The sequence below is a fragment of the Demequina activiva genome (genome assembly GCF_016862815.1).
GTDB classification, from domain to species: Bacteria; Actinomycetota; Actinomycetes; order Actinomycetales; family Demequinaceae; genus Demequina; species Demequina activiva.
The window spans coordinates 225,485-280,969 of record NZ_BONR01000003.1 but is presented as its reverse complement, the minus strand read 5'-3'; the positions used below and the strand labels follow the sequence as shown (position 1 = coordinate 280,969).

49 protein-coding genes, 3 tRNA genes, 1 other RNA gene and 1 riboswitch (2 of these 54 only partly in view) are annotated in these 55,485 nt (G+C 70.3%); of the genes, 21 read left to right on the top strand and 32 right to left on the bottom strand.

All coding sequences use genetic code 11. The features are described 5' to 3' along the window. Positions 1-45, bottom strand: partial view of an endonuclease III gene (gene nth / locus Dac01nite_RS08760; RefSeq protein WP_239066588.1) — the beginning only. 660 nt of this gene lie to the left of the window's left edge; the window shows 45 of its 705 coding nt (coding positions 1-45); its start codon is at positions 43-45; its stop codon lies off the left edge, out of view. 93 nt (positions 46-138) lie between these two features. Between nth and Dac01nite_RS08755 the strand changes: the two genes are divergently transcribed. Together Dac01nite_RS08755 and Dac01nite_RS08750 are read left to right on the top strand one after the other, a co-directional pair. Then, the gene (locus Dac01nite_RS08755; RefSeq protein ID WP_203656025.1) at positions 139-558 is read left to right on the top strand and encodes a hypothetical protein; all 420 of its coding nucleotides are present in this window, start codon (positions 139-141) and stop codon (positions 556-558) included. Next, positions 551-1,243 (top strand): Crp/Fnr family transcriptional regulator, encoded by a 693-nt coding sequence (locus Dac01nite_RS08750; protein ID WP_203656024.1) that lies wholly within the window; start codon positions 551-553, stop codon positions 1,241-1,243. The genes Dac01nite_RS08755 and Dac01nite_RS08750 overlap by 8 nt, the downstream gene beginning before the upstream one ends. Positions 1,244-1,318: 75 nt before the next feature. Here Dac01nite_RS08750 and Dac01nite_RS08745 read toward each other — a convergent pair whose 3' ends face one another. Then, positions 1,319-1,792 carry a RidA family protein gene (locus Dac01nite_RS08745; protein WP_203656023.1) on the bottom strand — a complete coding sequence of 158 codons (474 nt, stop codon included), beginning with the start codon at positions 1,790-1,792 and terminating at the stop codon, positions 1,319-1,321. Next, entirely contained in the window at positions 1,789-1,941 is a 153-nt protein-coding gene (gene sp36 / locus Dac01nite_RS08740) for a Sp36 family protein (RefSeq protein WP_144019012.1), read from the bottom strand. Before sp36 ends, Dac01nite_RS08745 begins: the two co-directional genes overlap by 4 nt. A 75-nt stretch (positions 1,942-2,016) precedes the next feature. Here sp36 and Dac01nite_RS08735 point away from each other — a divergent pair, with 75 nt between their 5' ends. The 3 genes from Dac01nite_RS08735 (at position 2,017) to Dac01nite_RS08725 (ending at position 5,743) form a co-directional block, all read left to right on the top strand. Beyond that, complete coding sequence (locus tag Dac01nite_RS08735; protein ID WP_203656022.1) at positions 2,017-4,686, top strand: transglycosylase domain-containing protein; 2,670 nt, start codon at positions 2,017-2,019, stop codon at positions 4,684-4,686. Positions 4,687-4,692: 6 nt separating this feature from the next. Continuing rightward, positions 4,693-5,613, top strand: coding sequence for a metallophosphoesterase (locus Dac01nite_RS08730; protein WP_203656020.1), 921 nt, complete (start codon positions 4,693-4,695; stop codon positions 5,611-5,613). A gap of 53 nt (positions 5,614-5,666) precedes the next feature. Beyond that, positions 5,667-5,743 (top strand) — tRNA-Pro (locus Dac01nite_RS08725). Positions 5,744-5,795: 52 nt separating this feature from the next. Here Dac01nite_RS08725 and xylB read toward each other — a convergent pair. Continuing rightward, complete coding sequence (gene xylB / locus Dac01nite_RS08720) at positions 5,796-7,223, bottom strand: xylulokinase (protein ID WP_203656017.1); 1,428 nt, start codon at positions 7,221-7,223, stop codon at positions 5,796-5,798. Positions 7,224-7,309: 86 nt separating this feature from the next. Beyond that, positions 7,310-8,500: a xylose isomerase gene (gene xylA, locus Dac01nite_RS08715; protein ID WP_203656015.1), complete on the bottom strand. Its 1,191-nt coding sequence runs from the start codon at positions 8,498-8,500 to the stop codon at positions 7,310-7,312. Positions 8,501-8,625: 125 nt separating this feature from the next. On the opposite strand from xylA, the gene Dac01nite_RS08710 reads away from it, so the two are divergent. Continuing rightward, complete coding sequence (locus Dac01nite_RS08710; protein ID WP_203656013.1) at positions 8,626-9,816, top strand: ROK family transcriptional regulator; 1,191 nt, start codon at positions 8,626-8,628, stop codon at positions 9,814-9,816. A gap of 104 nt (positions 9,817-9,920) precedes the next feature. Further along, entirely contained in the window at positions 9,921-11,543 is a 1,623-nt protein-coding gene (locus tag Dac01nite_RS08705) for an L-lactate permease (protein ID WP_203656011.1), read from the top strand. 110 nt (positions 11,544-11,653) lie between these two features. On the opposite strand, the gene Dac01nite_RS08700 is transcribed toward Dac01nite_RS08705, so the two are convergent. Together Dac01nite_RS08700 and Dac01nite_RS08695 are read right to left on the bottom strand one after the other, a co-directional pair. Beyond that, positions 11,654-12,703, bottom strand: coding sequence for an aspartate-semialdehyde dehydrogenase (locus Dac01nite_RS08700; RefSeq protein WP_203656009.1), 1,050 nt, complete (start codon positions 12,701-12,703; stop codon positions 11,654-11,656). Further along, complete coding sequence (locus Dac01nite_RS08695) at positions 12,700-13,971, bottom strand: aspartate kinase (protein ID WP_203656003.1); 1,272 nt, start codon at positions 13,969-13,971, stop codon at positions 12,700-12,702. Before Dac01nite_RS08695 ends, Dac01nite_RS08700 begins: the two co-directional genes overlap by 4 nt. Positions 13,972-14,113: 142 nt before the next feature. Here Dac01nite_RS08695 and Dac01nite_RS08690 point away from each other — a divergent pair, with 142 nt between their 5' ends. Beyond that, positions 14,114-15,628 carry a carboxylesterase/lipase family protein gene (locus Dac01nite_RS08690; RefSeq protein ID WP_203656001.1) on the top strand — a complete coding sequence of 505 codons (1,515 nt, stop codon included), beginning with the start codon at positions 14,114-14,116 and terminating at the stop codon, positions 15,626-15,628. Here the strand turns inward: Dac01nite_RS08690 and Dac01nite_RS08685 are convergent. Beyond that, positions 15,571-16,725 carry an NAD-dependent epimerase/dehydratase family protein gene (locus tag Dac01nite_RS08685; protein ID WP_203655999.1) on the bottom strand — a complete coding sequence of 385 codons (1,155 nt, stop codon included), beginning with the start codon at positions 16,723-16,725 and terminating at the stop codon, positions 15,571-15,573. The two genes, Dac01nite_RS08690 and Dac01nite_RS08685, sit on opposite strands and share 58 nt — an antisense overlap. Before the next feature lie 160 nt (positions 16,726-16,885). On the opposite strand from Dac01nite_RS08685, the gene Dac01nite_RS08680 reads away from it, so the two are divergent. Next, a complete protein-coding gene (locus tag Dac01nite_RS08680) occupies positions 16,886-17,824 on the top strand; it encodes an ABC transporter ATP-binding protein (RefSeq protein ID WP_203655995.1) in 939 nt (312 codons plus the stop codon). After that, positions 17,821-19,101, top strand: coding sequence for an ABC transporter permease (locus Dac01nite_RS08675; RefSeq protein WP_203655994.1), 1,281 nt, complete (start codon positions 17,821-17,823; stop codon positions 19,099-19,101). Before Dac01nite_RS08680 ends, Dac01nite_RS08675 begins: the two co-directional genes overlap by 4 nt. A gap of 56 nt (positions 19,102-19,157) precedes the next feature. Here the strand turns inward: Dac01nite_RS08675 and recR are convergent, their stop codons facing one another. From recR to ffs, 4 genes are all read right to left on the bottom strand, one after another. Next, complete coding sequence (gene recR, locus Dac01nite_RS08670) at positions 19,158-19,754, bottom strand: recombination mediator RecR (protein ID WP_203655993.1); 597 nt, start codon at positions 19,752-19,754, stop codon at positions 19,158-19,160. Between the two features lie 54 nt (positions 19,755-19,808). Then, positions 19,809-20,426 (bottom strand): TetR/AcrR family transcriptional regulator, encoded by a 618-nt coding sequence (locus Dac01nite_RS08665; protein WP_203655991.1) that lies wholly within the window; start codon positions 20,424-20,426, stop codon positions 19,809-19,811. 78 nt (positions 20,427-20,504) lie between these two features. Continuing rightward, positions 20,505-22,484: a DNA polymerase III subunit gamma and tau gene (locus Dac01nite_RS08660; protein ID WP_203655989.1), complete on the bottom strand. Its 1,980-nt coding sequence runs from the start codon at positions 22,482-22,484 to the stop codon at positions 20,505-20,507. 74 nt (positions 22,485-22,558) lie between these two features. Beyond that, positions 22,559-22,655, bottom strand: an RNA gene (ffs, locus tag Dac01nite_RS08655) — signal recognition particle sRNA small type. A gap of 64 nt (positions 22,656-22,719) precedes the next feature. Between ffs and Dac01nite_RS08650 the strand changes: the two genes are divergently transcribed. Both Dac01nite_RS08650 and Dac01nite_RS08645 read left to right on the top strand, forming a co-directional pair. Further along, positions 22,720-22,807, top strand: a tRNA-Ser gene (locus tag Dac01nite_RS08650). A 33-nt stretch (positions 22,808-22,840) separates the two neighbouring features. Beyond that, a complete protein-coding gene (locus Dac01nite_RS08645; RefSeq protein WP_203655988.1) occupies positions 22,841-23,560 on the top strand; it encodes a LytR C-terminal domain-containing protein in 720 nt (239 codons plus the stop codon). Positions 23,561-23,619: 59 nt separating this feature from the next. Here Dac01nite_RS08645 and arfA read toward each other — a convergent pair whose 3' ends face one another. The 4 genes from arfA to tadA form a co-directional block, all read right to left on the bottom strand. Then, on the bottom strand, positions 23,620-25,131 hold the full coding sequence (arfA, locus tag Dac01nite_RS08640) for an arabinosylfuranosidase ArfA (protein WP_203655986.1): 1,512 nt from the start codon (positions 25,129-25,131) through the stop codon (positions 23,620-23,622). Positions 25,132-25,180: 49 nt separating this feature from the next. Next, positions 25,181-26,245 carry a DUF998 domain-containing protein gene (locus tag Dac01nite_RS08635; RefSeq protein WP_203655985.1) on the bottom strand — a complete coding sequence of 355 codons (1,065 nt, stop codon included), beginning with the start codon at positions 26,243-26,245 and terminating at the stop codon, positions 25,181-25,183. 137 nt (positions 26,246-26,382) lie between these two features. Beyond that, positions 26,383-26,473 (bottom strand) — tRNA-Ser (locus Dac01nite_RS08630). Between the two features lie 212 nt (positions 26,474-26,685). Continuing rightward, positions 26,686-27,138, bottom strand: coding sequence for a tRNA adenosine(34) deaminase TadA (gene tadA / locus Dac01nite_RS08625; protein ID WP_373307243.1), 453 nt, complete (start codon positions 27,136-27,138; stop codon positions 26,686-26,688). 35 nt (positions 27,139-27,173) lie between these two features. Here tadA and upp point away from each other — a divergent pair, with 35 nt between their 5' ends. The 5 genes from upp (at position 27,174) to Dac01nite_RS08600 (ending at position 34,470) form a co-directional block, all read left to right on the top strand. Continuing rightward, entirely contained in the window at positions 27,174-27,815 is a 642-nt protein-coding gene (gene upp / locus Dac01nite_RS08620; protein ID WP_203655983.1) for a uracil phosphoribosyltransferase, read from the top strand. A gap of 503 nt (positions 27,816-28,318) precedes the next feature. Beyond that, complete coding sequence (locus Dac01nite_RS08615) at positions 28,319-31,285, top strand: ribonucleoside-diphosphate reductase subunit alpha (RefSeq protein ID WP_444542495.1); 2,967 nt, start codon at positions 28,319-28,321, stop codon at positions 31,283-31,285. A gap of 30 nt (positions 31,286-31,315) precedes the next feature. Beyond that, entirely contained in the window at positions 31,316-32,302 is a 987-nt protein-coding gene (locus Dac01nite_RS08610) for a ribonucleotide-diphosphate reductase subunit beta (protein WP_203655980.1), read from the top strand. Between the two features lie 280 nt (positions 32,303-32,582). Next, entirely contained in the window at positions 32,583-33,857 is a 1,275-nt protein-coding gene (locus Dac01nite_RS08605) for a multidrug effflux MFS transporter (protein WP_203655978.1), read from the top strand. A 10-nt stretch (positions 33,858-33,867) separates the two neighbouring features. Continuing rightward, positions 33,868-34,470, top strand: a complete 603-nt coding sequence (locus tag Dac01nite_RS08600) for a DJ-1/PfpI family protein (protein WP_203655976.1) — start codon at positions 33,868-33,870, stop codon at positions 34,468-34,470. Positions 34,471-34,478: 8 nt separating this feature from the next. On the opposite strand, the gene Dac01nite_RS08595 is transcribed toward Dac01nite_RS08600, so the two are convergent. Continuing rightward, on the bottom strand, positions 34,479-37,370 hold the full coding sequence (locus Dac01nite_RS08595) for a sigma-70 family RNA polymerase sigma factor (protein WP_203655975.1): 2,892 nt from the start codon (positions 37,368-37,370) through the stop codon (positions 34,479-34,481). Between the two features lie 162 nt (positions 37,371-37,532). Here Dac01nite_RS08595 and Dac01nite_RS08590 point away from each other — a divergent pair, with 162 nt between their 5' ends. Beyond that, positions 37,533-38,303 carry a hypothetical protein gene (locus Dac01nite_RS08590; RefSeq protein ID WP_203655974.1) on the top strand — a complete coding sequence of 257 codons (771 nt, stop codon included), beginning with the start codon at positions 37,533-37,535 and terminating at the stop codon, positions 38,301-38,303. Positions 38,304-38,388: 85 nt separating this feature from the next. Here Dac01nite_RS08590 and Dac01nite_RS08585 read toward each other — a convergent pair whose 3' ends face one another. The 3 genes from Dac01nite_RS08585 to Dac01nite_RS08575 form a co-directional block, all read right to left on the bottom strand. After that, complete coding sequence (locus tag Dac01nite_RS08585) at positions 38,389-39,198, bottom strand: ABC transporter permease (protein ID WP_203655973.1); 810 nt, start codon at positions 39,196-39,198, stop codon at positions 38,389-38,391. Next, positions 39,195-40,169: an ATP-binding cassette domain-containing protein gene (locus tag Dac01nite_RS08580; RefSeq protein ID WP_203655972.1), complete on the bottom strand. Its 975-nt coding sequence runs from the start codon at positions 40,167-40,169 to the stop codon at positions 39,195-39,197. Before Dac01nite_RS08580 ends, Dac01nite_RS08585 begins: the two co-directional genes overlap by 4 nt. A gap of 61 nt (positions 40,170-40,230) precedes the next feature. After that, positions 40,231-40,599: a VOC family protein gene (locus Dac01nite_RS08575; RefSeq protein ID WP_203655961.1), complete on the bottom strand. Its 369-nt coding sequence runs from the start codon at positions 40,597-40,599 to the stop codon at positions 40,231-40,233. Positions 40,600-40,725: 126 nt separating this feature from the next. Between Dac01nite_RS08575 and Dac01nite_RS08570 the strand changes: the two genes are divergently transcribed. Beyond that, positions 40,726-41,346: a TetR/AcrR family transcriptional regulator gene (locus Dac01nite_RS08570; RefSeq protein WP_203655959.1), complete on the top strand. Its 621-nt coding sequence runs from the start codon at positions 40,726-40,728 to the stop codon at positions 41,344-41,346. Positions 41,347-41,368: 22 nt separating this feature from the next. Here the strand turns inward: Dac01nite_RS08570 and Dac01nite_RS08565 are convergent, their stop codons facing one another. The 4 genes from Dac01nite_RS08565 to dnaK form a co-directional block, all read right to left on the bottom strand. Then, complete coding sequence (locus Dac01nite_RS08565; protein WP_203655957.1) at positions 41,369-41,788, bottom strand: heat shock protein transcriptional repressor HspR; 420 nt, start codon at positions 41,786-41,788, stop codon at positions 41,369-41,371. A gap of 55 nt (positions 41,789-41,843) precedes the next feature. Next, a complete protein-coding gene (locus Dac01nite_RS08560; protein ID WP_203655955.1) occupies positions 41,844-42,809 on the bottom strand; it encodes a DnaJ C-terminal domain-containing protein in 966 nt (321 codons plus the stop codon). Between the two features lie 31 nt (positions 42,810-42,840). Continuing rightward, positions 42,841-43,446, bottom strand: coding sequence for a nucleotide exchange factor GrpE (locus Dac01nite_RS08555; protein WP_203655947.1), 606 nt, complete (start codon positions 43,444-43,446; stop codon positions 42,841-42,843). 66 nt (positions 43,447-43,512) lie between these two features. After that, entirely contained in the window at positions 43,513-45,381 is a 1,869-nt protein-coding gene (dnaK, locus tag Dac01nite_RS08550) for a molecular chaperone DnaK (RefSeq protein WP_203655938.1), read from the bottom strand. Positions 45,382-45,642: 261 nt separating this feature from the next. On the opposite strand from dnaK, the gene Dac01nite_RS08545 reads away from it, so the two are divergent. Then, positions 45,643-46,383 (top strand): ankyrin repeat domain-containing protein, encoded by a 741-nt coding sequence (locus Dac01nite_RS08545; protein WP_203655931.1) that lies wholly within the window; start codon positions 45,643-45,645, stop codon positions 46,381-46,383. Here Dac01nite_RS08545 and Dac01nite_RS08540 read toward each other — a convergent pair. Beyond that, the gene (locus Dac01nite_RS08540) at positions 46,364-46,822 is read right to left on the bottom strand and encodes an Lrp/AsnC family transcriptional regulator (protein ID WP_203655929.1); all 459 of its coding nucleotides are present in this window, start codon (positions 46,820-46,822) and stop codon (positions 46,364-46,366) included. The genes Dac01nite_RS08545 and Dac01nite_RS08540 overlap by 20 nt on opposite strands. A gap of 93 nt (positions 46,823-46,915) precedes the next feature. Between Dac01nite_RS08540 and Dac01nite_RS08535 the strand changes: the two genes are divergently transcribed. Beyond that, a complete protein-coding gene (locus Dac01nite_RS08535) occupies positions 46,916-47,386 on the top strand; it encodes a rhodanese-like domain-containing protein (protein ID WP_203655927.1) in 471 nt (156 codons plus the stop codon). A 10-nt stretch (positions 47,387-47,396) separates the two neighbouring features. Here Dac01nite_RS08535 and Dac01nite_RS08530 read toward each other — a convergent pair whose 3' ends face one another. The 7 genes from Dac01nite_RS08530 to dcd all read right to left on the bottom strand — a co-directional run. Then, positions 47,397-50,132 carry an LGFP repeat-containing protein gene (locus Dac01nite_RS08530; protein WP_203655925.1) on the bottom strand — a complete coding sequence of 912 codons (2,736 nt, stop codon included), beginning with the start codon at positions 50,130-50,132 and terminating at the stop codon, positions 47,397-47,399. Further along, complete coding sequence (locus Dac01nite_RS08525) at positions 50,129-50,785, bottom strand: hypothetical protein (protein ID WP_203655923.1); 657 nt, start codon at positions 50,783-50,785, stop codon at positions 50,129-50,131. The genes Dac01nite_RS08530 and Dac01nite_RS08525 overlap by 4 nt, the downstream gene beginning before the upstream one ends. Before the next feature lie 121 nt (positions 50,786-50,906). Further along, entirely contained in the window at positions 50,907-51,557 is a 651-nt protein-coding gene (locus Dac01nite_RS08520) for an ABC transporter ATP-binding protein (RefSeq protein WP_203655921.1), read from the bottom strand. Beyond that, on the bottom strand, positions 51,554-53,194 hold the full coding sequence (locus tag Dac01nite_RS08515; RefSeq protein ID WP_203655919.1) for an ABC transporter permease: 1,641 nt from the start codon (positions 53,192-53,194) through the stop codon (positions 51,554-51,556). Before Dac01nite_RS08515 ends, Dac01nite_RS08520 begins: the two co-directional genes overlap by 4 nt. A 19-nt stretch (positions 53,195-53,213) precedes the next feature. Next, positions 53,214-54,323 (bottom strand): thiamine ABC transporter substrate-binding protein, encoded by a 1,110-nt coding sequence (locus Dac01nite_RS08510; protein ID WP_203655916.1) that lies wholly within the window; start codon positions 54,321-54,323, stop codon positions 53,214-53,216. Positions 54,324-54,345: 22 nt separating this feature from the next. Beyond that, a riboswitch (TPP riboswitch) is annotated at positions 54,346-54,473 on the bottom strand. A 31-nt stretch (positions 54,474-54,504) separates the two neighbouring features. Continuing rightward, positions 54,505-55,332, bottom strand: a complete 828-nt coding sequence (locus tag Dac01nite_RS08505; RefSeq protein ID WP_203655909.1) for a DUF2510 domain-containing protein — start codon at positions 55,330-55,332, stop codon at positions 54,505-54,507. An 83-nt stretch (positions 55,333-55,415) separates the two neighbouring features. Then, positions 55,416-55,485, bottom strand: partial view of a dCTP deaminase gene (dcd, locus tag Dac01nite_RS08500; RefSeq protein ID WP_203655907.1) — the 3' end only. Its footprint extends 506 nt past the window's final position; only the last 70 of its 576 coding nucleotides appear in the window; its start codon lies beyond the right edge, outside the window; it ends in the stop codon at positions 55,416-55,418.

Below are 55,485 nucleotides of genomic sequence, written 5' to 3'. Positions count from 1 at the left end.
ATCCATGCGCGCCGATGCGACGGTGAGCGGGGTGCGGGAGGCCATGCGTCAACCCTAGGCGACCCTCAAGGCCCAGCCTCCGCGGGCCGATAGACAGGGCGTCGGAGGCCGCTGCGCCTCGACCCCTATCGCTCGGAGGTGACAGTGCCCACGTCGGACGTCTCGCCCGAGGTCACCGACCTCCGCCACCGTCGACGCGAGATCCGCCGTGAGCTCGCGCGCGTGCGCTGGTGGCGCCGCCTGGTGCAGGCGCGCAAGGACCTCGCCATCGCGCAGCTGACCGATGTGCAGGAGCTCGAGCGCCTGGGCGTCGACGACGCGTGGGAGGCGCTGGCAGCGGATGCGCCCACCACCTCGGAGCTCGCGGGAGCCGTGTGGCCGGAGAAGCGGACCGCCACCCCCACCAGCGTGGAAGCCCTCGTATCGCTGGATGCACGGCTAAAGTCGTATGAAGACCGTGTAGGCGACAATCTGGAGATGGTGACCGCGCAGATGGTGAGAGCACTGGGGCACGAGCGCCGAGTGGGACCTCATGGTCGGGGCGGCGACCATGGGTGAGTCGCCCCGCGAGGAGCAGCTGCTGCGTTCCTCCCCGCTCTTCGGCGGGATGGATGGCAACAGCGCGCGCTCGCTCATCGCCATGATGACCCGCACGGAGCTCGCGAAGGGCGACGTCATCTTCAACGAGGGCGACGAGGGCCACGCGCTCTATGTGATCGTCAAGGGCAAGGTCAAGATGGCCCGCACCGCCCGTGACGGACGCGAGAACCTGCTGGGCCTGCTGGGTGTGGGCGACATGCTGGGCGAGCTGTCGGTGTTCGATCCCGGTCCGCGGCTGTCGCGCGCCCACGCCGTCGAGGACAGCGTGATCTACGAGCTGCCCAAGGCTGTGCTCGACGAATGGCTCGACGATCACCTCGAGATGTCGCGCCACCTGCTGCGAGCACTCGCCCAGCGCATCCGCCGCATCTCCAACACCATGGCCGACCTGGTCTTCTCCGACGTCCCCGGCCGCGTGGCCAAGGCGATCCTCGACCTCGGTCACCGGTTCGGACGCATGGAGCGCGGCCACGTGACGGTGCGTCACGGGCTGACCCAGGAGGAGCTCGCCCAGCTGGTGGGCGCCTCGCGCGAGACGGTCAACAAGGCGCTCGCGGACTTCGCCTCGCGCGGATGGATCGACGTCCACATCGGCTCCGTCGAGGTCTACGAGCCCGAGCGCCTGCGCGCTCGCTCGCGCTGACGAGGCCTCGCCACCGCATCTGCCTCACAGCGTCGGCACGTGTTGGCCACGGCGCTCAGCCGGCGCCGCAGCGGGTTAGAGGGGACGCAGCTGGGCGATCAGCTCGATCTCGACCGGCGCTCCCAGCGGGAGCGAGGCGACGCCCACCGCGGAGCGCGCGTGGCGACCGTGCTCGCCGAACACGTCCGCAAGGATGCCGCTGGCCCCATTGAGGACCGCAGGCTGCCCGATGAAGCCCGGGGCGGAAGCGATGTACCCGGTCATGCGGACGATGCCCAGGACGGAGTCGATGCCGCCGGCTGCGGCGGCGACGGCGGCCAGCGCATTGAGGACGGCGGCGCGGGCGCACTCGACGGCGCGCTCCGGGCCCACATCGCCCGCGCGCGATCCCACCAGCCCGGAGGCGACCAGCTCGCCGTCGACCAGCGGCAGCTGGCCGGACGTGTAGACCAGGTCACCGTGCCGTCTGGCAGGGGTGTAGGTGCCCACCGGGGTCGCGACCTCGGGCAGCGTCAGCCCCAGGTCCGCAAGGCGGGCCGATGCGCTCATGACTTGGGGCGCTTGAGGTACGCGACGAGGCCGCCCGTGGGACCCGTCACCACCTGCACCAGCTCCCAGCCGTCCTCGCCCCACTGGTCGAGGATCTGCTTGGTGACGTGATCGATGAGCGGTACAGTCGCATATTCCCACTGAGTCATGAGACGAGCGTAACGCGCCCGCATCGGAACTCTCGATGCGTGTGGCACGTTGAGCATGGGACGTAAGGTTGGTATATGGGTCTCTTCACTTCACGCCGCGCGCGCCGGGATGGCCACGTGACGGTGGTGCAGCTGCTGTCTGCTCTGGTCATGTTCGTGGCCTTCGCAGTGATCGGCGGCTTCCTGCTCGCAGGCATCGCGCTTCCAGCGGTGACCGTCGCGGGCTCTGCAGCCAACAGCTCGGTCGAGCTGTTCGAGGAGCTGCCCGACGAGCTGGTCGACGTGACCCTGCCGCAGCAGTCGAACATCTATGCGCGCGACGGCAAGACCCTGCTCGCGACGTTCTACGTCCAGAACCGCGTGGTGGTGCCGCTCGAGGAGATCTCCCCGTGGATGCAGATGGCCGTGGTCGCGGTCGAGGACCGCCGCTTCTGGGAGCACCACGGCGTCGACGGCGAGGGCATCCTCGCCGCCGCGTACAAGAACGTGGCGCAGGACTCGAACGCGGGCGCCTCGACGCTGACGCAGCAGCTCATCAAGAACCGCATCCTTCAGAAGGCGATCGCCGAGGAGGACAACGAGGCCATCAAGGAGGCCACGGAGGCCTCGCTGCCGCGCAAGATCCGCGAGTGGCGACTGGCCCTCGCGTTCGAGGACAACCTCGACCAGCGTCTGGGCGACCAGTGCTCCGGATCCGACCCCGCCGTGGACTGCGGCAAGGAGGAGATCCTCCAGCAGTACCTCAACATCGCTCAGTTCGGCACGAACATCTACGGCGTCGAGGCAGCGGCGCAGTACTACTTCTCGAAGTCTGCCGCAGAGCTGAGCGCCATCGAGGCCGCCACCATCGCCGGCGTCACCCAGAACCCCTCGAAGTGGGACCCCACCCGCACGTTCGACACCGATGACGGCGTCCTCGACAACTACGAGAACGCGCAGTTCCGCCGTGACACGGTCCTCCTCACCATGAACGAGGAGGAGATGATCACGGACGAGGAGCTCGACACCTACGTGGCGGTCCCCATCGAGGAGACCCTCGACGTGTCGCGCCCCAAGTTCTCCTGCTCGGCCTCCGCGATCGCGCCCTTCTTCTGCGACTACGTGACCAAGATCATCGATCAGCACGAGGTCTTCAACTCCGACGGCAAGAGCGGCGAGGACCTGCTGTGGACTGGTGGTCTGGACATCGTGACCACGCTGGACCCGATCAAGCAGAAGATCGCGAACCAGGAGCTGCGGGAGACCCTGCCGGAGGATGACGAGTCCGGCTACGCGATGGCCATGGTGGCCCTGGACCCGGACACGGGGCAGATCCTCGCGATGGCGCAGAACCGCGAGTTCGACCCCGCGGCCAAGGCTCCCAACTCGACGTCCATCAACTACTCCACGGATCGCGCCTTCGGTGGATCGCGCGGCTTCAGCCCCGGCTCCACGTTCAAGCCCGTCATCCTCGCGGAGTGGCTGAACTCCGGCCACGGCTTGCGCCAGGTCGTCACCGGCAACATCCGCGAGTACGACGACGGCGACTGGGTGGACTCGTGCGAGGGTCCCGTGCAGTTCTACGGCGACCCGTGGAAGCCCGGCAACACCGGCAACACCGGCGCGCGCTCGCAGTCGGTGCTGCAGGCGACCGCCAACTCCGTGAACACCAGCTACGTGGCGATGGCCAGCCAGCTCGACCTGTGCAACATCGCGGACATGGCGGAGTCGCTGGGCTTCAAGCGCGCGGACGGCGCCCCCTTCGAGAAGATCCCGTCCGCGACGCTGGGCACCCAGAACGCCTCGCCGCTCACCATGGCCTCCGTGATGCAGACCTTCGCGAACGAGGGCATCCACTGCGAGCCCATCTCGATCCTGTCCATCTCCCAGCCGGACGGCACCCCCGTGGACGTGCCCCAGGAGGAGTGCCGGCAGGCGATCTCCGCCGAGCTCGCGGCGGGCGTCTCCTACGCGATGCAGGAGGTCATGACGGACGGCTCGGGACAGACGAACCAGCTGAACGGCCGCCCCTCTGCGGGCAAGACGGGAACCTCCCAGGACAACGCCCACACCTGGTTCGCCGGCTTCACGCCGCAGCTCGTGTCCGTGGTGTGGCTGGGCAACCCGGATGAGGACGATCCGCAGCAGTTCAAGACCATCGGCGGCCGTTACGAGGACTACTTCTACGGCTCGACCCTCGCGCTGCCCACCTGGCAGGCCTTCATGAACCGTGCCCTGGAGGGCAAGGAGGTCATGCAGTTCCCGGAGGTCTCCGACGAGATGCTCAACGGCGTGCCCGTCACGGTGCCCAACCTGTTCGGACGGTCCGAGAGCACCGCCCGCTTCCTGGCCGCCGAGGCCGGCTTCCGCCTGCAGGTCTCGGACAAGCGCGTCTTCTCCAACCAGGTCGAGAGCGGCGCCGTCGCGGGCCAGAGCCCGGGCTCCGGCGGCAAGATGACGCCGGGCAGCACCATCACGGTCTACCTGGCCACGGACAGCCTCCCGTCCTGGTGGTACAACTGGCCCAGCGGCTGGGACCGCACCAAGGCACCGGACGACTATTGGGGCAGCACCTGGCCCCCGGAGTCGTTCCAGCAGAACCCGCCCAACGGCTGGGTCCAGCAGTGCGAGGACCCGAACGACGCCTGGAACGAGGACAAGAACCAGCCGTGTCCCGGCTTCGACGAGGACGGCCAGCCTTCGGACAAGGGCGGCGGCAACGGTGGCGGCGGCAACGGCGGCCCGGGCCGCAACGACGACGACTGACCCCTGATGAGCGGATGGACGCGCGCCGCAGGCGCCACCGTCGCCGTGGGCGCGGGCGTGCTCGTGTGGAGCCTGGTCGAGGCGCGGTCCTTCGTGGTGCGTCAGGTCAGTGCACCCGTGCTCGAGCCGGGAGCGAAGCCGCTGCGCATCCTGCACCTGTCCGACCTGCACCTGACGCCCCAGCGGCGCGAGACGGTCGCATGGGTGCGCTCGCTCGCGCAGTTTCGCCCTGACCTCGTGGTGGACACCGGCGACAACATGGCACACGCCGATGCAGCGCCCGTGGTGCTGGAGGCGCTCGAGCCGCTGCTCGGCACTCCTGGCGTGTTCGTCCACGGCTCCAACGACTACTACGGCCCGCGCCCCAAGAACCCGCTGCGCTACCTCGCTGCTCCCACCCGGGTGCGCCGCGACGCCGAGGAGCTCGACCACGAGGCGCTCACGGCTGGTCTCACGAGCCGCGGCTGGCTCGACCTCAACAACGCGCGGGGCGCGCTCGACGTGGCCGGACGTCGGGTGTCCTTCGTGGGCCTCGACGATCCGCATCTGGGGCGGGACGCGCTGCCCCTGGACCCCGGTTCCGGCGTCGAGGAGGGCGAGCTGCGCATCGGCGTGGTGCACGCCCCCTATCTGCGTGCGCTCGAGGCGCTGCGCGGCGATGGCGCGCAGGTGATCCTGGCGGGCCACACGCACGGCGGTCAGGTGTGCGTCCCGGGCTACGGCGCGCTCGTGACCAACTGCGATCTCGACACCTCGCGCGCCAAGGGGCTGCACGGGTGGCCGGGTGCGCGACCTGACGCTCCCGGCGGCGAGGACAGCGTGTGGCTCAACGTCTCCGCGGGGGTCGGGACCAACCCGTACACGCCGGTCCGACTGGCCTGCAGGCCGGAGGCGACGCTGCTCACGCTCATGCCCCGGGAGGGCTAGGGGCGAGTTAGGTCGCAGGGGGTTCCATCCGGTATCCTGACACGGCTGTTTTCCGGGGTGTGGCGCAGCTTGGTAGCGCGCGTCGTTCGGGACGACGAGGTCGCAGGTTCAAATCCTGTCACCCCGACCAGCAGAAAGGGCCGGTGCTCACGCACCGGCCCTTTCGTCGTCGGGGGGTGCTGTCAGGAGACGGCGGATGCGGCGGCGCGGTACTGCTCGCGGATCACCGGGCGGTGGTCCTGCGCGGGGGTCGCGACGGTCTCGACCGGCCAGTCGGGACGCTCGCCCGTGAGGGCCCAGGCAGCCTGGGCCGCGGCGCCCAGCGCGACGTACTCGGCGGGCTCGGGGATCACCACGGGCACCTCGAACACCTGCGCCGCGATCGCCTGCACGGCGGGGTTCTGGGCCGCGCCGCCCACGATGAGCAGGCGCTGCGGGTCCAGGCCCTGGGCGCGCACGGCGTCGAGGCCGTCCGCGAGGGCGCACAGCATGCCCTCGATCGCCGCGCGCGCGAGGTTCTCGCGCGTGGTCGAGGCCAGCGTCAGGCCCGCCAGGGTCGCCGTGGCGTCCGGCAGGTTGGGCGTGCGCTCCCCTTCGAAGTACGGCACCAGCACGGCGCCGCCGGCGCCAGGCTCGGCGTCCAGCGCGAGGCGCCCCAGCTCGTCGTGGTCGACGCCCAGGACGCGCGTGAAGGCGTCCAGGACGCGTGCCGCGTTGAGAGTCGCCACCAGCGGGAGGAACTCGCCTGACGCGTCCGCGAAGCCCGCGACCGCACCTGACTCGTCGCGAGCGGGGGTGGACGTCACGGCGAAGACCGTTCCCGAGGTGCCGATGGACACCACGGCGTCTCCCTCGCCGGCACCGAGTCCCAGGGCGGCGCCAGCGTTGTCGCCGGCGCCTGGTCCCAGCACCACCGCATCGGCCGTGCTCGAGGCGCCCAGGGCGCCGGTCCCAGCTGCCTCGCCCGGTCCCAGCACCTTCGGGAGGATCGCGTCGTGGCCCAGTGCCGCGATCAGCAGGTCGCGGTCGTACTCGCCGCTCGCCGGGCTCCAGTATCCGGTGCCCGAGGCGTCCGAGCGGTCCGTGGTCAGCTCCTCGAGCACGGGACCATGCGGAGACTCGCCGGCGGGGCCGTAACCGCGCAGGCGCCACGTCAGCCAGTCGTGGGGCAGGGCCACGGCGGCCACACGGGCGGCGTTGTCCGGCTCGGCGTCGCGCAGCCAGCGCAGCTTGGTCGAGGTGAACGATGCGACGGGCACCAGGCCCGTGCGCTCCGCGAGCGTGGCGGCGCCGAACTCCTCGATGAGGTCCGCGGCCGCGCCGGCGGAGCGGGTGTCGTTCCACAGCAGGGCGTCCCGGATCACCTGGCCATCCGCGTCCAGCACGACCATCCCGTGCTGCTGGCCGCCGATGGACACGGCGGCGACGTCCTCGAGCCCGCCGGCCTCGGCGAGCGCCGAGCGCAGCGCGTCCCACCAGGCGGCGGGCGCCACCTCGGTGCCGTCGGGGTGCGAGGCGCGGCCGGTGCGCACCACGTCTCCGGTGTCGAGGTCGCGGATGACGACCTTGCAGCTCTGGGTGGAGGAGTCAATGCCTGCGACGAGCGTCATCGCGCGTCCTTTCAGTAGGGGGAAGCGGGTCCGCCCGCCTCACGTATGGGGGAACGTGGGGCGGGCGGACCGAGGAGTGGAACGGGTCAGCGAGCGCCCATGAGGTACTCGGAGGCCAGCTGCTGGAGACGCACGAAGCCGAAGCCCTTGCCGCCGAAGTAGGCGTCGGCGTCGAAGTCCTCGTACGCGGAGCGGTCCGCGAGCAGGTCGTCGTAGGACTCGCCCTCGCCCAGCGTGGTCTTGCCGAGCTCGTAGACCTTGGCCTCCTCGAGGGCCTCCTGGACCTCGGGGTCCGCACGGAAGGCCAGGGCACGCTCCTTCAGCAGCAGGTACATCGACATGTTGGCGCGCACGGACTCCCACACGCCCTTGCTGTCCTCGGTGCGCGACGGCTTGTAGTCGAAGTGGCGCGGGCCGTCGTACGTGGGGCCGCCGTTGGGGCTGCCGTTCTCCAGCAGGTCAACCGTGGAGAACGCGTTGTGCAGGTCGCCGTGACCGAACACGAGGTCCTGGTCGTACTTGATGCCGCGCTGGCCGTTCAGGTCGATGTGGAAGAGCTTGCCGCAGTCGAGAGCCTGCGCGAGCCCCGCCGTGTAGTTCAGGCCCGCCATCTGCTCGTGGCCGGTCTCGGGGTTGAGGCCCACGAGCTCGGGACGCTCGAGCGTGTTGATGAACGCGATCGCGTGGCCGATGGTCGGCAGCAGGATGTCGCCGCGGGGCTCGTTGGGCTTGGGCTCGATGGCGAACTTGATGTCGTAGCCCTTGTCGGTCACGTAGTCGCCGAGGACGTTGACGGCCTCGCGGTAGCGCGCGAGCGCCGCGTTGATGTCCTTGGCGGAGTCGTACTCGGCGCCCTCGCGTCCGCCCCACATCACGAACGTGGTGGCGCCCAGCTCTGCGGCGAGGTCGATGTTGCGCATCACCTTGCGCATGGCGAAGCGGCGAACTCCGCGGTCGTTCGAGGTGAAGCCGCCGTCCTTGAAGACGGGGTGGCTGAACAGGTTGGTGGTGACCATCTCGACCACGATGCCCGTGTCGTCGCACGCGCCCTTGAGGTCGTCGATGGCCTTCTGGCGGTCCGCGTCGGAGGAGCCGAACGGGAACACGTCGTCGTCGTGGAAGGTGATGCCCCAGGCGCCGGCCTCGGCCAGTCCGTGGATGGCCTCGACGGTGTCGAGGCGGGGGCGGGTGGCGGAACCGAACGGATCCTGCGCCTCCCAGCCGAGGGTCCAGAGGCCGAACGAGAACTTGTCCTCGCGGGTGGGGGTGGGTGCCATGGTGATGCTCCGATCGTCATTGATCCGTGGGGAGGTGGATCTGTTAGGTTGTTGGCTACAACATATGCCGCAGGGGGCGACCTGTCAAAATGTGGGCAGTCCGCCGATCAAGGGAGAGCACGCGCATGGTGGAGCACACGCCCGGACGGCCCCTCGCGGCCGGTCGCGGCAGCCGCAACGAGGCCACGCGCCGCCACAACCTCTCGACGCTGCTGTCGCTCGTGCACCACCGTCAAGGCGTGTCCCGCGCCGACCTCACGCGGGCCACCGGACTGAACCGCTCCACCATCGGCGTGCTGGTGGCGGACCTCGTCGCCGGTGGCCTGGTCCGAGAGACGGCGCCCGCCACGGGAGCCGTGGGCCGGCCCAGTCCCATCGTGGTGCCGGATCCCGACGTCGTCACGATCGCGATCAATCCCGATGTCGACGCGATCGTCGTGGGCATCGTGGGGATGGGCGGCGTGGTGCACGCACGTGAGCGCGTGCCCATGGCGAACCTGCCCACCGTCGAGCAGATGGTGGACGTGGTCCGGGTGCACTCGGCGGACATGCTCGACGGCACGCCGTGGCGAGCCGTCGGCGCCGGTGTCGCGATCCCCGGCCTGGTCCGGGTGCGCGCCGGCGAAGTCGCTCGAGCGCCGCACCTGCTGTGGCGCGACGAGCCCATCGCGGAGCCGCTGCGGCGCGCCCTGGGGGTGCCCGTCGCCGTCGACAACGATGCGAACGCCGGGCTGGTCGCGGAGTCCCTGTTCGGCGCCGGCCGGGGGCGCTCCAACCTCGTCTACCTCAACGGGTCCGTGTCCGGCATCGGCGGCAGCGTGCTGAACGATGGCGCGGTGCTGCGCGGCTCCGATGGGTTCGCGGGCGAGCTGGGGCACACCCTCGCGCGCTCCGATGGCGAGCAGTGCCACTGCGGCCGCACCGGCTGCCTCGAGACCGAGGTCAACCTGCAGCGGCTCGAGCGCGCCGCCGGCGCCGCGGGCATCGACCATGCGGATGTCGAGGGCTCGCTGTCGCGGTCCGAGTCCGCGGTGCTGGGCGCCGAGCTCGACCATCAGGTCGACACGCTCGCCCGAGCGATGGCGTCCTTCGTCTCCGTGTTCAACCCCGAGGTGATAGTGCTGGGCGGCTTCCTCAGCGCCCTCCACGCGCTGCGTGGCGACCGCCTCGCCGCGGCCCTGGAGGATCTCGCCTTCGCTCCGCTCGCTGACAATCTGGACGTGGTGCGCGCGGAGCTGGGAGACGAGCTGCTCATGGTGGGCGCCGCGGAGATCGCGTTCGGGGACCTTCTCGCGGACCCGCTCGGCACCGGCTAGGGCCGCCGATGCGCGGTCGCGGCACCGCGCGCACGCATGGTCCGGCCGTGGCAGGGTGGGGTCATGAGGGCTCGCATCAGCGGTGACGCTCGAGGGGGCATCCTGTGCTGACCCTGCTCGCGGCCCTGCCCATCATCGCGATCCTGCTGCTGATGGTGGTCGCGAAGTGGTCCGCTGCGCTCGCGGGTGCCACGGCGGCCTTCGGCGCCATGGTGCTGGCGTTGAGCGCGTTCGGCTTCGGCGGCGAGGATGATCCCTTCACGCAGATCGAGGGCATCGTGGGGGTGCTCGCCCGCGCGGGGTGGGTGGCGCTGACGGTGATGCTCATCATCGGGCCGGCGCTGGGCATCCACCACCTGCAGCAGCGCACCGGCGCGACCTCCGCGCTCGAGGCCGGCCTGGCACGGATCACCCCGGACCCGCGCGTCGCGGCGCTCCTGATCGTGTGGTTCTTCTGCCTGCTGATCGAGGGTGCCGCCGGGTTCGGCACCCCGGTCGCCCTCGCCGCGCCCTTCCTCGTCGCGGCCGGCTTCAAGCCCGTCACCTCCGTGGTCGCGGCGATGCTGGGCCACGCCTCCGCCGTGCCGTTCGCCGCGGTGGGCACCCCTACGCTCGCGCAGCTGGCGATCGTGGACTACTCGCCGTTGGACCTGTCGTGGGCGGTCGCGCCGTACATGGCCGCGACGGGCCTGGTGCTCGCGTTCATGGTCGCCCGCATGGTCGGGACCCTCATGCCCACGGCCGGACCGCCATGGCGCTGGATGGCGGTGGCGTACCTGGCGTTCTTCGTGCCCAACCTGCTCATCGCACGCTTCGTGGGACCGGAGCTGCCCAGCCTCGTGGGCGCGATCGGCGGTGCGGTCGTGTTCATCCTGATCGTGCGCTGGGTCCTCATGCGTCGACCGCCCTCAGCGGCGTCGGAGCAGATCGCGGCGGAGGAGCGCGTGCACGAGGCCGCCGACGAGGTGGTCGAGCGGACCGTTCCTCCTGGCGTCGATCCCGCCGCCCGTGAGCGGGCGTCGAGCGAGGCCCCTGCGAAGCAGGACCCGACCATGGGATTCCTGGCCGCATCGGCGCCCTACCTGGTGCTGGTGGTGCTCGTGCTCGTGACGCGCCTGGTGCCGCCCGTGCGCGAGGCCACGCAGTCATGGGAGGTGAGCTGGGAGCTGTACGGTCACTTCTCCGAGTCCATCCAGCCGCTGTACCACCCGGGCCTGCTGCTCGCGCTGTCCTTCCTGGCGGGAGCGGCGTGGCAGCGTGCGGCGCTGCGGGACGTGGGCCTGGCCTTCGAGAAGGCGACCTTCCAGGTGGTGCCCGTGTTCGTGGCGCTGGTGGCGATGGTCACGGTCGCCTTCACGATGTCCGAGTCCGGCATGACCACCGAGCTCGCGCTCGCGGCCGCCGCCACGGGCGCGCTGTGGCCCGTGCTGAGCCCGTTCGTGGGCGCGCTCGGCACGTTCATGACCGGATCCGCGACTGCGTCCAACATCCTCTTCACGGAGTTCCAGGACCAGACGGCGCTGTCAGCGGACCTCGACCCGGTGCCGCTGCTGGGCGCACAGGGCGCGGGCGCGGCGATCGGCAACATCATCTGCCCGCACAACGTGGTCGCGGCAGCGGCGACGGTGGGGCTGTCAGGCCGCGAGGGTCAGGTGCTGACGCGTGCGCTCCCGGTCGCCGCGGTGTGCCTGGCGATCATCGGCGTCATGGCCTGGGCCATCGTCTAGCTGCCCTCCCCCCACCCCAGAATTTGGCACCATTTTCATCGTCTAGGGCCCTAGACGATGAAAATGGTGCCAAATTCTGGAGCAGGCGGGGCGGTTCGCGGCTCGCGGCGTCAGGCGGATGCGCGAGCGGCGAGTCGCTCGGCGACCAGCTCTGCGATCTGCACGGCGTTGAGCGCCGCGCCCTTGCGCAGGTTGTCGCCCACGATGAACAGCGCGAGGCCACGACCGTCGTCCACGCCCTGGTCCGCACGGATGCGGCCCACGTACGTGGGATCGGAGCCAGCGGCCTTGAGAGGCGTGGGAACCTCGTCCACGACGACGCCCGGCGCGTTCGCCAGGATCTCGTACGCACGCTCCGGCGACAGGGGGGAGGCGAACTCCGCGTTCACGGACAGCGAGTGTCCCGAGTACACCGGCACGCGCACGCAGGTGCCGGACACGCGCAGCCCCGGCAGTCCCAGGATCTTACGCGACTCGTCGATCAGCTTGCGCTCCTCCACGGTCTCGTTCGAACCGTCCTCGAGGAGGTCGCCGGCGAGCGGGAGCACGTTGAAGGCGATCGTGTCGGTGTACACCTGAGGCGCGGGGAAGGCCACCGCGCGGCCGTCCCGGGCCAGCGCATCGGCGTCCTGCGCGGCGGCCCGTGCCTGGGTGCCCAGCTCGGCCACGCCAGCCACGCCGGAGCCCGAGACCGCCTGGTACGTCGACACGACCAGCCGCACCAGCCCGGCCTCCTCATGCAGCGCCTTGAGCGCCGGCATCGCGGCCATCGTGGTGCAGTTGGGGTTCGCGACGATGCCCTTGGGGATGCTGTCCAGCGCGTCCGGGTTGACCTCGGACACCACCAGCGGCACCTCGGGGTCCATGCGCCACGCGCTCGAGTTGTCGACCACGATCGCTCCCGCGTCCGCGAACAGCGGCGCGTACTGGCGGGACGGGCCGCCGCCGGCGGAGAAGATCGCGATGTCGATGCCGGCGTAGTCGCCGGAGGCGATGTCCTCGACGGTGACGTCCTGACCGCGGTGAGGCAGCACGGTGCCAGCCGAGCGCGAGGAGGCGAACAGGCGCACGGACGCGTCGGGGAAGCGGTCCGCGACGAGCTCGCGCATGACGGTGCCCACCTGACCGGTGGCACCCACGATCGCAATGGTCAGGCTCATCGTCCGCTCCCTCCGTACACCACGGCCTCGCCCTCGCTGGAGTCCAGCTCGAACGCGGTGTGGACGGCGCGCACGGCGTCGTCCAGCTTCTCGGATCGCGTCACCACGGAGATGCGGATGTCCGAGGTCGAGATCATCTCGATGTTGACGCCCGCGTCGCGCAGCGCGGCGAAGAACTTGGCGGACACGCCCGAGTTGGAGCGCATGCCGGCGCCCACCAGCGAGATCTTGCCGATGGTGTCGTCCGTGCGCAGGTCCGCGTAGCCGATGCCGTCGTGAGCGGCCTCGATGGCGGCGGTCGCGCGCGGGATGGAGTCCGCGGGAAGCGTGAAGGAGATGTCGGTGACGCCCGTGACGGTGGCGGACACGTTCTGCACGATCATGTCGATGTTGACGTCCGCCTTCGCGACGGCCTCGAACAGGCGCGCGGCGGAGCCGGGCACGTCAGGGACTCCGATGACCGTGATCTTGGCCTCGGAGCGGTCGTGCGCCACGCCGGCGATGATGGGGTCTTCCATGTCGTCTCCCTCGTCAGTGTCGCTCGTCACCCAGGTCCCTTCAAGACCCGAGAAGGACGATCGCACGTGGATCGGAACCTCGAAGCGTCGCGCGTACTCGACGCAGCGGGGCATGAGCACCTTCGCGCCGGACGCCGCGAGGTCCAGCATCTCCTCGTAGGAGACGCGACCCAGCTTGCGCGCGGACGGGACGATGCGCGGGTCCGCGGTGAACACACCGTCCACGTCCGTGTAGATCTCGCACACGTCAGCGCCCAGGGCGGCGGCGAGCGCGACGGCGGTGGTGTCGGAGCCGCCGCGGCCCAGGGTGGTGACGTCCTGGGTGTCCGGGTGCAGGCCTTGGAAGCCCGCCACGATCGCGACGTCGCCATCAGCGACGGCCTTCTGCAGGCGCCCTGGGGCGACGTCGATGATGCGGGCGCGGCCGTGGTGCTCGGTGGTGATGACGCCCGCCTGCGGGCCGGTGAACGCCTGCGCGCCCACCCCCAGCTCGCGGATCGCCATCGCCAGCAGCGCCATGGAGATGCGCTCTCCGGCGGTGAGCAGGATGTCCATCTCCCGAGGCGCGGGATCCTGGGTGACGGCGTTGGCGAGGTCGATGAGCTCGTCGGTGGTGTCGCCCATCGCGCTCACGGCGACCACCACGTCGTTGCCGGCCATGCGCGTGTCAGCGATGCGGCGGGCGACGCGCTTGATGGCGTCGGCGTCCGAGACGGAGGATCCTCCGTACTTCTGCACCACGAGCGGCATGCGGGAACTCCAGGGATGAGCGGTTGGTTGCGCCCTGCCCCGGGCACGGGGCCTCATTCTAATGAGGGGGCGGGTTTTCGCCTATTCGCGCGGGCACAGTGGTGAGGGCCGATGCGTTCTCACGCGGCGATATCGTGGCGTCATGGCGCACCTTGAGGACCCGATCGTGACCACCGAGACGGGCGACGTGCGCGGGCGCTGGCGCTCACGGGCCGATGCGCGGGGCACCGAGTCCGTCCACGCGACCTTCCGTGGCATCCCGTTCGCGGCGCCGCCGGTGGGATCCCTGCGCTTCGCGGCGCCCGCCCCTGTGGCGGCGTGGGACGGCGAGCGCGACGCGGGGGAGTTCGGCCCCACGCCGCAGCGCGAGTCCCCGTACGATCCGCCGCGCATCCCGGAGCCCTCCATCCCCGGCGAGGACGTCCTGTCAGTGAACGTCACCACCCCGGATCCGTCGCGCGGAGCTGGCCTGCCCGTGCTGGTGTGGATCCACGGCGGCGGGTTCATCGCCGGCTCTGCGGCCAGCCCCTGGTACGTGGGAGAGTCGTTCGCTCGCGACGGCGTGGTGACCGCGACCCTGTCCTACCGCCTGGGGTTCGAGGGATTCGGATGTCTGGAGGATGCTGTCCCCAATCGCGGCGTCCTGGACTGGATCGCAGGACTCGAGTGGATCCAGCGCAACATCGCCGCGTTCGGCGGAGACCCCGAGCGGGTGACCATCGCGGGGCAGAGCGCGGGCGGCGCCGCTGTGATGCGGCTGCTGACCCTGCCCTCCGCGCAGCACCTGTTCGCGCGGGCGCTCGCGATCTCGCCGGCGGACGCCTCGGTCTCGCGTGAGCGTGCGAGGGAGGCCGCGCGCGCGGTGGCGCAGTCGCTCGGCGTGAGCACGAACGTGGCCGGCATGTCGAGCGTCGACGAGATCGCGCTGTTCCGCGCGTTGAACGCCGCAGTGCCCGCGGCCGAGGATCCACTGGAGGGGTTGCTGCACCGCAGCGCGCAACCCCTCCCCTTCGCACCTGTGGTCGATGGCGACGTGGTGCCGCATGGCGTGACGGAGGGGGTGATCGCCGGGGTGGGAGCGGACAAGCCGGTGCTGATCGGCGCGACCGCTCACGAGTTCAACGAGTCGCTCGCGGGAGCGACGGCATCGATGCCCCAGCCGGACGCCGCGCGGCTGCTGCGGCATGCGGGTGCACCGGAAGGCCTCGCCGAGACCATGGCTGCTCGCGAGCCCCAGCGTGGCACGGACTGGGCGTTGGGTCAGGCGGTCTCGGACGGCATCTTCCGTGCGCCCGTCGCGGGCTGGGCGGCCTTGCGCGGGAGCGGACCGACGTGGGCGTACGACTTCCGGTGGGAGTCGCGTTCGGACACGGTGTCCGGGGCGGCGCACTGCGTCGACGTGCCCTTCGGCTTCGACATCCTGGGTCGGGACGGTGTGGCGCAGGCCGTGGGCGACGATCCCCCCCAGGCCCTCGCGGACGCGGTGCACGCGGACTGGCTGGCGCTGGTGCGCGACGGTGCCGTGGACGCCCCGCCCCACATGCCGGAGCACGCGACCATCACCTATGGTGCGGACGGGCTGCGACGCGTCGCGCCAGGCTACGAGGTGGAGCGTCGCGTGTGGACGGAGGGGCTGGGCCGCCCGCTCGGGAGCTGAGGCGCGGAGACCCAGTCGAGGGGCTGCGTGGGTCGCTGAGTGAGCTCTGGCCACGGGAATCCGAGCGCGCGCCTGTCCGCGACGGATGCGGCCACGGCATCGCGCCAGTCCACCCGGGCCTCGAAGCCCAGGAGCTCGCGAGCCGTCGCTGGGTCCGAGTGCCAGTCGAGCCCCACGTGAACGAGCGCGCGCGTGAGGAACGGCGACGTCCCCGGGAGCACGGGATGCAGCCGCTCCATGAGAGCCGCGAAGCCGAACGCCGCGCGCGTAGGCACGGAGTACACGGGCCGCGGCACGTTCGCGAGCTCAGCGATGTGCGAGATCGCCTCCCGACTCGTGGGCTGCTCCGCTCCCACGATGGGGATCGGGACGTAGCCCTCGATCCCAGGCGCGAGCGCGGCGAGCGCCATCGCTCGGCCCAGGTCCGTGCCGTCGATGAGCGGCATGCGCGCGCTGCCGCGGTCCACCCACGGCACCATGCGCGTCCTCAGACGCGGCACGAGCGCGGAGACGAGGCCGAGCGAGAGGCCCGGGCCCACGAAGTGGCCCAGCCGCGCGGACACGACCGTCGTGGAGCCCGGTCCTGTGCCGGCTGCGCCCCGGGCGTGCTGCTCGACCGCGACCATCGCGTCCAGGTGAGGCCAGTAGCCGCGGGCGACGGGGGCATCGGCCGCCGCCACGGTGGCTCCCGCGCGCGCAGGCGTGCCGATCGCGATCGTGGAGGCCAGGACGATGCGCCCGACCCCGGCCTCGACGGCGCGGTCGATCAGGTCGATCGACGGCTCGAGGAACAGGGAACGCTCGTGGGACGCATGTCCCCAGAAGCTGGACCAGGTGCCGGCGTGGATCAGCACGTCGACGCCCTGCACCACGGTGTGCCGGTAGGTGGGATCCGTGAGGTCGCCGATGCGCGCCTGCGCGGTGTGCGCAGGCGGCACCCGGGATGCGTCTCGGGCGGCAGCGATCACCCGGAGGCCGCTGTGCCCAGCCAGCGCGTCGAGGGTGTGGCGGCCGAGCCATCCGGTGGCGCCGGTGACGAGGACGGTGGTGGGCATGGTGGCTCCTGTCGGCGGGGTGTCGACGCGGGTGCGCGACATAGCAAGGAATCTAACTACTAACTGGATGCGGCGTCAACCCCGCTTTCCCCCACATCAAAGATCAGGGGCTTCCCTCATGGGGTATGCACCAGCGCTCTGCCACACTGCTAGCGATGGCACCGGGCGCATCGCTGCGCCACCCAACCGCAAGAGGAGTGGAATGACCATCACCGAGGACGCGCCTCCGATCACGGAGGCGATAGCCGCACAGGGAGTAGCCCGCAGCTTCGGCGACGTGCGTGCAGTCGAGGACGCGACGCTGTCCGTGCGCAAGGGCGAGGTGACAGCGCTGATCGGCCCCAACGGCTGCGGCAAGACCACGCTCATGCTCATGCTGGCGGGTCTGCTGCGGCCGCACGCCGGCCAGATCCGCGTGGCGGGAGCAGACCCCCGTACGGACGCGGCCGCCGTGCGAGCGGCGATCGGTTGGATGCCGGACCAGCTGGGCTCCTGGGACAACCTCACGTGCCTCCAGACGCTCACCCTCATGGGCGAGGCCTATCGCATCCCCAAGGGGACTGCACGCGAGCGTGGAATGGCCCTGCTCGAGCGCGTGCACCTCGGCGAGTTCGCGCACCGGCCCGCGCGAGTGCTGTCCCGCGGCCAGAAGCAGCGGCTGTCCCTGGCTCGCGCCCTGGTGCACGACCCTCAGGTGCTGCTGCTCGATGAGCCAGCGAACGGCCTGGACCCGCGCTCGCGCGTCGAGCTGCGCATCCTGGTGCGACAGTTCGCCGCGGAGGGTCGCGCCGTCCTGGTCTCGAGCCACGTGCTCGCCGAGCTCGACGAGATGGTGGACGAGGCCGTCTTCATGTCGAAGGGACGGACCCTGGGCGAGCAGGCGGCCGCGATGGTCGCCGATGCCCGCCTCAAGTACCGCATCGACGCGATCCAGCCAGCGGCGCTGCACGCGGCGCTGACGGCCGGCGGAGTCGACTTCGAGCCGACGCCCACCGGGGCCGTCACCCGCATCGCGGACGAGCCCAACGCGGCGCAGGCCCTCGCGTGGCTGATCCGCCAGGGCATCGAGGTCCATCGGTTCGGTCCGGTGGGATCCGCGCTCGAGCAGACCTACATGGCGATGAACGAGGAGCGGCGATGAGCACCGACACCACCACCCAGACCCCGCCGCCCCGTCCCGACGTCCCCGTGTCGCCACCTCCACGCACGGGCAACCCGTGGATGCCCACTCCCCACGGCGTGAGTCTCATGATGCGCATCGAGCTGCGGCGCAGACGCCCCTCCGCCAAGGGCTACGTCTTCTACGGCATCCTGTTCGCGATCGTCATCGCGATCTGCATCGCGGCAGCCGTGTTCGCGCCGCCGGAGCTGTCCTCCGTCAACTTCGAGATCGTCCTGATCATGGTGCTCGGCGTCGGCATGCTCATCGCCCCCTCCCTGTCCGCGACGTCGATCAATGGCGACTCGGGCGAGGGCGTGCTCGCGCCGTTGCAGATGTCGCACCTCACGGCAGGCGACATCGCCGTCGGCAAGCTCCTCGCCTCGTGGGTGGTCTCGGTGGTCGCCCTCGTGGCGCTGTCGCCGTTCCTGATCTACACCTTCCTGAACTCGGGCTGGCGGTGGAACGAGGCGCTGCTCACGGTGGGAGCGATCCTGCTGGTGGTGCTCACCTTCACAGCGGTGGGTCTCGCATGGTCCTCGATCGCCGCTCGCGCGGTCGCGTCCGTGGCCCTCGCGCACCTGACCACCGGCTTCTTCCTCATCGGCACGCTCATCGTGTTCGGCGTGGCCAGCATCCTCGTGACGGAGGAGTCTGCGTCGAGGGACAGGTACATCGACTGGTCGACCCTCGACCAGGAGGCGTCCGCGGCGCTCGACGAGGCGTACATGACGGGCGACTACTCGCAGCTCGACCCGGATGACTACACCTGCATCGAGTCCGATTGGCCCATGACCATCACGCACACGGACCGCATCGCGTGGATCCTGTTGCTCAACCCCGCGGTGATGATCACCGAGAGCGCTCCGGTGGTCGATCCGGTGACGTGGGAGGAGGACGGCCGCGCCGCACCGGGCATGTTCGCGATGATCCACTCGCTCATCTCGGACGCTCGGCTGGGACCCGACGAGGAAGTGAGCGACTTCCAGGCGTACGACGAGTGCGCCGAGCTCCAGGGCATGATCGACGGCACCGTGCCCACGTACGACGAGGACATGACGCAGGAGGAGATCGACGCCTTCTTCGCCGCAGACGAGGCCGAGCAGAACGAGCGTCAGCAGCGTCTCGCGAACCTCACGCCGGCGCCGTGGATCGGGCTGGGCGTCCAGCTCACGCTTCTCATCGGCTCGATGTGGATCGTGATCCGCCGGCTGCGCGTGCCCTACAAGAAGCTCCGTACCGGCACTCGCGTCGCCTGAGCCCGCCGTCGCATCGGCCGTCCAGACCTGTCAGGTCAGGGCGGCCGATGCGCGCGTCAGGACACCTTGCGGCGCCCCTCGAAGGCGCGACCCAAGGTGACCTCGTCCGCGTACTCCAGGTCGCCACCCACGGGAAGGCCCGAGGCAAGGCGCGACACGTCGATCCCCATGGGGGCGAGCATGCGCGTCAGGTAGGTCGCGGTCGCCTCGCCCTCGATGTTCGGGTCCGTGGCGATGATGATCTCCTGCACCTTGCCGTCGCCCAGGCGCGTCAGCAGCTCCCGAATGCGAAGGTCGTCGGGCCCCACGCCGTTCATCGGGTCGATCGCTCCACCCAGCACGTGGTACCTCCCGCGGTACTCGCGGGTGCGCTCGATGACGACCACGTCCTTGGGCTCCTCGACCACGCACAGCAGGTCCTCGGCGCGCCGGGGATCCGCGCAGATGCGGCACTGCTCGGACTCCGCGACGTTGCCGCAGGTGTCGCAGAAGCGCACCTTCTCCTTGACCGTGGTGATCGACTCGGCGAGCCGCTGCACGTCCACCTTGTCCGCTGCGAGCAGGTGGAAGGCGATGCGCTGAGCGCTCTTGGGGCCGATGCCGGGGAGGTGTCCCAGCTCGTCGATCAGATCCTGCACCGCGCCGTCATACATGGGCTCAAGAGTAGGCGCGTGGGCGGACACGCGCCGACAGGCGCGCGTGCGGGATCAGCGTGGCTCGAGGTGGCGGTGGTAGAGATCCATGATCGCCGAGGTGTCGGCGCGGTAGATCTCGAACATCACGCCGAAGCCCGTCGCGATCGCGAGGAGGTCGCTCGCCAGCTGCACGCCGGTGCGGTCGGTGCGACACCAGCCTCGTTCCTGCAGGTACACGGTGAGGCGTGACAGCTCCTCGGTCCACTCCTGATGGAGCTCGCGCAGCGGCGCCAGCAGCGTGTCGTCGTGCCTGTTCGCGTCTACGAACTCGCTGATCGCCATGGTCCAGCGCGCGCCCTCGGGGTCAGTCCGTGCGAACTCGGCGTTCGCGATCGCGAGCGCCTCGGCCATGCTGGCCGGCTCAGCGGCCTCGAGCACCTCCCACCATGGTCCGCGGCGGCCGCGCCGGGCCCGCAGTACCTCCACGAAGAAGGCCTCCTTGGAGGGGAAGTGGAAGTAGAAGGCGCCGCGGGTGTAACCAGAGTCGCGCACGATGTCCTCGATGGTGGTCTCGCCGTACCCCTTGAGAAGGAAGCGGTCGATGCCGAGCTGCAGCAGTCCCTCGCGGGTGCGGGCGCGCCGGAGCTCGAACTTGTTCGGGGGCTTCGCCTCCGACGTCTCGCCAGCCATGGTCCGACGATATCAGCGCAATCCGGGCGATCCGGAAACGACCCCGAGCGTTCGCGGACGCTCGTTCACGCGGGTCCGTCAGTCCTCGATGATGGTCCCGCCGAGCATCTGTGCCACGACATCCGCACCGGACAGCTGGGCGTCGGGTGCTGCCTCGTCATCAGGCGCGATGTCCTCCTCGGGCGGGGGCTCGTCCCACGGGGGCGGCTCCTCGACTGCGGTGCTGGGGGCATGCGGGGCGGATGCGGCGGTGGGCGCCGAGCGTGCGCTGGCGGCCGCCATCACGGCGGCGGCGGGACCGGCGGCGACGCCGGCCGCGCCGGTCCCGGAAGCGACAGCCGCAGCAGGCGCCGCAGCGGCCGCGCGCGCTGGGCCCTGCGGCCCCACGGTCGCCTCCACGCGCACGTGCAGTCCGAGCGTCTCGCGCACGGCGAGGGCGACGTTCTCCGCGTGAGCGCTGCCAGTGAAGCGCGAGGCGAGAGCGGCATTGTCGAAGGCCAGGGTCAGCACGCCCGCGTCGACCGAGGCCACCTGCGCGCTCTGGCTCACCATGGACCAGGTGACGCGGCGACGCTCGAGAGTGCCGAGGACCTCGGGCCAGCGGCGGCGCACCAGCTCCGCATCCTCGGCGCCACCGGCGACATCGCCGGTGGGCGCGCGCACCGGCTCGGGCTCCGTGGACTCCGGGGTCGGAGTTGCGTTCGCCGCAGGAGCCGGCGCCGCGACGGGAGCAGGTGCAGCGGGTGTCGCTGGCGTTGGCGCTGGCGCGGACGGTGCGCTCGGCGCAGCGGCCTGATCGCGCGCCGCGGCGACCGCCGCGCGCGCCTGTGCCGCGCCGCCGTCGGCGCCTGCTGAACCGGCGCTGCCCACGGTCGTCGTGGCTGAGGCGGCCGGAGCGGGCGCAGATGCCGGGAGGGGGGCTGCGACGGCAGGGACCGCAGCGCTCGCGGGTGCGCTGCTCGCAGCGGCCACCAGGCGAGCGCACAGGAGCTCGAGATGCAGGCGGGGCGAGGTGGCGCCCACCATGTGCGTGAGGGCGTCATTGATGAGGTCGCCGGCCTGGGAGGCGCGCGCGAGCCCCAGGCGCCGGGCCTGGTCCGCCATGCGCTCGCGCTGGTCCGTGGGCACCTCGCCCATGGTCTTCGCGCCCTCGGCACCCGCGGCGCACAGCAGGATGAGGTCGCGCAGCCGCTCGAGGAGGTCCTCCACGAACCGGCGGGGTTCGTGCCCGGTGCCGATCACGCGGTCCACCACGTCGAACAGCGATGCTCCGTCGCCTGCGGCGATCGCATCCACCGCGTCGTCGAGCAGGGTCGCATCGGTGAAGCCGAGCAGCGCGATGGCGCGCTCGTACGTGACGCCCTCGTCGCCGGAGCCAGCCATCAGCTGGTCCAGGACGGACAGGGAGTCACGCACCGAGCCGCCGCCGGCACGGACGACGAGCGGGAGCACGCCGCCGGCGACCTGGACCTCCTCCGCCTCGCACAGCTGCGCCAGGTAGTCGGTGAGCACGGCGGGAGGCACCAGACGGAAGGGGTAATGGTGAGTGCGCGAGCGGATGGTCCCGATGACCTTCTCCGGCTCGGTGGTCGCGAAGATGAAGCGCACGTGTGGCGGCGGCTCCTCGACCAGCTTGAGCAGGGCGTTGAAGCCCTGCGTGGTCACCATGTGCGCCTCGTCGAGGATGAAGATCTTGTAGCGGTCGCGAGCGGGCGCGAAGGCCGCGCGCTCACGCAGCTCCCTGGCGTCGTCCACGCCGTTGTGCGACGCGGCGTCGATCTCGACCACGTCCACCGAGCCGGAGCCGCCACGCGCGAGCTCGACGCACGAGTCGCACGTGCCGCAGGGCGTGTCCGTAGGGCCCTCGACGCAGTTGAGGCAGCGGGCGAGGATGCGGGCGGAGGTGGTCTTGCCGCAGCCGCGCGGACCCGAGAACAGGTACGCGTGGTTGACGCGGTCCGCGCGCAGCGCCTGCATGAGCGGAGCGGTCACGTGCTCCTGTCCCACCACGTCGGCAAAGGCGTCGGGGCGGTAGCGGCGATACAGGGCGGTGGTCACCCCACAGACTCTAGTGGCGGCTGGTGACACGCGCATCGGGCGTCCACACGCGACAGCGCCGGAGGCTCCGGGCATGGAAGGACCCCCCACGCACCCGACAGAGCCCGCTTACCCTTGCTGCATTCCTGCCCTGGGGGAGTTGGGCGAGATATCGCCACGTGAGGGGTCGCCGAACAGTCTAACGTCACGGCGCAATTAGTAGGAACGCCGATGCTCGGGTAGCATCTACGGGCCTGGAGGATTCGCCTAGTGGCCTATGGCGCACGCTTGGAAAGCGTGTTGGGTGCAAGCCCTCAGGGGTTCGAATCCCCTATCCTCCGCCAGAGACGTCCTTGCTGCACCCGAGTGGGGGATTCGTGAACCGAGCGCCGACAGGCAGCGATGCCAAGCGCCGCAAGGCCGTGCGCCGCCATCGGCGCGAGCGCCAGCTGGTGGTGTTCGGCGTCATCATCATCGCGATCGCGGCGCTCACGTTCGCCGCATCGGCGGTGTACCGAGGCGAGGTCGACGGGCCATTCGACGCGCAGTTCAACACCCCGGACTCGGGCCTGGCGGAGGACGTGACGCTCGTGTGCCCCCCGCCCGCCAACCCCGCGGACGAGACCGCCGACAAGCCCCTGAACCCGGGCGAGGTCGTGGTGCGCGTCAACAACGGCACCGAGGTCCCGGGACTCGCCGGCACCACGCAGAGCACGCTCGACGGCCGCGGATTCGTCACCGTGGGCACGGCCAACTGGCCTCGCCCCTACGACGGCATCGCGCTGATCTACTTTGGCGAGAGCGGCGTCCAGCACGCCTACACCCTCGCCCGCCAGTTCCAGGACGCGGAGCTGGTGCTCGATCAGCGACCCGACATCACCCTGGACCTGGTGGTGGGTCAGGGCTTCGCGGACAACCCGGTGCTGCGCGAGCCGCTCGCTCCCGAGCTCAGCCCCGAGCTGGCGTTGAGCGCCGACGGCGAGTGCCGTCCCGCCGGGCTCGTGGTCGCCGTGCCGGCGCCCCGCACCCTCCCGGAGAACCCGCTGGCCGAGGCCAGCCCCACCCCGTCGCCCGAGCCCGAGGCCGACGAGGGCTGACGCCCCGCAACCGACCGATGCGCGCATCGGCCAGGTGCTCGAGTCGCGTCAGGTGAACGTCACCGTTCCAGTGAGCCGTGGAACGCGGTCCAGGACTCTGGTGCGAGAGTCAGCGTGATGGTCCCGTCGCCGTGGGTGATGGGCAGGGCGTCGACCATGCCGTAGGCCTCGGCCGCCTTCTGGGTCTCGCGCGCGCCGTCGTGGTCCGCGAGCACGGCCCTGCCCCCCTCGAGGTGTGCACGCGCACCGGGGTGGCGCAGGGTGACGGTCTGCTCCGCGTCCGTGCGGTTCGTGACGAACAGCGCGAGGGCGCCGGTGTCCGGATCGACGGTCGCGGCCGCGGTGACAGCCGGAACCCCGCCATGACGCTCGGTGGCGAAGGTGGGCGCGTCCACCTTGAGCTGCAGCGCCTCTCCCCGAGCCAGGTGGGCGGTCGTGGCAAACGGGTGGAACGTGGTCTGCCTCCAGGCGTCGCCGCCCGGCTCGGTCATGATGGGCGCGATCACGTTGACGAGCTGCGCGAGGCAGCCCACCGCGATGCGGTCCGCGTGGTTGAGGAGGGTCGCCATGAGGTCGCCCACCACCACCGCGTCCAGGCCCGAGTAGCGGTCCTCGATGATGCGGGGGGCGTCGCGCTGGATGGGAAGGTCCGTCGCGTCGCCGAAGCGCGACTCGAGGTACCAGACGTTCCACTCGTCGAAGGACAGCGTGATGCGCTTGTCCGAGCGCTTCTGCGCGCCCACCGCATCGGCGCTCGCGACCACGCGCTCGACGAACCGGTCCATCGCCGTGGCCGAGCCCAGGAACGATGCGCGGTCCCCGTTCAGCTCCTCGTAGTACGCGTGCATGGAGATGTGGTCCACGATGTCGTAGGTGTAGGACAGCACCGTGCGCTCCCACTCCCCGAACGTGTCCATGTACATCGAGGACGATCCGCACGCGACGAGCTCGATCGTGGGGTCCACGAGCTTCATGGCCTTGCCGGCGTCCGCCGCCAGGCGCCCGTAGGTGTGTGCGTCCTTGTGGCCGATCTGCCAGGGGCCGTCCATCTCGTTGCCCAGGCACCACAGCGTCACCCCATAGGGCTCCTCGCGACCGTTCGCGATGCGCAGATCCGCCCAGCGGGTGCCCGCCTGCCCGTTGCAGTACTCGACCAGCGCGGCGGCGGCGTCGACGCCCCTGGTGCCCAGGTTCACCGCCATCATCGGCTCGAGGCCTTCGCGCTCGCAGTACTGGAGGAACTCGTCGGTGCCGATGGTGTTGGGCTCCACGGTGCGCCACGCGAGGTCCAGGAAGGGCTTGCGGTGCTCGACCGGGCCCACGGCGTCCTCCCACACGTAGTTGGAGACGAAGTTGCCGCCGGGATAGCGCACCACCGTCACGCCCAGCTCGCGCGTGAGGTCCGCGACGTCGCGGCGGAAGCCGTGAGCATCGGCGGTGGCGTGTCCCGGCTCGTAGATGCCGGTGTAGACGCACCGTCCCAGGTGCTCGACGAACGATCCGAAGATGCGCCGGTCGACGGTGCCGATGCGGTAGTCCGGGTGCAGGATGATGGAGACGTCGCTGTTCACGTTCACAGTCTGGCGCACGGCAGCGCGTGCGGCCAACAGCGGCTCGCGCCTAGGCGGCGCCCCCGCGCGCGGTGTCAGCGTCGAGCGCGCCCACGTTGCGCTGGAACAGGATGATCCACGTGAAGACCAGCACGCCCGCGACGAGCTCGACGGCGGTGAGCGAGTAGTAGCCGGCGGCGAAGAATGCGGCGAGCACCACGATGATGGCGAGGAACGCCCAGCCCACGGGCAGGAATGCGCGGGAGATCCCGGGCACCCAGGCGCGCAGCCGAATGGTGAGGACTCCGAACGCCACCACCATGCCGCTCGCGACGGCCGTGTGGATCCAGAACCGGGTGTCCACGTTGAAGATCCCCACGCAGCCCAGGAAGACGCCCACGAGGACGAGCGCGCCGAGGACGCGCCGCTGGCCGCCCGCTGTCGCCGTCGGCAGCTCGCGCGTGGCCACGCGCGCCAGCACCGTCACCAGGAAGCCCGCGATGACGAGAGTGATGTTGAAGGCGCGCGCCGAGAGATCGTCCGAGATCCCGAGCGTGCTGAGGTTCTGCATCCACCACTCGGGGTCGCTCGCGGTCAGCGCGCTCGCGAGCACGCCGCCCACGAGGAACGTCGCCAGCACCACGGCGAGGAGCTGCGGGCCCATGTTCACCGCGGACAGGAAGGCGATGTAGGCGGACACGGCCGCCGCCGCTCCGCTGACGGCGAGCACGGGCAGAGCGAAGACCGTCGCTCCGATGAAGGCCTCCGCCATGATGGCCGCGGCGAGCGTCCAGCCCAGCAGCGCGATGATCCCGTGTGCGAGCGCGAGCGCTGCGACGTCCACGACGTCCAGCACGCCGCCCATGCGCGGCCGCGAGCGCGTGTGGAGCGCGTAGCGACCTGCCGCGAAGGCGAGGGCGGCGGCGACCGCGGCGGCGACGGCCGCGTACTGCCCCACGGAGCCCGGTCCGGAGATGGGTGCGGCCTCGAGCCTGAACACCGGCAGCGCGACCGCGGCGACCACCACGAAGGCGAGGGCGGCCAGCCCGGTGGCGGTGAGCTCGAGAGTCGTGTTCTCGCGCTCTCGCAACGGAACCCTCGCGGGTCCCGCTCCCTGCTCTGCCGGTGGCGTCATGAGCGTCCCTTCCCTCTCCACGTGACGTTACAGGCGCGCGCCCGTGGGGGCGCGGGAAGGGTGTCTGGCGTGGCGCATCGGCCCTGCCGGGGAATAGCAAGAGCCCGGCTCCCCTGCGGGGAACCGGGCTCTCACTGTGGCGGTGACGGTGGGATTTGAACCCACGGTACGGGGTTACCGTACACAGCATTTCGAGTGCTGCACCTTCGGCCGCTCGGACACGTCACCGCCGAAAAGATTACCGGCTGTTCACGCTGTCTCCTAATCGGCGGCGTCACCGCCCAGTGCTTCCGGCGAATCAGGGGAGCGATGCTCACCGCGACCGCGAGCCCGCATCCGGTCGACGGCGAGTCCGACGAGCAGCGGGATGGTGAGGGTGAGCGCCATCTGCGGCGCGATGGGCCAGCGCGGCGCGCCGGCGGGGGCGCTCGGTCATGGGCTCAGCGCCGCGCCTCGAAGAATGCTGTGAGCAGGGAGGCGCTCTCTGCGGCACGCACGCCGGAGATCACCTCCACCTTCGCGCCGATGCGCGCGTCGCGCACCACGTCCCACTGGGAGCCGGTGGCGCCCGCCTTCTCGTCCCACGCGCCCAGCACGATGCGCGGGATGCGGGCGGCGAGCGCCGCGCCCGCGCACATCACGCACGGCTCGAGGGTCACGACGAGCGTGCAGCCGTCGAGCCGCCAGCTCGCGGCGGCCGCGGCGGCCTCGCGCAGAGCGAGCACCTCGGCGTGGGCGGTGGGATCATGCTCCACCTCGCGGCGGTTCCATCCCCGGCCGATCACGGCGCCGCTCGCATCCACCACGACGGCGCCCACCGGCACGTCGCCCACGGCCGATGCGCGGGCGGCCAGCTCGAGCGCCTCGCCCATCGCCTCGGTCCAGTTCTCCACCTCGCCAGGCTACCTGCGGGCGGTAACGTGGAGCCATGCATCTGCACGTCGCGGACCACCCGCTCATCCGCCACAAGGTCACCGTGCTGCGCGACAAGCGCACGCCGTCGCCCACGTTCCGTCTCCTCGTGGACGAGCTGGTGACGCTGCTCGCGTACGAGGCCACGCGGGAGGTGACGGTCGAGGAGTGCGAGGTCGAGACCCCGCTGACCACCGCGACGGGCACCAAGATCGCGGACCCGCCGCCCATCATCGTGCCGATCCTGCGCGCGGGACTGGGGATGCTCGACGGCATGACGCGCCTGATCCCCAGCGCCGAGGTGGGCTTCCTGGGCCTCAAGCGAGATGAGGAGACCCTCGAGGCCGTCACCTATGCGAACCGTCTCCCGGAGGACCTCACGGGACGCCAGGTGTTCCTCATCGACCCGATGCTCGCCACGGGCGGGTCGCTGGTCGCGGCCATCGAGTACGCGCTCGAGCGGGGTGCGACCGACGTGACCTGCGTGTGCCTGCTCGCGGCCCCCGAGGGCATCGAGCACGTGCGCGACGCCATCGGCGACCGTGCCGACGTATCCGTGGTGGTCGCGCAGGTCGACGAGAGGCTCAACGAGGTGGGCTACATCGTTCCCGGGCTGGGCGACGCGGGCGACCGGCTCTACGGGATCGTCGACCACTAGCGATCACCCCGCCGCGCGGCGTCTCGCGCCGTGATCGCGCGCGCTCTCACTGTCGAGTCCCGGCGACCCTTCGCGCCCCGCGGATCACGCGGACAGTGGTGTTTCAAGCCGGCCGATGCGGGAGAGGGTGGCCGCTGTCGTGACCTGGGCGGCGGCGATGTCAGACCCCGGTGAGACAGTGGTGCGGTGGCTCGGATCGCGCGGTGGGCAAGTGTTCCCCAGGTTTCGCACCTGGGTGTGGACGACACGCCGCGCTGTCCACAGCGTTTACACAGCTTTCTCCACAGGACCACAACATCTAGTGGTCACTTCCCAGAAAAGTCCCACATCTTGGTGTTACAAGGTTGTGATTTCGCCCCGGCCACGTTAGTGTCGGATCACGCTTCGCGCTCCCGACGTCGCCTCCCTCAGTGGGCGTCGCCCCGGCCCCAGCGGACATCAGCAGAACACAGAACCATGGCCCGCGCGGGTCAGAAACAACGCACATGTGCGAGGGGAGAAACGTGACGATCACGGAGAACACCGCCCAGGACAGCGTCAACGACGCCGTTGTCGCGGATGCGGTCGCAGAGGCCAACCCGTCCCGTACCGGCATTCACGTCACCAAGCGTGACGGCACTCGCGAGCCGTACAACGCCGATCGCATCAACAAGGCGATCGAGCGCGCCGCGGAGGGCCTGCCGGACCAGATCTCGATCACCACGCAGATCGCGTCCGAGCTCGCGATCACGCTGTTCGACGGCATCACCACCGAGCAGCTGGACGAGGCCGCGATCGGCGTCGCCGTCCAGAACGTCAAGGACGACCCGAGCTTCGACACGGTCGCCGCTCGCCTGCTGCGCAAGGTCATCTACAAGCGCGTCCTCGGCGGCTACGAGACCAACCTCGAGCTCGCGCTGCTGCACCAGGCACGCTTCCCGGGCTACATCCGCGACGCCGTCGAGGAGGGGCTGCTCGACACGCGCCTCGAGGACAGGTTCGACCTCGACGCACTCGCCGCGGCTCTCGACCACGAGCGCGACGACCTGCTGAAGTACATCGGCACGGTGACGATGCGCAACCGCTACATGATCACGGATCGCCACGGCAAGGCCCTCGAGGTCCCCCAGTACTTCTGGATGCGCGTCTCGATGGGCCTCGCGCTCAACGAGGCCAACCCCACCGAGATGGCGATCCAGTTCTACGAGAAGATCTCGCGCCTCGACTACCTGCCCGCGGGCTCGACGCTCGTGAACGCCGGCACCTCGTACCCCCAGCTCTCCAACTGCTTCGTGATGCAGATGGAGGACGACATCGAGCACATCGCCAAGAGCGTGCGCGACGTCATGTGGCTCACCAAGGGCACGGGCGGCATCGGCCTGTCCGTCACCAAGCTGCGCTCCGAGGGCTCGCCCATCAAGTCGAACAACACCACCTCGACCGGCCCCATCCCGTTCATGCACACCATCGACTCGACGCTGCGCGCCGTGTCCAGGGGTGGCAAGAAGTTCGGCGCCCTGTGCTTCTACATGGAGAACTGGCACATGGACTTCGCCCAGTTCCTGGACCTGCGCCAGAACTCGGGCGACCCCTACCGCCGCACCCGCACCGCCAACACCGCGGTGTGGATCTCCGACGAGTTCATGAAGCGCGTCGAGGCGGACGACTTCTGGTACCTGTTCGACCCGGCCGAGACCCCTGACCTGGTCGAGCTGGTGGGCTCCGCGTTCTCCGCTCGCTACGCCGAGTACGTCGCGCTGGCCGAGGCGGGTCGCATGCGCACCTTCAAGAAGATGCGCGCCCGCGAGCAGTACAAGTCGATCCTCGTGATGCTGCAGGGCTCGTCGCACCCGTGGCTCACGTGGAAGGACACCATCAACAACCGTGCCCTCAACACCAACACCGGCACCATCCACCTGTCGAACCTGTGCACCGAGATCTGCCTGCCGCAGGACCGCGAGAACATCTCGGTCTGCAACCTGGCCTCGGTGAACCTGTCCGAGCACCTCGTCGACGGCAAGATCGACTGGGAGCGCATGGAGAAGTCCACGCGCCTGGCCGTCCGCCAGCTCGACAACCTCATCGACATCACGCTGTCCTCGGTCCCCGAGTCCGAGCACTCGAACTCCGAGAACCGCGCGGTCGGCCTGGGCGTCATGGGATTCACCGACCTCACGGAGCGCCTGGGGCTCGCCTATGAGTCCGAGGAGGCCTACGACCTCATCGACGAGATCATGGAGTTCGTGTCCTTCCACGCGATCGACGCCTCCGCCGACCTCGCCCGTGAGCGCGGGGCGTACACCAACTTCGAGGGCTCGGGCTGGTCGCAGGGCAAGGTGCCGTTCGACACCATCGCCGAGACCGAGGCCGACCGTGGCGTCGAGATCGAGGTGAACCGCACCACGCGTCAGGACTGGGACTCGCTGCGCGCCAAGGTCAAGGGCGGCATCCGCAACGCCACGCTGATGGCGGTCGCGCCCACGGCGTCGATCGGCCTCGTCGCCGGCACCACGCCCGGATTCGACCCGCAGTTCTCGCAGATCTTCTCGCGGGCCACCTCCTCCGGAAAGTTCCTCGAGGTCAACCGCAACCTCGTCCGGGACCTCCAGGAGCTCGGCCTGTGGGAGGACGTCAAGGACCGCCTGCTCGAGGTGCAGGGCGACCTGTCGCAGATCGAGGAGGTTCCGCAGCACCTGCAGGACGTCTACAAGACCTCCTTCCAGCTCTCGCCCTACGCGTTCATCGAGGTCGCCGCACGCGCCCAGAAGTGGATCGACCAGGCGATCAGCCGCAACATCTACCTCGCGGATCGCGACGTCGAGAACATGATGGACCTGTACTCCGCGGCGTGGAAGCGCGGCGTGAAGACCACGTACTACCTCCACATGAAGCCGCGTCACACCGCCGAGCAGTCGACGGTGCGCGTCAACAAGACGGAGAAGCTCAACAAGGCTGCCGCCAGCGCCTCCGGCGGCTCGACCGGCGGTCCGTCGCGTCGCGGCTTCGGCGCCCGCAAGGGCTTCGGCGCCTCGAAGGCATCGGCCGCCGGGACCGCGGAGAGCACCGTCGCGGAGGTCGCGGAGGCGCCCGCCGTGGAGGCCTCCGCACCGGCCGCAGTGGCGCCGGCCAAGAAGGGCTTCGGCGCTGCCGCAGCCAAGGCCGAGGCTGCTCCGGCGTCCGAGGCTCCGGCCACGACCAGCACCATCGCGACCGCGCCGGCATCGGTGCTGTCCGACGTCGCAGCGAAGGCGTTCTCCTCGGCTCCCGTCGAGAAGCCGGCGGTGCCGCCCACGTCCCTGCCCGACGCCACCGAGCCTCCGGCCGCGACGGGCTCCGTCGAGACCGCAGCTGCGGTCGCACCTCAGGGTGTGGCAGTGCTCGACGTGGTGGACAGCACGGTGTCCTCGCCGAACGGCGACACCGAGCTCGTGGATGGTGTGGCGTGCCCCGTGGACCCCATGGAGGCCCTCCAGTGCGAGTCCTGCCAGTAACCGGCCAACCAGGATAGGAAGCATCAGATCATGGCAATTCTCGGAACCGGCATCCAGGACGGACTGCTGCTGAAGCCCATCACGTACCCGTGGGCGTACGACCTCTACAACCAGGCCGTCGCGAACACGTGGTTCCCCAACGAGATCCAGCTGGGCGAGGATCTCGCCGACTTCAAGAAGATGACGGAGGAGGAGAAGCACGCCGTCACCTTCCTGATGTCGTACTTCAACCCCAACGAGCTGCTCGTCAACAAGGCGCTGGCCTTTGGCGTGTACCCCTACATCAACGCTCCCGAGTGCCACCTGTACCTCGCGAAGCAGATGTGGGAGGAGGCCAACCACTGCATGTCCTTCGAGTACGTCCTCGAGACGTTCCCGATCGACCGCGACGCCGCGTACGAGTCCCACGTGTCGGTCCCGTCGATGGCGGCGAAGGAGGAGTTCGAGGTCAACTTCATCCGTCGCATGACGGAGGAGACGCTCGACATCTCCACCACCGAGGGCAAGAAGGACTTCGTCCGCAACCTCGTGGCATACAACGTGATCCTCGAGGGCATCTGGTTCTACTCGGGCTTCATGGTGGCGCTGTCCTTCCGCCAGCGGAACCTGTTGCGCAACTTCGGTTCGCTCATGGACTGGGTGATCCGCGACGAGTCGCTGCACCTGCAGTTCGGTATCAACCTGATCCTCACCGTGCTCGAGGAGAACGAGGACCTCCAGGACCCCGACTTCGCCGACGAGATCCGCCAGATGATCCTCGATGCGGTCGAGATGGAGGAGCGCTACAACCGCGACCTCCTCCCCAAGGGCATCCTCGGCCTCAACGCGGACTACGTGAACCAGTACGTGAGGTACCTCGCTGACCGCCGGCTCGAGGAGCTCGGCTTCGACCCGCACTACAACGTGTCGAACCCCGCCAAGTGGATGGCGACCGCCAACGACACCCTGCAGCTGGTCAACTTCTTCGAGGCCACCAACACCTCGTACGAGGTGAACGCGCAGGCCACCAAGAGGTAGACACCGAGCACCGGGGCAACGGCCCCGCGGCGCGTGGGATGGAGCCCGAGCGGCTCCCACCGCGCATCGCGGGGCCGTCGCCTTCTGTGCGGATGAACGCCCGTCGTCAGAGAGCTGTCGACGCTGGCGTGAGCATTCTCACCTTTGGATGGACTTACCACTAGGTAGGAATTAGACTTTCCTGGTCGGCGTTGACTGGATCAGGCCGACCTCCCGCACCCTCGCGAGCGGCCCCCCAGTTCCCTGGCGCCGCCGCCCGATCTTCAGAGAGTGCACCCCTGTGTCTTCCGACCTCCACGCCCCCAAGGCCACACCAGCCGCCACTGCCGCATCCCTTGCGCAGGCCTACGGTCGTACCCTCTCCCGTCGCGAGAAGCTCACCTACGTGCTCGTGCTCGGCGCTCTCGTCGCCCTTGGTCCGTTCACCGTCGACCTCTACCTCCCGGCCTTCCCTGATGTCGCAGCGGACCTGGGAGTGGGCGACGCGGCGATCCAGCTCACGCTGACCGCCACCATGGTGGGCTTCGCTCTCGGACAGCTCATCGTGGGCCCGCTGAGCGACGCGCTCGGCCGCCGGCGACCGCTCATCATCGCCACGGCCGTGCACATCGTGGCCAGCATCGCCGTGGCATTCGCGCCCACCATCGAGCTGGTCATGGCCGGTCGTGTCCTCCAGGGCATCGGCGCCGCCGGCGGCGGTGTGGTCGCGATGGCCATGGTCCGCGACCTCTTTGGCGGCCAGCAGCTGATCCGCATGCTGTCCCGCATGGCTCTCGTGACCGGACTCGCGCCCGTGCTGGCGCCGGTGATCGGCTCCCAGCTGCTCAACGTCATGGAGTGGCGCGGCATCTTCCTGGCGCTCGCCGCGTACGGCGTCGTCATGACCATCATCGCGGGTTGGCTCATGGTCGAGACTCTTCCGGCCGAGCGCCGCGGACGGCTCGAGGTGTCCGCCATCGCGCGTCGCTACCGTCACCTCTTCAACGACGCAGCGTTCGTGGGAGTCGCGTTCGTGGGAGCCATGACGTTCACGGCGCTGTTCGCCTACCTGTCCGCCTCCTCGCTGCTGCTCCAGGATCAGTTCGGCCTGACGCCGCAGCAGTACGGGATCGTGTTCGCAGTGAACTCGATGGGGCTCGTGGTGGGAACGCAGGCCTCCGCGCGACTGATGCGCGTGCTCGCCCCACGCACGGTCACCACCGCCGGCCTGACCGTCATGATGGCGGGCGCCCTGTCGCTGCTGGCGTGCGGGCTGCTGGGCACCGGGGTGCTGCCAGTGATGATCTCGCTGTTCTTCGTGGTCTCGCCCGTGGGGCTCATCATGCCCACGGTCCAGGTCACGGCACTCGCCAACCACGCTGGTGAAGCAGGGACGGCAGCGTCGCTCATCGGCGCGCTGAACATGGGCATCGCCGGCCTGGCGTCGCCGCTGGTGGGCGCCGCCGGTGTGTCGGTGACCTCGATGGCCGTCGTGATGATCGGTGCGCTCGCCCTGGGCCACGCGTCGCTGTGGCTCATCGTGCGCCGTCGTGCCTCGAGCGAGGTCGTCTCCTAGAGTGGGCGCCATGGCGCGCATCGGCATTCTGGTCTTCGACGGCTTCGATCTCATCGACGCGGGCGGCCCGTACGAGGTGTTCCTCACGGCCTCGCGCCTGGCGGAGCGCGACGGCAGGGCTGCCACGTTCAGCGTGGAGCTGCTCAGTCCCGGTGGTGCCGATGTCACCGCGTTCGGCGGGATGACCCTGACGGCTCTGAGCGCCGCGGAGGACGCCTCCGGTTTCGACGTGGTGGTCGTCCCGGGCACCATCGACGTCGATGCCGCCCTCGCCGATCACGCGGTCCGCGCAGCGGTGGGCGCGCTCGCCGCGGCGGGAGAGCTCACCACGTCCGTGTGCACCGGTGCGTTCCTGCTGGCGCAGCACGGCATCCTGGACGGCCTGCCGGCCACCACCCACTGGGAGGACGTCGCGGCGTTGAGGAGCGCAGGGGTCGACGGGGCGCTCAGCGATGTGCGGTGGGCCGATGCGGGCGACGTGATCACCAGCGGTGGGCTCACCTCCGGCCTGCACATGGCTCTGCATGTGGTCGCGCGTCTCGAAGGCGCCGAGATGGCTCGTCGCACGGCCCGGCAGCTCGACATGGACTGGAGCGAGGACCCTGCTCGCTGACGAGTGCGCTAGCTCCTGATGGTGACGGCGACGGTGCCCAGCAGGAAGTTGTCGCCGGTGGTCGCGATCCGCAGCCGGTGCAGACCCTCCTCGCGTGACTCTTTGGTCACGAACGGCTTGGCGTCGACGCCCATCGTGTTGGCATAGAGCGATCCGTGGGCGTGGGCGTCCGCGGCGTTCTCGGACGCACCGTCGCCGAACTCGCGAACGGGGGTGAAGCGGTCGCCGTCGAGGTCGACCGTGTCGCCGGCGAGAGCGCGATCGGTCTCGAACGCTGACCAGGAGAGCGACACATCGGATCGCTCGTCGAGCTCGAACTGCTTGGTCACCGGCGCGGACGAGGACACCCAGTGCGGCCCTTCGAAGAGCGTGACCTGGGACGTGCCCTCGATCGTCGCGTCCTCGAACACGATCGTCAGCGTGAACCCGGCGTAGTAGGTGGGGTCGGAGTCGTTGCGCGAGGCCGCGATCGCGATGTCTGCCAGCGAATAGGTGCCGGAACCCGCCGCGGCGACGGCCGCGGTGACGTCCTTGCGCGAGATGTAGTACTGCCGGTGGCCCTGCGTGGTGAGCGTCGAGCCATCGGCCCGCACGTCGACGTAGTCGCCACCCGGGGTCTTGAAGCGAGCCTCGCGAACCCGGCCCTCCCACGTGTCCGCACCGCCGTTGCCGGACGAGCCGAGGGCGCGGTTGGCGGACCACTCAAGGTAGGCGGCCTTGACCGTGGCGCCCGCAGGGATGGACACGGTGGTGACTCCGGAGACCCACTCGCCACCGTCGTCCATCAGCGGCACCATCGGGTACTCGTTGTTGTCGGACGGGAACTGGCCGGTGCCTGTGGTGAACGGCGACTGGCGCGCCCGCTCACACTCGGGCACCTCGATGTCGCAGCCCAGCAGAGGAGCCCCGAACTGCACGACCCCCAGCTTGCCCTCGCCCGCGTACACGGGCTCGAGCGCGTCGTCGGACAGTTGGATGCCCGTGCGCACGGAGTACTCCACGCGCTGGTCGCCGGACTCCACCACGAAGGTGGTGCGGGCGTCGGGGGCGAGGTCGCCGTCGGGCAGAGCGACGTCCAGCTCGAGCTCCGCGTCCGCGCCCGCATCGAGGGCTTCGAGCTCGCAGGAGACGGTGCTCTGGTCCGCCGTGAGAGTGCACTCCCAGTCGCCGAGCGTGAATGTCGTGCCGGTCACAGGGGCCACGGCACGGGCGAGATCGCCGTCCACCGGTGCGGAGAACGCTCCGCCGCCGGCGGTGGGGGCGGCGAAAGTGAGGCCATCGGGCAGGGCGATGGACGCGGTGACCGTCTCTGCGGCTCCGTCGCCTCCGTTGGAGACGCCCATCTCCATGCTCGGGTCCGAACGCGACAGCTCGATGAAGTTGAGCGGCGCCTGACCGATCGCGAGCCTGGCGGTGCCGGTGGGGGGAGGGTCGATCGGGTCCACGGGGTCAACCGGGTCCACGGGGTCAACCGGGTCCACGGGGTCGACGGGGTCGACCATTCCGCCGCCGGAGCCCGTTCCCGAGCCGCCCGTGGAGCCGCCGGTCGCGCCACCGCTCGAGCCGCCGGTCGCGCCACCGCTCGAGCCCTCGGTCGAGCCCTCGGTCGAGCCGCCGTTCGACACGCCGATCGGGTCGGGAGTGAATCCATCCGCGTCGCCGCGGCCGGTCCCGGCAGACGGGTCATCGGCGTCCAGCGCGTCGTCGGCGCCTGCGCTCGGCTCTGGCGACGGGCTCGTGGACGGCTCGTCGGAAGGCTCCGGCGAGGGCGACACGGCGCCGGATCCCGTGCTCGCGCTCGGGGCAGGCGAGGGGCTCACGACCACCGGTCCGGCGACGCCGGCGCCGTCATCGTCCGTACCCAGGAAGCCCAGCACGCTCGCACCGTTCACGGCCAGAGCGACCACGCCCACGACGGCTGCAGCGGGAAGCGCGATCTGCGCGATGGCGCCGATGACGCCCGCGATGCCCACGGCACCTGCTCCAGCGGCCGCGGTGCCGCCCGCTCCCACCGCGCCCGCGCCGGCACCTGAGGCGCCAGCCCCCGCCGTCGCGCCGGCGGCTCCCTGCGGGCCGAATGCGCCGCCGATGGGCAGTCCGCCTTCGAGGGCCCCCGCACCGATCACACCCATGAACAGGGGCGCGATGATGCCCCGCATCCCACGGTTGACGTCCTCGAGCTCGGCGACCAGCGCGCCGCAGCGCTCGCAGGTCCGCACGTGCGCGTCCACCTTGCCGTGCTCGCGCTTGCTGAGGCCGCCGCGAACATAGGCGCCCAGCTGCGTGTTCGCCTCGACGCAGTCCATGGAGTCCGACGTGTTGAGGTGCTGCTGCAGGTACGCCTGGCGCAGTGCCTCGCGGGCCCTGTAGGCGAGAGCGGCGACCCCGTTCGCGGTGAGCCCCAGCAGCGGAGCGATCTCCTTGGGACTCTTCTTCTCGACCTCGGTGTACCAGAGCACCGCCTGCCAGCGCTCGGGGAGGGACTTGAACGCATCGGCCACCATGCCGTGCTCGAAGCCGTCGAGGGCCGGCTCGTCGGAGGAGGCCTCGTAGCCGAGCGACGACTCGTAGGGGGTCATGTCCTCGCGCGGCTTGGTGCGGATGCCCTTGTCGATCACGTCCATGCCGGTGCGGCGGACGATCGTGAACAGGTACGCGCGGAACGCGAGGTCGGGACCGTCGCCGCGCTGAAGGGCGCGCAGCACTCGAGAGAAGGACTCCGACACCACGTCGTCGACGTCGCTCGGGGAGTTCGTATACTGTGCGGCGACCTTGCGAGCCGCACCCACGTGACGCTCGTAGAGCACGCCAAAGGCAGCCGCATCGCCGGCGCGTACACCGGCGATCAGCTCAGGATCGCTGGACGTCTCCGTCCACAGTGCGATCGCCTCGGAGCTCATGCGAGCAGGCCTCCTCCACCCAGGGTCCCCCTATGTTCCCTGTACACGCGTATGCAAGGCAAGAGCCAGGTTGGGGAATTGGTCACATGTCCCTCATCGGCACGCGGGAAAGTTTCTGGAGAAACTGCGTCATACCCGTGTGCGGCCAGTCTCTCATCAGGCATGAGCAACGACACGCAGGTCCCCGGTTCCGGGTCGGCCGCGCTTCTCCACCGGTGGGAGAGCGCGAGCATCGACACGGTCTGGCTGCGTCCGGGCGACTGGTACACGCCCGCCACGGAAGCCCTGGTCGAGGCGCTTGAGGCTCGTCTGGACACGGCGCCGGCAGCGTTCCGCCTGGGCCAGGCCCGCTCGTCCGCGGGCGTGGGCATCACCGAGGCGATCGACGACATGGCGGTGCTGTTCAAGGCGGCTGGCTTCGAGTCGGCTCCCATCCGCTCGATCCGCGCCCTGTGCGAGGGCTGGACGGCTGGCAACGGCGCGTTTGCAGACGCTCCCGCGATGACGGACGCCGAGTCTGGGCTCGGCACGCCGGAGTACCTCATTCAGCGCCTGGCGGAGGTGTACGGCACCGCTGCACGCTCCGGCACCACCGTCACCGCGACGCACGCGCTCGTGATCGTGGATGTCTCCGTCGAGGCCACGGACCCCTGGCAGCGCATCGCGCGCAACGCCGCCGCCGGCGAAGCGCTGATGGGCGCCTACGGCGAGGGTCACCCGATGGCTCGCATGGGTGATGGCCTCTACGCCGTGCTCGTCGAGCGGGGCACCGCGCTGGGAGCGGGCATCGCCGCGCTGCGCGATCACATCTCTGAGCGCGCGGTCGCCATGAAGGCCGGCAACCTGATGCGCCAGCCTCCCCGGGTGTGGATCGAGTCCCTGCCCGACACGCATGCTTTCGCCAGCGATCTCGTGGAGTCGTTGCAGCGATAGAACCGGTTCTCCGGAGCAAAGGGTCTGGCACCGAGCTGAGGGCGGTGTCAGACCCTTCTGCTGTGTCTCGCTCCGTTCGCGACGGTCATGTCTTGCGGTTGTACGCACGGATCGCGAGGGGAGCGAAGATCGCCACCAGGATCGCGCACCAGACGAGTGTCGAGGTCACGGGTCCCTGCCACTCCCCGGTGCCGCTCCACAGTGCTCGCAGCGACTCGATGAGGTGCGAGAGCGGGTTCGCGTTGGAGAAGGCCTCGAGCCAGCTGGGCATGGTGCTGGGGTCCACGAACGCGTTCGATGCGAAGGTCAGTGGGAACAGGGTCATGAAGACGATGCCCTGGACCGCTCGTTCGGATCGAGCCACGAGACCCACGAGCATGGGGGCCCAGGCCAGGCTGAGCGCGAACAGGATCGCGAGCAGGCATCCGGCGAGGAAGCTCAGAGGGTCCGTCGTGATGCGGTAGCCGAGCACAGAGCCGGTGCCCACCATGATGCCGATGAGCAGCACGTAGCGGACGATGTCGCCGAGGGCCGCGCCCAGCAGCGGCGAGATCCTGGAGATGGGCAGCGACCGGAACCGGTCGAAGATGCCCTTCTCCATGTCCGAGTTGAGCTGGATCCCGATGCCGACAGACGAGAACGCGATGTTCTGGCCGATGAGCCCGGGGATGAGGAACACCAGGTACTCCGAGGTGGAGCCCGCGATCGCACCGCCGAAGATGAAGGTGAACAGCAGCGTGAACATGATGGGCGCCAGGGTGACGTCGATGAGTCCCTCGGGCGTGCGCCAGGTCTTGACCAGCGAGCGCTTGGCGAGCACCCACGAGTGCCGGAGCAGATCGAGCGGGCCGGCCGGGATCGGCGTCACCTCGCGCGTGACGTCTGCGGTGGTCATGCTGCCTCCCCGTCGGTGGCGGGCTGTCGCTGTCGCTCGCCCGTGAGGGTGAAGAAGACCTCGTCCAGGCTCGGAAGCTGCAGCGAGAGCTCGGTGACGTCCACCCCTTGGGCGCGCAACGACGCGACGACGTCCGTGAGCACTGCGTCCCCGGGAACCGGCACCGAGTACTCGCCGGGACGGTGCTCATCGATGGGTGCGCCGTCCGTGGCGACGCGCGCGAGGATCTCGTGCACCAGCGGTGCCTGAGCCGGGTCCGCCGGCCGCACGCGCAGAGTCTGGGATCCGACCACGCGCTTGAGGCGGTCGGCGGTGTCGTGGGCGATCACCTCGCCGTGATTGATGACCACGATGTCGTCCGCGAGAGCGTCAGCCTCCTCGAGGTACTGCGTGGTGAGCAGCACGGAGGTCCCGTTCGCGACGATGCCCCTGACCACGTCCCACATGTCCTCGCGCTTGGCGGGGTCGAGGCCGGTGGTGGGCTCGTCGAGGAACACGACCTCGGGATGTCCGGTGAGCGACGCCGCCAGGTCCAGTCTGCGTCGCATGCCCCCGGAGTATGTCTTGAGGGTGCGGTCCGCCGCGTCGCCGAGGTCGAACCACTCGAGCAGCTCGCGCGCCCGCACCTTGGCGTCCGCGGACCGGAGGTTCAGGAGCGCGGCGATCATGAGGAGGTTCTCGCGGCCCGTCAGCTCCTCGTCCACCGACGCGTACTGGCCTGTGAGGCCGATGCGCTTGCGCACCTCCGCGGGATGCCGCTCGACATCGAAGCCCCCCACCGTCGCGGCTCCTCCGTCGGGTCGCAGCAACGTCGCGAGGATGCGCACGGCGGTGGTCTTCCCCGCGCCGTTGGGTCCCAGGACGCCCAGGATGGACCCTCGCGGCACCGCGAGGTCGATCCCGCGCAGGGCCTTGGTCTCCTTGAAGTTCTTGACGAGGCCCCGGGCCTCGACCGCAAGCTCGATCGCCATGATCAGACCTTACGCCGCGGGTCCGACACGGGACGGTGATCGGGGAGCGCGACCTCCGCGGCTACACCAGCGACCAGACCCCGAGCTCATTGCCGGACGGGTCCGCGAAGTGGAAGCGGCGCCCGCCGGGGAAGTCGAAGATGTCGTGGGTGACGGTCCCCCCGGCGGCGACGACGGCATCTCGTGACGCCTCGATGTCGCGGGAGAACAGCACCACCAGCAGGTCTCCTCGAGAGACAGCTCCGACGCCGGAGATGCCTCCCACCTCGCGACCGTCGCCAGCGACGATGCCGAAGTACTCGGGCCCGTACTGGGTGAAGCTCCATCCGAACGCGGCGCCGTAGAACGCGACGGACTGATCGGTGTCGAGCGCAGGGATCTCGATGTAGTCAGGGGCGTGGTGCGTGTGCGGGTTCTCTGCGTCGGCCATGCGGGTCATCGTCGCGGCGCGCGCCGGTGCCGTCAAGGGCTGTGTGACCGGCCGCACCGCGCGGTCGCTGTCCGATTGACCACAGTGTCGTGCGGCATCGAGAGGGGCCGTCCTAGGATGCGCCGTATGCCAGGGGAACCCGAGCCGTTGCGCGACCGTCTTCTCGAGGCCGCGATCCGCATCCTGGGCGACAAGGGCGGTGCGGGACTCACCATCCGGGCGGTCGCCACCGCCGCGGAGTGCTCGACCATGGGCGTCTACACGCACTTCAGCGGCAAGCCCGGGCTGCTCGACGCGATCATCGAGGAGGGCTTCCAGGACTTCGACCGCTGCGTGTCTCAGGCGATCGACGGCATCGAGGATGGGCGCGAGCGGCTGCTCGCCGGCGCCGTGGAGTACCGGGAGTGGGCCCTGGTCCACAGCACGCAGTACCAGGTGATGTTCACGCCGTCCGTGCCGGGGTACGAACGCAACGACGCGGCGCTCGAGCGCGGCGCGGCGTCGTTCTCCCTGCACCGGGCTCGGGTGGTGCGCGCGCTCGAGCGTGGCGACATCCCCGGCTCCGTCGAGGACGCGGACCTCATCGCCACCCACATCTGGACCACGTGCCACGGTCACGTGATGCTCGCGCTCCTACGAGGCACTGCCGCGCACGCGGAGCCCGAGCGCCACGAGTTCCGGACCTCGATGCGGTGGGCGATCGACGGCGTCGGTGCGGTCGGTGCGCCCGGTTCGTCAGGAGCCTGACCCGCGCCGGTCGTCGCACCTCCTACTCGTGGAGGCTCGAACCGCGCCAGAGCACGAGCGAGCGGCCCTCGTCGCGGCTCACCCGCCGGCCGCGCTCGACGATCACCACGTGGCCGGAGGGCCCGGAGGTGAACACGCGCGAGCCGGTGTCTGCACGGGGCCGCAGCTTCTCGACCTCCGTCTGGAGTCGGTTCACCTGGTTCTGCAGGGTGAGGATGCGTGCGATGCCCGCGAGGTTGATGCCCTCGTCCTGGCTCATGCGCTGGATCTCCCGCAGCGTGGCGACGTCGCGAAGGGAGTAGCGGCGTCCGCCGCCTGGACGGCGGCGCGGCACCACGAGGCCCAGCCTGTCGTACTGGCGCAGGGTCTGCGCGTGCATCCCGGCGAGCTCCGCGGCGGCGGAGATCAGGAAGACAGGCTCGTCGACGTCTGGCTGCTCCATGAACGTGCCTCCTTCCTCGTCCCTCACGCTAGCGGTGGGGGACGCATCGGCCGTGCTACTTGGCCGCGTCCTTGTAGAACTCCTTGCGGGGGTCGTGCTTGCCGTTCGCGAGAGCGAAGGACTGCAGCAGCTCCTTGGCCTTGCGCGAGAGCTTGCCCGGCACGTCGACCGTCACCGTCACCAGCAAGTCGCCAGCGCCGTCCTTGGTCGTCAGGCCGCGGCCCTTGAGCCGCAGCACCTTGCCTGACGGCGTGCCCTCGGGGACCTTCATCCGCACCCTCGAGCCGTCGAGGGTGGGCACCTCGACCGTCGCACCCAGGGCGGCCTCATCGAAGGTGACCGGCAGGCTCACCTTGAGGTTGCGGCCGTCCGTCGAGAACACCGGGTGGGGCGCGACGTGGACCGTGAGCAGCAGGTCGCCCGCCGGGCCGCCGTTCGTCCCGGGCCGCCCCTTGCCGCGCAGGCGGATCTTCTGGCCGTCCTTCACTCCCACCGGGATGCGCGTCGAGATGGTGCCGGTGGCGGTGCGCAGCGTGATGGGCGCGCCCTCCGCCGCCTGACGGAAGGTGACCTCGGTCGCGGCCGCTAGGTCGGTGCCCTTCTGCGGCCCCCGCTGGAATCCGCCGCCGAAGAGGTTGCCGAGCATGTCCTCGAAGCCCTGAGCGCGGTACTGCTGGCCACCGCCGGGCTGAGCACCGGGTCGCGCGCCCCCGCCGAACATGTTCGAGAACACGTCCTCGAAGCCGGCGCCGCCCGGGCCGCCCGCCTGGAAGCGTGGGCCGCCGCCGCCCATGGTGCGGATCGCGTCGTACTGCTGACGCTGCTCGGCGTCGGACAGCACGCCGTAGGCCTCGCCCACCTCCTTGAAGCGCTGCTCGGAGGCGGTGTCGCCGGGATTGCGGTCCGGGTGGAGGTCTCGCGCGAGCTTGCGATACGCCTTCTTGACCTCTTCCGGGCTCGCGTCCTTGGAGACGCCCAGCGTGGCGTAGAAGTCCTTGGAGAACCAGTCCTGACTGGTCACTGCGCGCCTCCTCTCGGGCGGGTGTGGGTGTCTACTCGGGCTGGGCGACGATCACGCGGGCGGGACGCACCACGCGGTCGCCGATGCGGTGGCCGGGCTGGGCCACCTGCTGGATGGTGGGTACCTCGACCTCGCTCGAGGGCTGAGACATCAGCGCCTCGTGCACCTGCGGGTCGAACTCCTCGCCGGGCGAGCCGAAGCTGGCCCAGCCCAGGCGTCCCAGGGCATCCTCGAGCTTGGCGACGATCGACTTGAACGGACCGTCCGCGTCGAGGTCGCCGTGGCTGCGGGCGCCTGCGATGTCGTCGAGCACCGGGATGAGGCCCTCGATCACCTTGGCGGTGGCCTGGCCCCCTGCGGCCTCGCGATCGCGGTCCACGCGCTTGCGGTAGTTGACGTACTCGGCCTGGAGCCGCTGGAGGTCCGCCAGGTGCTCGGCGGCCGTGGCGTAGGCGCGGTTGAGCGCGTCGTCCGCGCCCTGCTCATCGGCCTCGATGTCGCCCGCCTCGTCGGCGGAGTCGCCGTCGAGGTTCGCGGCCGCCTCGTTGACGATGGACTCCATCTCCTCGACGGGGTCGCGGTGGTCGTGGCCCTCGGGCTCCGGGCTGTCGCCGGGCGTGGGGTTGTGGTCGGTCATGACTGCCTCCGTGAGCGGTCGCGGCGGCGGGCACGGGCGTGGAGCCCGCGTCCGCCGCCGGAGTCGCTACTTCTTGTCGTCCTCGTCGTCGACGATCTCAGCGTCGACCACGTCGTCGTCGGCGCTGTCGCCGCTGGGCTGCTCGTCGGCAGGCGCGTCCTCACCCGCAGCGGCCTCGGCCTGCTGCGATGCGTAGACGGCCTCGCCGATCTTCTGGGCCTTCTCGACCAGGACGTCGTGCTTCGCCTTGATGTCCTCGGCGTCGTCGCCCTCGAGCGCCGTCTTCACATCGGCGATCGCGGTCTTGACGTCCTCGGCGACCTCGGCGGGCACCTTGTCCTCGTTCTCGGACAGGATCTTCTCCGTCGAGTAGGCGAAGGTCTCCGCGTTGTTGCGGGTCTCGGCCTCCTCGCGGCGCTTCCTGTCCTCCTCGGCGTGCTCCTCGGCGTCCTTGACCATCTGCTCGATGTCCTCCTTGGAGAGGGCCGAGCCGCCGGTCACCGTGATGGACTGCTCCTTGCCGGTGCCGCGGTCCTTGGCGCCCACGTGCACGATGCCGTTGGCGTCGATGTCGAACGTGACCTCGACCTGCGGGACGCCGCGGGGAGCGGGCGCGATGCCGCTCAGCTCGAACGTGCCCAGCAGCTTGTTGTCACGCGCGAACTGGCGCTCGCCCTGGTACACCTGCACCAGCACGGAGGGCTGGTTGTCCTCGGCGGTCGAGAAGACCTCCGACGACTTCGTGGGGATCGCCGTGTTGCGCTCGATGAGCGTGGTCATCACGCCGCCCTTGGTCTCGATGCCGAGGCTGAGGGGAGTGACGTCGATGAGCAGCACGTCCTTGCGCTCGCCGGAGATCACGCCGGCCTGCAGCGCGGCGCCCACGGCGACCACCTCGTCCGGGTTGACGCCCTTGTTCGCGTCCTTGCCGCCGGTGAGCTCCTTGACGACGTCGGAGACCGCAGGCATGCGGGTCGAGCCGCCCACGAGCACCACGTGGTCGATGTCGGACAGCTTGATGCCGGCGTCCTTGATGACCTGGTGGAAGGGCTCCTTGGTGCGCTCGATGAGGTCCGCCGTCATCTGCTGGAACTGCGCGCGGGTGAGGCGCGTGTCCAGGTGGACGGGGCCGTTCTCGCCGATGCTGAGGTACTGCAGCGAGATGTTGGTGCTGGTCGCGGAGGACAGCTCCTTCTTGGCCTGCTCGGATGCCTCACGCAGGCGCTGCACGGCAGCCTTGTCCTTGGCGAGGTCGACGCCCTCCGTGTTCTTGACCTCCTTGATGAGGTGGTCGACGATGCGCTGGTCCCAGTCGTCGCCGCCCAGGCGGTTGTCACCGGCGGTGGCGCGCACCTGGATGGTCGAGAAGTCGTCCTCGTCCTTGCCCACCTCGAGCAGGGACACGTCGAAGGTGCCGCCGCCGAGGTCGAAGACCAGGATGAGCTCGTCCTCCTTGCCGCGGTCCAGGCCGTAGGCGAGCGCGGCCGCGGTGGGCTCGTTGACGATGCGCTGGACCTTGAGGCCCGCGATCTCCCCGGCGTCCTTGGTGGCCTGACGCTCGGCGTCGTTGAAGTAGGCCGGGACGGTGATGACGGCCTCGGTGACCTTCTCGCCCAGGTACTCCTCAGCGTCGCGCTTGAGCTTGCCGAGGATGCGGGCGGAGATCTCCTGCGCGGTGTACTTCTTGTCGTCGATCTCCTGCGACCAGTCCGTGCCCATGTGGCGCTTCACGGACGCGATGGTCCGGTCCACGTTGGTGACGGCCTGGCGCTTGGCGATCTCGCCCACCAGGACCTCGCCCGTCTTCGAGAACGCCACCACCGACGGGGTGGTGCGGGCGCCCTCGGCGTTCGCGATGACGGTGGGCTCGCCACCCTCAAGAACGGACACCACGGAGTTCGTGGTGCCCAGGTCGATGCCTACTGCTCGTGACATGTCTGTCCTCCTTCTGGTGCGGCGCTGGTGGCCGCGACGTCTGCCGGCTCGGAAGTTGAGCCGCCTACGCTCAAGTATCCTCGTCTCCAGTTCCGTGTCAAGTCGAGAGGCCCAGAGTTGAGTCGGGCACGCTCAACGTGGTAGGAGTCGTGCGCCCGGCCGATGCGCGGGCGGGGTTCTCGTCCGCGGGACCGATGCGACCGGCCACGGCCGGCGCCAGGATGATGGGCAGGCATCGACGCTTCCAGGGAGGACGCCACCATGAGGGTCACCGCCACAGCCGCCATCGCCGCCGCGGCGCTCGCGCTCGCCGCCTGCTCCGGTGATGCCGACCCCGCGCCTACCGTGAGCTCGAGCGCTCCCTCGCCCACCGCATCGGCCGCAGCTCTCGACGACCGTCCCGTCGACGAGCAGCTGCTCGCCGCGGTGACCGCGGGCGACGCCGGACTCGTGGCGCTGGCCCTCGACGCGGGCGCGGACCCGGACGCCGCCGTGGGCGACGAGTTCGACAACACCGCGTTCTCGCTTGCCATCACCCGCGACGACCCCGCCATGGTCCGCGCCCTGCTCGCCGCCGGTGCGACCATCGAGAACCCGCAGACGGGCTTCACGGAGCTCATCGTCGCGGCGCGCCACGCCGGTGGCGAGGTGGCCGCGGCGCTCGTCGCCGCAGGAGCCGATCCGAACGGCCTGCCACCGCTCGAGGGATGGCCGCTCGCCGAGTCCGCCTACGAGGGCAACGTGGCGGTCATGACGGTGCTGCTCGAGGCCGGCGCGGACCCGAACGCCGAGGTCGAGGGCGAGGACGGGTTCTCCTACACGCCGCTGTTCTCCGCCGCGTATGGCGGCAGTCGCGAGGCGGCTGATCTGCTGCTCCGCTGGGGTGCGGATCCCGCCTGGGTGGACCAGGCGGGCGACTCCGCAGGCGACGTCGCCGCGGGCCAGGGGCATCGCGAGCTGGGGGAGTGCCTCGACTCGTGGGTCATCTCCTCGGCGGAGTGACCGCCCGGCGTGGCAGGGGACTGGAGTACACGATGTTGGTGGTGATCGCGCCCAGCTGGCCGATGCGCGCGGTGGTGTCCTCGAGTGCGGCCATCGACGGCGCGGCCACCTTGACGATGAAGCAGTCCTCGCCCGTGACGTGGTGGACCTCGAGGATCTCCGGGGTGCGCTCGATCAGGTCGTAGAACGGCTGGTACTTGGTGGTCGGGTAGCGCAGCCGCACGAAGGCGAGGATGGCGTGGCCGACCGCGGCCGGATCGACCTGGGCCGAATAGCCCACGATCACGCTGCGTTCCTCGAGGCGGCGCACGCGGTCCGTCACCGCGCTCGCGGACATCGAGACCGCGACCGCGAGGTCCTTGATCGTCACGCGGCCGTCCGCCTGCAGGGCGGCCAGGATCGCGGCATCGGTGGCATCGAGCGTGGAACCAGCGGTCATGACGCAAGAATCCCGTCGATCGCGCGGCCGGTCAAGCATATGACCGTGCTTGAGCCGTTCCCCTGACGGACTGCGGATCCTAGCCTGGAGGGCATGGACCTCACCAACCAGGCCGCTCACTTCGCCGCCAAGCTCGCCTACGAGACCGACCCGTCCGACGTTCATACGGCGCTCGAGACCGGCAGCCCCGGCTTCGTGCTGCTCGACACCCGCGACCGGGTGGCGTGGGATCAGGGCCACGCGCGCGGCGCGGTGCACATGCCCAAGCCCGACATGGCACAGCGCATCCCCGCCGAGTTCGCGCCCGGCACGGCGTTCGTCGTCTACTGCTGGGGCCCGGGCTGCAATGGCGCGACGCGTGCGGGCCTGATCATCAGCGAGCTCGGCCATGAGGTGAAGGAGATGATCGGCGGCTACGAGTACTGGGCGCGCGAGGGCATGCCCGTGGACAGCGTGCTCGTGTCAGAGGACGGCTCGAGCACCACGGCCGATGCGACGCTCGCCCCGGACCCGTTGACGGCTCCTGCGGGTGTGCGAGGCCAGCGGATCGCGTGCGACTGCTGAGACGCGCGGGTCAGCGCGGGGTGAAGACGACCTCGCCGCCGGTCGCCTTGGCCACGTAGAGCGAGCCGCCCTCGAACTGTTGACGCACCGCACTTCCGTAGCGGGAGGGCGCGCCCGCCGGCCACCCGAGCGCGCCGTCGACGCCGCCCAGCTCCTCGATCGCGTCGAGGAACTCTGGCGGAACGTAGGTGTAGCGCGTGCCGTCGTGCAGGATGCGACCGCCCGCGAAGTCCTGAGCCCAGGCGCTGTTGACGCGGTCGTAGAAGCGATCGTCGAGCGGCTGCCCCAGCACCCCCTTGACTCCGCCCAGGGACGTGTAGGCGGTCAGCAGGCCACCGTAGACCAGCACCGACTCCTCGTCCTCGACGGACAGCAGGCCGCGCGAGAAGGTCTGCACCTGTCCGTAGCTCGTGGTCACCGGCAGTCCCGTGGGCCAGCCCACTGCCCTGATCGCGCCGCGCGCGGACCACGCGGGCTCGATGTCATCTCCCACGAGCGCCCACTCGCTGCCCGAGTGCAGCAGCGTGCCGCCTTGGAGGTCGACGGCCTGCATCCCGCTGGCCTCGTGTCGGTAGCGGTTGGTGAGCGGCCAGCCGTACGCGCCGCGCGGACCGCCCAGCTGGGCGTACGCCGAGCGGAAGCCGCCACTGATGGCGATCGACTCACGGCGGTACGGCGCCGTGAGCAGGGCGCCCTTGAAGTCCTGGAACCAGCCGCGGCCGTTCGCGCTGGTGAGCTGCGGGTCCCCCGTGGGCATCCCGAACCGGCCGGTCACGCCGCCGTTGTCCTGGAGCAGCGGCAGCAGAGCGCTGGGGACGAAGGCCCACTCCGAGCCGGTGTGGAAGACGGTGCCCCAGGTGAAGTCCTGAGCGAGCAGGCCGGACACCGGGTCGCGGTAGCGCTCGGAGGTGATCCACCCGGCCTTGCCGGTGGGTCCGCCCAGCGCTGCGTACGCGGTGCGGAAGCCACCCTGGACCCCGAACGCCCCGGCGCTCGTGGACGTGATGGTGGCCTTCGAGAATGTCTGCCAGATGCCACCGCCGTCCGCGGAGCTGCTCTTGACGGCCGCCGTGGGCCACCCGATGCCGCGGGGCCCCACGCCGCCCAGCTCGCGGACCGTGTCGATCAGACGGGCGTCGATGACGTACGCCTCGGAGCCCGTGTGCACGATGGTGCCGCCGCGGAAGTCCTGTGCCCAGTAGCCCGACGCCGAGTCGAAGTACCGGTCGGAGACGGGCCAGCTCAGCGGACCCTGGCGGCCGCCCTTGGCCTGGTAGGCGCTGTAGAAGCCGCCGTACACCACGTAGGTGCCGTCGGCGGAGGTCATGATGTTGCCGGACGCGAAGCGCTGGAAGGTGCCGCCGCCGTCGACACCCGAGGTGACCAGCCCCGACAGCGGCCAGCCCAGGCCGCCGCTGATGCCGCCCACGCCGTCCGCGATCGAGACGTAGTCCGTGGGGATCGCGGTGAAGCTGGAGCCGCTGTGGTAGATGCGGGCGCGCTGGAAGTCCTGAGCCAGCAGGTCAGTGGTGCGGTCGCGGAAGCGCTCGGTGAGCGGCCAGCCGTAGCCGCCGCCGATGCCGCCGTAGTGCACCATCGCCTCGTAGAAGCCGCCGTAGACGCCCTTGACGCCGCCCTCGTTGCTGTTGGCGATGGACCCGCCCTCGAAGTCCTGGCGCTTGCCGCCGCCGCTGACCGAGGTGGTGAAGACGCCGGTGATGGGGAATCCCAGGACGCCGCTCGCACCGCCTCGGCTGTCCCAGTACTCGAGGATCTCCCCGGTGACCGAGTCCGCGCCCGTGGCCTGCGTCCACGTCACGACCCCGCCCTCGTAGCGCTGGAGCAGCTTGCCGCCGGCGAAGACCTTGAGATCGCCCACCTCCGCGCCCAGCCAGCCGGACGCTCCGCCGTGGTACGCGTAGTAGTTGGCGATCACCTGGGCGCCCACGGATCCGGTCGCTCCGAACCAGTCCGTGAACTGGCGCCAGAAGTTGCGGTTGCCGTACGCGGAGCACGAGTCGCCCGTGCCGTAGAGGTTGTTGAGGGCCGCGGCGTTGGGCGTGTATGGGGTGTAGACGTAGAGCGCGTGGGTGGCCTGGTTGCGCACGTAGACGTTCTTGGTGCCGCACGAGCTCTTGGGGTTGTACTGGATCGCGCTGGTCTTGCCCGCGGCATAGCGGTTGTAGTGGGTCGAACCCGGGATCGTGTAGCCCTTGAGCAGGTAGGCGCCGTAGTAGACCTGCTCGTAGAAGCCTGCATAGTTGCCGTCGCATGGGGCGGTGTCCGGGCAGCCTGCGCCCATCGCCGCCTGGAACGCCCGCGAGCTGGGCGCCGTGCTGGTGACGAGCGACTGCTCCTTCTGCAGGATCACCAGGATGGCCTCGGGCGAGATGCCGCATGCCTTGGCGACTGCGGCGATGATCTGCCCGGCCGTGCGATTGCTGCCCGCGCTGACAGCGCTGCACCGCGAGTTCGCGGACTTGCTCGTGATGGTCTCGCGGTAGTTCTCCAGGCACACGCGACCCGGCGCGCAGCCGGGGTTCTTCGCCGCGATGAAGGAGTCGACCTGGGCGGCGGACATCGCCGTGCCGTCGAAGAACAGCTCGTCCGCGATGAGGAAGCCGGGGTCGAAGTCCTTCGCGTCCGCCGCGGTCGACGGCGGTGCGGCCGCGACGAGTCCGGCGGTGGCCAGGAGCGCGAGCACGAGCGCGACGAGCGCGGAGCGAAGCGGGCTCAGGACAGTCATGAGACCTCCGTGGAGACGGCGAGCGCGACGAAAGCCTCGCGCTCGGCCGGCGACAGCGCGCCGTCATAGGTGAGGACGCCGGCCACGATGGTGGCCTCGCCCAGGACGTAGGAGAGGGTCTGCGCGTCGCCGCCCTGGCCCGCGCTGGGCTCGATGTCGATGAGGAGGAGGGGGTCGCCGTCGTCGGTCGTGGTGGACTCGTGGGACACCGTCACGCCGTCGTCCTCGCCCAGCTCGCCGAAGTACTCGGCGAAGTAGGCCTCGGGGTCGCTCGCTCCCGTGTCGTTGCGGATCGTCACGACCGAGACCTCGCCCTGGCCGGCGCTCCAGGCGCCGATCACGCCCGTCACCGCCGGGTCCTGCGTGAGGCCGCCCTCAGTGGCCGCGTCCTCGCTCCACTCCTGCGGCACCGCGGCGGACGCGGACCCGTCCTCGGTGGTGGTGCGCGGCGCCGGCTCGGTCTCCGTGGGGCTGGGCGAGGCCGTGGCGACGGGCGCGGGGGTGGCCGATGCGGTCGCCGACGCCTCTGGCGTGGGCGTGCTGGTCGTGGGACCCAGGTCCGCGTCCTGCGGCTCGTCCGAGGTGCAGGCGGACAAGCTTGCGCCCACAGCGATGGCGATCGCTGCGGCGGTCGCGCGCTGACGCCACGTCATGACAGGGACCTTCCTGCTCGGAATTCGCACGGCCCAGGGTAACCGCGGTGCACGGTGGAAATGCTCAGGCAGGCCGCTCCGCGCGGTGGAATGCGTCACACCACGGCGCGCGGACGGACCGTCACAGCAGCCGTCCGTCGCGCATCCGGATCACTCGATGTGCCATCGAGGCGGCCTCGGCGGGGTCGTGGGTGACCACGAGCGCCGTCGTGCCCGCGGCCACCAGGATGTCCCGCACCTCCCTCGCGAGGCGTGCGCGCAGCTCGGCGTCGAGCGCGGACAGCGGCTCGTCCAGCGCCAGCAGCCGCGGTCGCGGCGCGAGCGAGCGGGCGAGGGCGACCCGCTGGCGCTGACCGCCGGACAGCTCGGTCACCGCGCGGTCGCCGTAGCCGTCGAGCCCCACGACCTCGAGGAGCTCCGCGACTCGCGCGGAGCGTTCGGCGCGGGGCACCTTCGCCATCTCGAGGCCGAACGCGATGTTGCCTGCGACGCTGCGATGCGGGAACAGCTGGCCGTCCTGGAAGACCATGCCGAAGCCGCGCCGGTGCACGGGCGTGCGGGTGAGATCCACGCCGTCCCAGACCACCCGGCCGCGCGTCAGCGGCACGGTCCCCACGATCGCGCTCAGGAACGACGACTTCCCGCAGCCCGAGGGCCCCAGCAGCCCCACGATCTCGCCCTCGCGCACGGTGAGGTCGACGCCGTCGACGGCGAGCACCGGGGGCGAGCCGGGATACTGCACCGTCGCATCGGCCACGCTCAAGCCGCTCACAGGTCGCTCCCCACGGTGGTCCGCATCCGCTCCGAGACCATCATGACGGAGGCAGTCATGAGCGCCAGCACCACCGCCGCGGCGAAGGCCATCCCCACGTTCTCGATGCCGGGACGCCCCAGGAGCCGGTAGATGGCGGTGGGCAGCGTGGGCTGATCCGGTCGCGCGACGAAGGTGGTGGCCCCGAACTCTCCGAGCGAGATCGCGAAGGCGAAGCCCAGGGCGAGGCCGAACGGCCTGCGCAGCAGCGGCCAGTCCACAAGCCGCCAGACCTGCCACGGACTCGCGCCGAGCGTGGAGGCGGCGTCACGCATCGGCGCGGGGATCGCGCGAGCGCTGGGGACCAGGGTGCGCACCACCAGCGGCAGCGCGATCACCGCCTGCGCCATGGGCACCAGCCACCACGAGCCGCGCAGGTCCACGCCCAGCACGGAGCGGTTGAGGGTCAGCAGCATGCCCAGCCCGACGATCACGGCGCTCACGCCCAGCGGCAGCATCACCACGGAGTCGAGGATCGCCGAGCGCCCCGTGCGTCGCATCAGCAGCGACGCCACGATGAGCCCCAGCCCTGTCGCGACCGCCGCGGCCACCGTCGCCGCCGCCAGCGAGTTGACCGCGGCGGCCCACACCGGCACGGGAAGGACCGCTCGCCCAGGCTGGCCGAACAGCGCGACGTAGTGATCGACCCCGTGCCCGTCGGTGGTGCGCAGCGAGCGCTCGACAAGGGCGACGAGGGGCGCGGACACCAGCAGCGCGAGCACGACGAGGATCACGGCGATCGCTCCTGCATCGCCTCGCGTCGCGAGTCGAGTGCCGTCGACCCTGCGCATCGTCGACGACCGGTCTCTGCGACGGCGCGCCCACGCGGCGACCGCGAGCGCGATCCCCACGAAGAGCAGCTGCAGGATCGACAGCACGGCCGCGGCACGCAGGTCCAGGAACTGCGCCACCTGGAGATAGATCTCCGTCTCGATCGTGTTGATGCGAGTGCCGCCCAGCACCAGCACGACGCCGAAGGAGGTGGCGCAGAACAGGAACACCACCGCCGCCGCGGAGCCGATCGCCGGGGCGAGCGCCGGCAGCGTGACGTGCAGGAACGCGCGGCGAGGGTCAGCCCCCAGAGTGCGCGCCGCCTCGGTGGGCGCGGGGTCCAGCGCGGCCCACGCGCCGCCCACGACGCGCAGCACCACGGCGACGTTGTAGAACACCAGCGCGAGGACGATCCCGACCATCGACTGATCGAGTCCCAGGAAGCCCAGGCCGCCGCTGCGGCCGAACAGCGCCGTGAACGCGGAGGCGACCACGATCGTGGGAAGCACGAACGGGACCACCGCCAGGGCTCGAACGGTGGCCTGGCCCCGCCATCGGAGCCGGTACAGCGCGTACGCCGCCGGCACGCCGATCACGACTGATCCCACCGTCCCGGCGGTCGCCAGCAGGAGCGTGGTGACCACCGCATCGGCCGTGCGTGGGGAGGTCAGGATCTCGATCATGCCTGCGAGATCCACCCCGGCGTCGGTGAGGCCGCGAGCGAGGACGGTGCCGAGCGGCCACAGGAAGAACAGGCCGAGGAACGCGAGGGGCAGTGCTGCGAGCGCCCACCAGCTGAGGGGGTGGTGGAGCCGCGCGGCCCTCATCGCGTTCCTCGGCCCGCGACTAGCCCAGCACGATGCTGGTCCACGTCTCGATCCACGCGTCGCGGTTGGCGTCGATCACGTCGGGAGCGAGGGTGTGAGGGTCCTCGGCCAGCGGCGCGAACTCGGCCCATGCCTCCGGGATGTCCACCGAGCTCGACACGGGGTAGACGTACATGTTGTCCGGAATCGTGGCCTGGAACTCATCGGACAGCATCCAGTCGATGACCGCCTGGCCGGCGGCGGGGTTCCGGGCGCCCTCGAGGACGCCCGCGTACTCGACCTGACGGAAGCACGTGTCGAGCAGCGCCGCGGTGGTGGGCTCGCCGTCGATCACCTCGGAGGGCGGAGACGACGCGTAGCTGAGGACGATGGGGTAGTCACCGCCGTAGTTGGGTGCGGAGAAGTCCGTGAAGTAGGTGTCGGACCACGAGGCGGTCACACGGAGCTCGTTCTCGGCGAGCGCGCGCCAGTAGTCCTCCCAGCCGTCCTCGCCGAACTCGGCGACCGTGGCCAGCAGCAGAGCGAGCCCGGGGGACGAGGTGGCGGGGTTGGTGACGGAAACGAGGCCGCGGTACTGCGGGTCGGACAGCGCACCCAGCGACTGCGGAACGTCGAGCCCCGCCTCCTCGAACCACGCGAGGTCGTAGTTCAGGCACACGTCGGAGTAGTCGATCGCGGTGAGGGCGCCTGACCCGTCGAGCGCATAGTCGGCGGCGTCCGCAGCCGCGGGGGCCTGCGACTCGTAGTCGGCGAGCACGCCTTCCGCGATCGCACGGGAGGCGAACGTGTTGTCGATCCCGTAGACGACGTCGCCCAGGGGGGCGTCCTTGGTCAGGATCAGCTGATTGACCAGGGCGCCGGCGTCGCCGGGAGCCACGAAGGTCACGTCGAGGCCGGACTCCTCCTCGAACGCGGCGAGGACGTCGTCAGGGACGGCGAAGCTGTCGTGCGTGACGACCGTGACCTCGCTGCCGAGGTCCGGCGCGGCGTCCCCGGTCGCCGTGGGCCCGGGGGAGCCGGTGTCACTGGGCTGGGCGCCCGGGTCCTGCTCGCCGCCGCTGCTGCAGGCGGCGAGGGCGAGGGACGAGGCGGCCAGGGCCGCGATGGTGAAGGTGCGCTGCATGCGCATGGTGGTTCCTCCCACAAGTAGGAGGGGACGAGACTCGACTCCCTACGCCGGTATCACCCGGATCAGGTTCGAGGGTCTGCGGCTGGTTCCGCACTCTCAGCGCTCTGGTCCCGTCGTGTGACGGCGGGAAGCGCTCCCCTGTCGTGTCCGGCCAGCATAGCGCCCGTGCGGGGCGCGGCCGTCAGCCGATGCGCAACGAGTTGAGGACGGCCTCCACCTGCTCCACCCCTGACCCGTAGGCGGCGAGGCCCCCAGCGCTCACCTGGAGCTGCTGGCCTCCCTCGACCACCACGCCGATGGTGCCTGCGAGGGTCTCGCCGTAGATCGGGTGCTCGTACTCGATGATGTAGGCGCTGTAGCCGCCGGCGGTGCGGACCGCCGTCTGCTCCGTGATCACGACGTCCTCGATCCCCGCCGTCGCACCTAGCAGGCTGGCGTGCGCCTCCACGCGCGCGGCCGAGGGGCCGCCAGCGTCAGGGATGCTCATCAGCACCAGGGTGGAGCCGCCGTTGACGAGGTCTCCCGCGGTGAGCCAGGCGCCACCGAGGACGATGTCGACTCCCGTCTGGGCAGAGGCGGACTCGAGCTGCGCCTCCATGCCGAGCTGCTGGGTGATGTCCTCCCACGCGGGGTCGTAGGCGACGGTGCCGCCGCCATCCAGCACGGGGACGGTGGTCCACGTGGCGGGCACCTCGGTCTCCAGGCCCGGTTCGTCCCGGGTCCCCAGGTCGGCCAGCGCCCCCGCCAGGCGCGGCATCATCAGCGCGAACGCGACGATGCCGGCGACGAGGAGTGCCACGACGCCCACGCTGATGCCCACCACCAGGCGCGCCGAGGGCCCGCGCCTGCGGGGCGGCGCCTCGGTGACCTCGCGGTGCTGCGGCGCCCACGCGCCGCCGTCCCAGTAGCGCTGAGCACCAGGCCGGCCCGGGTCCGCGTACCACCCTGGCGGCGGCATCGATGATGGGCGCGCGGCGGCGAGCTCGTCGTGGGTGTGGTGGTCGCTCATGTGCAGGTGCCCCCTCAGGCTTCCCAGGGAGGCTAGCGAGAGAGGTCGACACGGTCAAAGCGCGCCGCGCCGCCCGCCGAGGGTCAGAGCTCCGTGCGGTGGAAGTTCGCCCAGCTCTTCGACGCCGTGGGTCCGCGCTGGCCGCGGTAGCGC

What these genes read in the sequence shown, in the direction of transcription:
- Dac01nite_RS08530 (WP_203655925.1), bottom strand. Translation starts at nt 50,132, where the DNA reads ATGACTGTCCTGAGCCCGCTTCGCTCCGCGCTCGTCGCGCTCGTGCTC.
- Dac01nite_RS08680 (WP_203655995.1), top strand. Translation starts at nt 16,886, where the DNA reads ATGACCATCACCGAGGACGCGCCTCCGATCACGGAGGCGATAGCCGCA.
- Dac01nite_RS08540 (WP_203655929.1), bottom strand. Translation starts at nt 46,822, where the DNA reads ATGACCGCTGGTTCCACGCTCGATGCCACCGATGCCGCGATCCTGGCC.
- recR (WP_203655993.1), bottom strand. Translation starts at nt 19,754, where the DNA reads ATGTATGACGGCGCGGTGCAGGATCTGATCGACGAGCTGGGACACCTC.
- Dac01nite_RS08525 (WP_203655923.1), bottom strand. Translation starts at nt 50,785, where the DNA reads ATGACGTGGCGTCAGCGCGCGACCGCCGCAGCGATCGCCATCGCTGTG.
- Dac01nite_RS08570 (WP_203655959.1), top strand. Translation starts at nt 40,726, where the DNA reads ATGCCAGGGGAACCCGAGCCGTTGCGCGACCGTCTTCTCGAGGCCGCG.
- Dac01nite_RS08585 (WP_203655973.1), bottom strand. Translation starts at nt 39,198, where the DNA reads ATGACCACCGCAGACGTCACGCGCGAGGTGACGCCGATCCCGGCCGGC.
- Dac01nite_RS08750 (WP_203656024.1), top strand. Translation starts at nt 551, where the DNA reads ATGGGTGAGTCGCCCCGCGAGGAGCAGCTGCTGCGTTCCTCCCCGCTC.
- Dac01nite_RS08515 (WP_203655919.1), bottom strand. Translation starts at nt 53,194, where the DNA reads ATGAGGGCCGCGCGGCTCCACCACCCCCTCAGCTGGTGGGCGCTCGCA.
- dnaK (WP_203655938.1), bottom strand. Translation starts at nt 45,381, where the DNA reads ATGTCACGAGCAGTAGGCATCGACCTGGGCACCACGAACTCCGTGGTG.
- Dac01nite_RS08745 (WP_203656023.1), bottom strand. Translation starts at nt 1,792, where the DNA reads ATGAGCGCATCGGCCCGCCTTGCGGACCTGGGGCTGACGCTGCCCGAG.
- xylA (WP_203656015.1), bottom strand. Translation starts at nt 8,500, where the DNA reads ATGGCACCCACCCCCACCCGCGAGGACAAGTTCTCGTTCGGCCTCTGG.
- Dac01nite_RS08505 (WP_203655909.1), bottom strand. Translation starts at nt 55,332, where the DNA reads ATGAGCGACCACCACACCCACGACGAGCTCGCCGCCGCGCGCCCATCA.
- Dac01nite_RS08600 (WP_203655976.1), top strand. Translation starts at nt 33,868, where the DNA reads ATGGCGCGCATCGGCATTCTGGTCTTCGACGGCTTCGATCTCATCGAC.
- Dac01nite_RS08700 (WP_203656009.1), bottom strand. Translation starts at nt 12,703, where the DNA reads ATGAGCCTGACCATTGCGATCGTGGGTGCCACCGGTCAGGTGGGCACC.
- Dac01nite_RS08555 (WP_203655947.1), bottom strand. Translation starts at nt 43,446, where the DNA reads ATGACCGACCACAACCCCACGCCCGGCGACAGCCCGGAGCCCGAGGGC.
- sp36 (WP_144019012.1), bottom strand. Translation starts at nt 1,941, where the DNA reads ATGACTCAGTGGGAATATGCGACTGTACCGCTCATCGATCACGTCACC.
- upp (WP_203655983.1), top strand. Translation starts at nt 27,174, where the DNA reads ATGCATCTGCACGTCGCGGACCACCCGCTCATCCGCCACAAGGTCACC.
- Dac01nite_RS08595 (WP_203655975.1), bottom strand. Translation starts at nt 37,370, where the DNA reads ATGAGCTCCGAGGCGATCGCACTGTGGACGGAGACGTCCAGCGATCCT.
- Dac01nite_RS08695 (WP_203656003.1), bottom strand. Translation starts at nt 13,971, where the DNA reads ATGCCGCTCGTGGTGCAGAAGTACGGAGGATCCTCCGTCTCGGACGCC.
- Dac01nite_RS08575 (WP_203655961.1), bottom strand. Translation starts at nt 40,599, where the DNA reads ATGGCCGACGCAGAGAACCCGCACACGCACCACGCCCCTGACTACATC.
- Dac01nite_RS08685 (WP_203655999.1), bottom strand. Translation starts at nt 16,725, where the DNA reads ATGTCGCGCACCCGCGTCGACACCCCGCCGACAGGAGCCACCATGCCC.
- Dac01nite_RS08690 (WP_203656001.1), top strand. Translation starts at nt 14,114, where the DNA reads ATGGCGCACCTTGAGGACCCGATCGTGACCACCGAGACGGGCGACGTG.
- Dac01nite_RS08735 (WP_203656022.1), top strand. Translation starts at nt 2,017, where the DNA reads ATGGGTCTCTTCACTTCACGCCGCGCGCGCCGGGATGGCCACGTGACG.
- Dac01nite_RS08580 (WP_203655972.1), bottom strand. Translation starts at nt 40,169, where the DNA reads ATGGCGATCGAGCTTGCGGTCGAGGCCCGGGGCCTCGTCAAGAACTTC.
- Dac01nite_RS08675 (WP_203655994.1), top strand. Translation starts at nt 17,821, where the DNA reads ATGAGCACCGACACCACCACCCAGACCCCGCCGCCCCGTCCCGACGTC.
- Dac01nite_RS08610 (WP_203655980.1), top strand. Translation starts at nt 31,316, where the DNA reads ATGGCAATTCTCGGAACCGGCATCCAGGACGGACTGCTGCTGAAGCCC.
- Dac01nite_RS08545 (WP_203655931.1), top strand. Translation starts at nt 45,643, where the DNA reads ATGAGGGTCACCGCCACAGCCGCCATCGCCGCCGCGGCGCTCGCGCTC.
- Dac01nite_RS08710 (WP_203656013.1), top strand. Translation starts at nt 8,626, where the DNA reads ATGGTGGAGCACACGCCCGGACGGCCCCTCGCGGCCGGTCGCGGCAGC.
- Dac01nite_RS08535 (WP_203655927.1), top strand. Translation starts at nt 46,916, where the DNA reads ATGGACCTCACCAACCAGGCCGCTCACTTCGCCGCCAAGCTCGCCTAC.
- Dac01nite_RS08510 (WP_203655916.1), bottom strand. Translation starts at nt 54,323, where the DNA reads ATGCGCATGCAGCGCACCTTCACCATCGCGGCCCTGGCCGCCTCGTCC.
- Dac01nite_RS08565 (WP_203655957.1), bottom strand. Translation starts at nt 41,788, where the DNA reads ATGGAGCAGCCAGACGTCGACGAGCCTGTCTTCCTGATCTCCGCCGCC.
- Dac01nite_RS08730 (WP_203656020.1), top strand. Translation starts at nt 4,693, where the DNA reads ATGAGCGGATGGACGCGCGCCGCAGGCGCCACCGTCGCCGTGGGCGCG.
- xylB (WP_203656017.1), bottom strand. Translation starts at nt 7,223, where the DNA reads ATGACGCTCGTCGCAGGCATTGACTCCTCCACCCAGAGCTGCAAGGTC.
- Dac01nite_RS08665 (WP_203655991.1), bottom strand. Translation starts at nt 20,426, where the DNA reads ATGGCTGGCGAGACGTCGGAGGCGAAGCCCCCGAACAAGTTCGAGCTC.
- Dac01nite_RS08590 (WP_203655974.1), top strand. Translation starts at nt 37,533, where the DNA reads ATGAGCAACGACACGCAGGTCCCCGGTTCCGGGTCGGCCGCGCTTCTC.
- Dac01nite_RS08635 (WP_203655985.1), bottom strand. Translation starts at nt 26,245, where the DNA reads ATGACGCCACCGGCAGAGCAGGGAGCGGGACCCGCGAGGGTTCCGTTG.